Origin of the sequence: Marinobacter sp., assembly GCF_048259445.1 — a bacterium.
Taxonomy (GTDB): domain Bacteria; phylum Pseudomonadota; class Gammaproteobacteria; order Pseudomonadales; family Oleiphilaceae; genus Marinobacter.
This window is the reverse complement of sequence record NZ_JBLXHQ010000005.1, coordinates 57,672-114,772: the sequence shown is the minus strand read 5'-3', so window position 1 is coordinate 114,772 and position 57,101 is coordinate 57,672. Positions and strand designations below refer to the sequence as shown.

Here is a 57,101-nt window from a genome sequence, read left to right as displayed (position 1 = left end):
CAGGGTGTAGTACTGTTCTGCGGTCTGCTTGTCTACTTGACCCACTGCATACTCCGGCAATCCGGCAGGGACGGCAAAATCGCCTGGCACAATGGCTCGGTCTGCCTGGGCCACGCCTTTGTGACCATTCGACAGCCAGTCCGCCAGAGGCGTCATGGTTATTTGGTCCTGGTAAGCATTAATGGTCTTTATTTCGGCATCCGACCCCGTCTCAACGGCCATACGGACGACGCCGTAGGCAGTTTTCGCAGGCCATTGAACGATGTCTGTTGTCGGGAAGTCAGCCGGCACCGTTCCCGAAAAGTCCGGTGGAAGCAGAATGTAGCTGCGGGCCTTGGTGCCATTAAAGGGCGACCCAACGATCATCCGGAAGATTCCATACTGGTCCATGATCTGAACGCTGAAATAGCGGTCGGTGATTTCCGGGACCTCAATAACGACCGGCCCGTCACGCAAATCCAGGAAGCCGGACCCGTAGAGTGTTGTTGCGTTCGGTGTCACAACGGGGAAATCCGGGGTGATCTGCTTCCGAACCCAGAAGAACCGGTTCAGCCCCGAGTAGATATCATTGCTTGCTGCATCGTTCTGGGTATAGATCCATCGCTGGCCGTAAAAAATTGCCTGTTGGAGGCCATAGGTATAAGCCTTCTCGGCGATCGTTTCCGGTTTATTCTCGGTCTTCGAGGCAGCCTGAGCACCGGCTGCGAAACCGATGAAGGCAATCATCACCAACAATTTTGAGGTAAGTTCTCTTACCGACTTCACAGTCGCTCTGCATTTCATAGCTTTTTATCCTTTATTTTCCAGGCGAAAAGGGAGCTTCATATTTCATAGCATTACCCGTTCGCTCCTATGGCGCTATCAATTATGCGCAAGACGAAGCCGGGTTCAGGCAGTCGTCTCGAAAGCGACGTTTGGCTGAATGCTTGTTGATGGATTTCTAGCGGTGAAGTGATGTTTGGCCTATGATTCTTGGTGCCTATCAAAAAATCGCAGGGAGCGTCTCATGAGTGAAGTGTGTGGTCTTTCGGGGATTCAATATCAACCGCGAGTTCGATATCACGATCTGGACGAGATTAATGATGCCGTTAGCGGTGCCAACCTGGAGTTCGTCCAACTAAAACCCGGAAATCTCGATATTGCGCTTGAGCAGATTTCACTGGGTGACCTTTCAATCGATCTCGGTACCATCAACCTGCCTATTCGTGTGATGGGTGAGCTCGATCCGAGTCGATTCAGCATTGGAGCTTTCACCAAAGGTGCTCAGGCAAACTGGAGTGGCAATCCCGTTGACGATTCGAAATTACTGTTCTGCCAGCCTGGTCAGGAAATCAGCGGTTACGCTTCGACAATCTATGGATGGGTCTCTCTGGTCGTGCTCCCCGAGTGGATCGAGTCAATCGAACGAACCACTTCGCGCACGAACCTGACACAGATCGTCCCCTGTACATCCATCAGGCCCGATCCGGAAAGGTTAAAAGACCTGTGGCAAGCCATCGAAAACATTGTACAGCCCGCTGAAATTCCGCTGGATACTCTGGCAGCCGATTGGTTGGTTACCGATCTCCGCAATGCGCTGGGCGCCGCCCTGAGCTCTATCGACATTGCTCCAGCGAAAGTCATGTCTCAGGCCAGGGGGCATTTCATTATCGCGAAGCGTGCCGAATGTTATATGCGGGAGAGGATCACAGAACCAGTCAGTATCGACGAATTGTGTGTCGCCATGCACGCCAGCCGCCGATACCTGGAATATGCCTTCGCAGAGGCCTTCGGAACAAGCCCTTCACGCTACTTTCGCCTGATGCGGCTGCACCAGGTGCGCAAGAACCTCAAGGCGTCAGGAGGCCGAACAACTGTCACCAATGAGGCCTTCGGGCTCGGCTTCAACCACATGAGTTTGTTTACCACCCAATACAAGAATGCATTCGGTGAATGCCCAAGCGACACGCTTGTGCGAGCGACCACATAGTTACAGTAAGCCTGCTTGCCAGTTCCTTCTCGCCAATCGATACCCGTGCGGATTCGCGATAGCGAAGCTATTACTCACCGCACTAGAATCAACTCTTACGCAACCTGGCATCCAGGAGTGGTCTCATTAATAAGTCCATGCAATGTAAGAGATCGAATAATCACAGGGGGCTCGAGGAAGCGCTCGCCTTCATTGCGCAACACATGAAAGAAAGAATTCAACTCGGCCACCTTTCTGAAGTGTCTGGTGTTAGCAAGCGAACGCTCGGTTATCTTTTTTTGCACACCTACGGTATTACACCCATGGCTTTCGTAAAACGGGAACGTTTGAGGAAAGCCCGTAGGCTGTTGCAGCATGCCGACCCCTCTACCACCACGGTTGCGAGCATCGCGCGTGAATGTGGCTTCGCCCACATGGGGCAATTTTCGCTCGACTACAAGCGCCTGCTTGGCGAATCACCATCTGCTACCTTGCACCAGCACCCACAAGCCGACCGGATACCGGAAAGGCAGTAATCAACTGATAGAAGTCCTTGTTGGTGTTTAAACACTGCGCAGATTGGTGCTCAATCTGCGCAGGCGAAATGCACGGGGCGCATTACCCGATCCGTTTCACTCCGCTCTGACCAGCATTGGCGGGACCCACGAACCATCCAGTGCAGATTCCTTCGGCCAGTAGAGCCGCATGATGACCCAGAATGGACCTTTGGGAGCCGGCAACCAGTTCGCTTCTTTGTCTTTACCGGGATTCTCGTTCTGGAAGTAGAGGGTGATGCCACCGTCGGCGTCCTGGACGAATTGCGGCATCATCGTTGAATTCAAGAGATAACGGTCGATCGGATTGGCGACGAGTAGGCTTGCTGGCAATTCGTACATGGTTGTTGACCAGAACGCATTCACCGGGGGAAGATCGCCCGCCGGGAAATGCAGGGTGTAACGGTTCGAACCGTTCAATTTTTCCCCTTTGGAATCAACCGCAAGAACCGGATACATCGCTTCCTGCTTCGAGTTGCCGTAGATGCCAAGAGCAGCACCGGCCATGCGGTAGAGATAGTTGTTCTTCAGAAATTCGCGGGTTCCGAAAAAATCTCCGGATGTCGCTTCGCCGGTGTCGACTTTTTCCTTTCGGAACTGGCCAAATTCGGCCCAAGCGTCTGCCATGCCGTTCTCGATTGCGGTTTTCATCCCGGGCGACAGGGACGCCACATCGAATGTCTGTCCGGGGCCGACGCCAATCTTGGAAAATCGTTCCATCAATTCGACTTCGGATGGAACAGTCGGCGCATAACCCAGAGCAAAGTTGAGAATTTTGAAGAACTCCAGCGACGTTTTCTGTGCCTCAGGCGTCAGAGGCTTGAGAAAATCAATAGCCGGTAACGCAGCTGGGGCCGGTTGCCCCAGAAATGATGACAGCGTCTCGACCTTGTAGCCCGCCTGTATCTTCTTCACGTTGTCGATATCGCCCGGATTGAACAACTGCGTCCGATAGACCGCTACACCCAGTTCTGTTTCGGAGTGGAAGACCTTGTCCACTCCTTCGGGCTTCTCGCCTTTCCAGTTCGGGCCGGCCACGACAAACACACCGCCATCGTTCCCTGTTGCTCCGCTGCTGATGTAGTCGAAGTTTTGGGTATAGGCGTCGGTCAACTGGACGCTGAAATAGCGTTCCTTTTCCATCGCCGGCACGGTCAGCACGATCGGCTCGGCACGCAGATCCATACCAATCCAGGAATAGGGTGTGTCGGAGTTCGGCGTCTGCACGGCCGTATCGTCCGGAGTAAAGACACGCGCGATGTTGGCAATCTGGTTCCAGGGTGCCTTGAAGTTCGGGTCGCTCTTGTCGGTGTAGTAAGCGTACGAGACGCGGTAGTTGTCGACGATCGGGAAACCGTAGACGTATGCGTCCTTGGCGATGGCGCGGGCTTCGGCTGGCGTTACAGCGGGTTCAGCAGCGCTAGCAGCCCCGGCCGGCAGCATGGCTAGCGCAAACACGCTTGCGATGGTGAGTTTGAAGGTGGTGTGAAGGGATGTTTTCACAGCAATTGCTCCTGATTGATCTCTATTTTGTTGCGTGTGCGAGCCGGCGACTTGTCTAAAACCTCTTGATTAGCATCACCTGTGCGTCTCTATGGCGCTATCAGTTATGCGCAAGACACAGTGGGCACAGGGCAGTGGTGGTAGAAAGGATATGTGCTGGAAATAGCGCCATGCGTTTTCTTGATAGCGAGCGGGCGCATTGAGGGGAATACTGAAGAAAGAAAATCAGGGGAGGGGATAACATGCGAGCCACGTGGCTTTTTATGTTGCTAATGATCACGAGCACTGCGATCGCACAGGAAGACCCGACATTCAGTATAAGCATCGGCGCCTTTTTTACGGATCGTGAAAGCCGGACGAGAGTCGACGGGGACTCTGGCCGGGGAACGGACATAGATTTGGAGGACGACCTTGGGCTCAAGAGGTCGGATACGGTTTTCCGTGTGGACGGTTACTGGCGATTCGCAGAAAAACATCGTTTCGACTTTAGCGCATTCGACCTGTCCCGCTCATCCTCGAAACAGATTGAAAGGGAAATAGTCTGGGAGGACACAACATACCCTATCAGCAGCACGGTAAAAACCGATCTCGACCTGACGATCTATAAGGCTGCATACACCTGGATGTTTCTGAAGCGCGATCGCAGCTTTCTCGGCGTGACTCTTGGCGTTTACGTAGCAGACCTGGGTGCGAAGTTATCCACATCGGGTGGCGGTAGTGTGGAATCGAATGACCTTACCGCACCCTTACCCGTTATTGGCCTGCGCGGAGAATACCGGTTTGCTAAGCGCTGGGCACTTCGAGGCAGCGGCGAAATTTTTGCTGTTGATTATGGAGACTACGAGGGATCTCTTTACGACGTCTTCGCCGGACTCGATTTCAGTGTGACGAAAAACATCGCGATTGGCGTTGGCGTCAATGCTGTAGAACTCGACGTTAGTGTCTCAAAAAACAGATTCGATGGTGACATGAGTTGGCAGTACGAAGGTGCGTTGGCCTATCTTAAATTCGATTTCTAGAGGCCGAAGAAAACCAAATGAAACCTAACCATATTTTTTGTTTATCTGTCATCAGTATCGCGATGTCAGTCGTGATCGGCTGCGCAAGCATATCCAAGGACGTGAGTCCCGACGAGGTAAAAGCGCAGCAGGCGGAAATACATGCCGAATTCCAGAATCTGATTGCCAGTGAAATTGATGATCCGGCGAGGGCTAAAGAATTCGCGGCTTTATCAGCAGAACGGGACCAGTTGATCAGTCAACACGCAACTTCGGTGCACCAATACTCTGAAAAACTCAAGGCTATGACTCTGGATTATGCAACCGAACGCGAGGAGTTGGACAACCTCATTCAAGACTACAACGGGGAGCGCCGTGCCGCTCAAACCGAGTTCCTGGCACTGATGACTAAGATGAAGTCAACGGTTACCGCAAAAGAGTGGGAAACACTGGCAAAGTTTGAGCTGAAGAAGCTTAACCCACGAACCATGAGCCTCACAGCAGGAGACCAATGAGATGCTCGTAGCATTACTCGTTGCTTTTTTTCTTGGTGGTCCTAACGCATCCGGTGCCATCCTGACCCACGACATGCTCAAGAGTTTCGAGAGCTTTGCTCAGCAGGTAATAACAAATCCGGATCGAGCTGAAGCAGTACTTCATGAGGTGAAAGCACTTCAAAGTGAATTGAAGCAGTTTGACAAGGTGTTCGCCAAATCCGGCAAGGTTTTGAGCAAATTATACGAAGATCATGACTCAGGGGCTGCCAGCATGCAGGCGCAACTTGATTTGATGAACGCCGACTGGGAGGCCGCTCAATCCCTTGCGCTCGATCACCGATTCGCCATTCGTGATCAAATGACAAATGAAGAATGGGCTGCAGTGGTCGCAAAAATAGAGGAATAGATTGTATTTACAAAACTCTAAACTTTAAGGGAGAGCAATAATGAACATTTCAGGAGCAAATTGGGGTGCAGTTTTGCTGTGTCTGATGCTCACAGGTCCTGTTCTTGCGAATGAACCGGCAGTTGGTGCTGATTCCGGGCTTGAAATGCCGGCCGTGGCGATGGGTGAGAGCGTTATGGTGACAGCCATTGTTGTGGCAGTTGATTGGGGCAACCGTGTCTTGGTACTGCGCACTGAAGATGACGAGCTCGTTCGCCTGAAGGTGGGTGAGGAGGCCCGCAATCTGCCGCAGGTTCGGGCAGGTGACAGGGTCGTTGTGGCCTACAGCATTGGCGTTGCGCTTGCGCTCAGCCCGGCTGATGCTGATATCGACATGCGCGCGCGGGTTGATGCCGTGACTCTGGATCGTGCCAAACTTGGCGAAATGCCGGGCGGAACGCTGCGTTCGACGATCCATGCCCGGGGTGTAGTACGCGCTATCGATTCAGAACTACGAACAGTTACGTTTGAGGGCGCGGAGCACACGGTCACATTGGCGGTGGAGGAAGATATCGATCTGTCCAATATTCGTGTTGGTGATCAGGTGGATGCCCTGTATGAGGAATCGCTTGCAATTAGCGTAGAGCATACGTCGTCGTCCGCCCGCGATTGACCAAATAAAGTACAGGCGTGTTTTTTTAACAGCATATTCTCCGGTTAACTTCCTTATTTGCGACCCTGTTATCTGTGGCTTTATCGAGAAGACAGGTTGTCCTGGAGGGTAGGGCACTTACGCCCCTCCGTCGATCATTTAATACCCCAAGGGACAGTTCCATGCGCTGGCTGTCCGTGGTGTTATCAACTCATCAGCCGGCTGGAGATCAACCCATGCACATTAAGAAACTATTCGCCATTCCGCTGGTTCTGCTGGGCTGCAGCGCGAATCAGGCAGCCTTTTCGGCCGAGAGTGATAGTTGGCAATTCGAAGCCACGCCTTATGTGTTCGCAGCCGCTATGGACGGAAAGGTTGGTGTGCGGGGCGTCACCAGTGATGTGGATGCCTCTTTCAGTGACATCCTGGATGACCTCAATTCAGGTTTTATGGGGTTTTTTACAGCCAGAAAAGGACCTTGGACCTTTGGTCTGGAAGGGGTTTACATGAAGTTGTCTGATGAGGGCTCTAAAAGTGTAAGCGGGCCTTTCGGTCAGGTGACTACCGATGGCGCGTTAAACCTGACAAGCAAGCTGTATGTCTACCAGGGATCATTTGCTTACCGGGTTCTGGACAACACCACGGCTATCGATATGGTCGGTGCGCTGCGAATTACAAAACTCGATACTGACGCCAGAGTTGCGCTTTCGACGACTCCAGGCATTGTTTTCCCCGGTGGTGCCAAAAGCGCCAGCGATTCGGATAGCTGGACTGATGCGGTGGTCGGTGTGCGTGCACTGCACCCGCTTAACGAGCAGTGGTCCTTGCTGGGCTATGCGGATGTCGGAGGTGGCGGCTCTGATCTGACTTATCAATTTATGGTTGGTGCAAACTGGGATTTTACCCGTGATTTCAGTGCCAAGGCGGGGTATCGCCAGCTTTATTGGGATTACAAAGACGACGGAACGACCTGGGACATGACAGCAAGTGGGCCCTATCTGGGCCTGGGGATCAGGTTCTAACATAACGACATAAGGGGCTGTGAAATGAACAGGTTAAGTACATCATGCTTGCTCTCAGTACTGTTACTCGGTGCCACGCACCAGGCGCTGGCACAGGAGTTATTCATCTATCCCGATAAAGGGCAGTCGTCTGACCAACAGGCAAAGGACAAGCTTGACTGTTCTAACTGGGCCAAAACAAATACTGGTTACGATCCGGCTAATCCGGCGACTGGCAGCGTGGCTCTTTCTGAGCCCGAGCAGCAAGCGGGTGGGGCAGTGCATGGCGCGGCTGGTGGTGCCGCTTTCGGTGCCATCGCGGGCGATAGCTCGGAAGCAGCGAGGCGCGGTGCCGTGGCAGGCGCCGTTGTTGGTGGGCTCAGGCAGCGCCGTGCCAATCGGGAGGCAGAGGCGGAACATCAACAGGAGGAGCAGCAGCTGGTAGCTCAATCCACTGCCAAGAAGGACGACTTTAATCGTGCCTATGCTGCCTGTCTTGAAGGTCGTGGCTACACTGTTAAGTGAATAGAAGAAAAAACCTTTGCACACCTTCGTTGAGTCGGAGATACCCTTGCGGGCGGAGATTAAAAGCATGCGCTCTGAATTAAAAAAGAATGTTCTCGTACGGCAAGCTTGCTCGCTGGCTGTTTTGGCGATACCGCTCGGCATAAGTTGCTCTGCTGCCTATGCGCAAGGGTCTGCCGACGAGCTGGCCAAGCAACTTGCAAATCCCATTGCCAGCCTGACCAGCGTACCCATGCAGCTCAATTATGACGACGGCATCGGCACCCAGGATGACGGCTACAAATACACCCTCAATGTTCAGCCAGTGATACCCGTTTCGATCGGTGAAGACTGGAATATGATCTCGCGCACGATCGTCCCGCTCGTTTATCAGGATGAGATCTTTCCCGGTGCTGGCGACCAGTCTGGCCTTGGCGATGTAACGCAGAGCCTGTTTTTCTCGCCAAAGGCTTTGACGGCAAGCGGCTGGACATGGGGCGCCGGACCGGCTTTTCTTATTCCCACCGCAACCGATGACCTGCTTGGGACAGAAAAATGGGGTGCTGGTCCCACTATCGTTGCACTCAAACAAACGACCGCCGGTTGGACATACGGAGCACTGGCTAATCACCTCTGGTCCTTTGCCGGGGAGAGCGACCGTGAGGACGTTAACGCCACCTATTTGCAGCCGTTCCTTGCAAAGGGTCTTGGCAGCGGCCGCACTGTAAATGTCGCCCTCGAGTCTACCTATAACTGGGAGGCCGAGCAGTGGACCGTTCCGCTGAATGTTGCCTACAGCAAAGTGACCAAACTTGGTGAGCAATTGGTAAGCTTTCAGGGCGGCGCCCGCTATTACCTTGATGCCCCGGACAATGGTCCCGAATGGGGACTGCGTTTCACGTTTACGCTCCTGTTTCCTAAGAAGTAATGAAAGCTTAGGCCCGGCCACTCTTAAATCAAAGGAAGCGGTCAATGATCGCGGGATTAGTAGCGACATCTCAAATGCCAGTTCTCTTTCTGGGAATGGCAGTGTTGATATATATTGCATGCGAAGTCGGTTTTCTGCTCGGCCGGTACCATCGACGCACGTTGCGTGACAAGGAGGCTCCAAGCTCAATTGGTTCTATGGTGGCCGGGCTGCTCAGCATGCTGGCTTTTATCCTCGCGTTAACGTTTTCCATAGCAATAGAGCAGTATCAAGCCCGTAAACAGAACGTTGTTTCCGAAGCGGCTGCGATTCACAGCGCTTACCTGCTTGCGGATCTGGTTGCCGCGCCGCACAACGTTGAAATCAAACGCCTGCTTCGTAATTACGTTGAGGTACGAGTTCAGGTTGTACACGATCGCGACCTGGAGAGCGCGATTTCAAAGTCTATTGAAATTTACCAATCGCTTTGGGAGCAGGCCGTCGAGATTGCACCGCTCACTCGGGACGGTATTATGGGCACAGTGGCGCAGTCCATAATCGATGTGATCAACCTCGGGGAACGACGAAAGATCACTGCGGTAAACAGTCAGATTCCTGGCAGCGTTTGGGCAGGGTTGCTGATCATTACGCTTCTCTCTATTGCCATATTGGGGTTGCAGCTAGGCTTCTACGGCAAGCGAAGGATTGTTGCAGTTATGCCATTAACGATTGCATTCGCGGTGCTTATCACACTGGTGGTTGATCTTGATCGGCCGCAAAGCGGATTCATCACTGTAAATCAGGATGCGATGGTGGATTTGCAAGCGATTATGGATCGCCAATGATCTATTGAAATGAGAAAAACCAGGGAATTACATGGGACATGACAGCAAACGGCTCCTAGTTCACGCAACACTCGACGATCTTGCAAAGTGTGCAGATTATTCACTGATGGATTCCCTCCAATGCGACCCTGATGCGAGAGCAGACGGGCTCGACCACGATCCGCGCCAGGTCTTCACGGGCCACTATGTGCCCGTTAGTCCCACGCCAATCGAAAACCCTGAGTACGTCGCGCACAGCAAAGACCTGTTTCGCGAACTGGGCTTTGCCGACAACCTGGCGCAGTCGACTGACTTTATCCGTGTGTTCTCCGGCGATCTTGCGAGCGTTCCAGAGCCAATGCGCAAGGTCGGTTGGGCGTGTGGTTACGCACTTTCCATTTACGGTACCGAATATACTCAGCAGTGCCCATTCCAGACCGGCAACGGATACGGCGACGGGCGAGCAATTTCGGTGTTTGAGGCTGCCATTAACGATCGACGCTGGGAAATGCAGCTAAAAGGCAGCGGTCGAACGCCATACTGCCGGGGCGGCGATGGGCGGGCTGTTCTTCGGTCGAGTGCCCGGGAGTTTCTGGCACAGGAGCACATGCACGCGCTCGGGGTGCCAACGTCGCGGTCTTTGAGTCTGTACGTTTCGAAAACGGAGAAGGTCAGGCGGCCATGGTATTCGGAGGGCTCACATTCGAGAGATCCGGACATACTTGTCGCGGAACCAGTCGCGATCTCGACGCGGGTCGCACCGTCTTTCCTTCGGGTCGGTCAACTTGAACTCTTTGCTCGCCGAGCCCGAAAGAATGAACACCCAAAAGCGATGGAGGAGCTCGAGAAGATTGTGCTGCACCTGATCGATCGTGAGTACGGAAAAGTGATCGACCAGGCGCTGACAACTGCCGAAAAAGTGGTGTTGCTTGCGCGGGAGTTTCGCAGCCGGCTCACATCGCTTGTGGCGAACTGGATTCGTGTCGGCTACTGCCAGGGCAACTTCAACAGCGACAACTGTGCGGCCGGGGGCTTCACACTCGATTACGGTCCGTTCGGATTTTGTGAAGTGTTTGATCCGCATTACCAGCCATGGACGGGTGGGGGACACCACTACTCGTTTCTGAACCAGCCTGTAGCAGCCGAACGCAATTTCCACATGTTTTGCTCGGCGTTGCAGCCATTGCTGAAGGAACATCAGGACTGTCTGCGAAAACTCGATGAGATTCGACGCGAGTTTCCAAAGGTGATGCAAGCGCAACTGGAAAGCATGTGGGCTGCAAAACTTGGGCTAGATGCTTTTAACCCCGCGCTGTTCAGCGAGCTCGCAACGCTCATGGTGCAAACACCTGTGGATTACACCATTTTCTTTCGCGAGCTCTCAACGGTACCTGACGATATTGGCCCGCTTAAAAAGAGCTTCTACAAGAACTCAAAGGATGGATCGGATCCGTTGGGGTTGGACAAGCGGTGGTCTGAGTGGCTTACAAAATGGAAATCGGCCACTCAACCTCAGTCTCGTGAGGCGCTGTCTCGCCAGATGAATCTCGTGAATCCAAAATACAGTTTGCGGGAGTGGTTGGTTGTGCCTGCTTATCAGCAAGCAGCTGCGGGGGATTACGCGTTAATTCGAGAGCTGCAGGAGGTTATGACGCAGCCATACGCTGAGCAATCGAATGACGTGGAAGAGAAATATTACAGGCTGAAGCCGTTGGAGTTTTTTGAGGTTGGTGGAGCGTCGCATTATAGTTGCTCGTCGTGTAGATTTCAAAGATACGTGAGACTCGCTATTACGAGAAAACAGGGGCTTATCGGAAAGGTTTCAAACTAGGTATTTCGGACATTCAAATTGAACAAGAGATTTTTACCCAATAATTCAAAATAAGATGAGATTTTGTGTTTAGGTGTATGCTCTATGTTTCTGAGTTTATTTAATTTTTAGTATTTTATAACATCAACCTTGTCATGTGTAAAGCAGGTGCCGGAAAGCTAATGGCTGTAGTCCCGATATCGCCGGTTCCACAGAAAGAGTCGAAGAGAAGTCAGAATTCTGGAGGGAGGCGACACGTCCGTGTGTCACTGTTGCTTGTTACTTCTTCGGTTTCTTTGGCTTGCCTGTTGATTCAGACACCGTTGTACGTGGATGTTTGCGGGCATACTCTTCAGTGACGTATAACCCAGTTACTGCACTACGGTGCTTCTTTGATTTGGACAAGGAGGTCTCCTTTCTGTTGTCCCTGGGTACAGGCTGGCGGCCTTTGTTCAGTGCTGACCGCCAGTTATTCGCTTCAACGATTAGCGTCGGGGTCTACTGCGAAGGTGCGCGCATACGTGTTGCAGTACGCCTCGCACCGTCCGGAAGTAAGACCTGACGTACACATCAGGACGAACTACCATTTGGATAGCCCTCAAGTAGGGGCCAAAGGGACAAGGTAGGAGTTTGACTACAGTTCAAACCTCCGGCGATTGCCACAACCTATTGGCTGCGCTCTGCCAAGTTTTGTACTATCATCCACTCACATCGAGCCTCATTTGGCTTGGTGAATTTAAGCGAAGGTACTTTTTGACGGAAGACGCCTTCGCAGCCCTTGGAAACCCCGTAGGCTTATGCTTTCGGGGTTTTTCTTTATGTGTGGTTAGTCTATCAGGATATAGTGACTTGTGAATTTAAGCGGAACTATTGATAAGTGGTTTCTGGCAAAGAAAATCAATGGGAAATCAGTTGTATATCGTATTTGTTTTTAAAATTACTGACTTGCATGAAAAATGCACAGACACTATATGTTGTGGTTTTGGGTTTTCGGGTCATGCTTACTCATAATTATCTCGTAATGTAATTTTGTTGTTTGTTTTCAGCTTCCTGTTTGTTCATGCAGGCCACGGTCTACGTGGGCAGGCTGGAGGGGTCATAAGGTGACCTTAGAGTGTCTTTACCGGTGTGGACAGCTATCTTGTAAACAAACCACGCGTGGAGACAGCCCAATGAGATGCGGGTATGCAGAGTAAGCACCACAGGCCAGAGCCTGGAGGCCCAGTTAGCGCAGTTGGGGTAAGCCGGTTGTGACAGGATCAAGTCAGAGAAGGCGTCCGGTAAGACATCTGCACGGGCGGAGCTACAAAGGCCCTTTGCAGCATGTACTAGGACCGGGGGATACCTTGGTTGTCTGTAAGCTCTACCGGCTGGCACGATCCACCTCAGACTTGCTCAAGATCGCTGAGGAACTGGATAAGCTGGGAGCTAGCTTTGAGGTGCTGAATACCAATTTGGATACCGTTTTGTATCACAGTGAGCTTGTTGAATATCAGGCAAGCCGTTGGCATTAAGGGGTGTTCAAAGAATATTTGGTGTCCCCCGACAGGACTCGAACCTACTATCGCGCCCTTAGGTGGGGGCGGAAGCCCAGAATTTCTAACCGTTATAACCTGGAAAATTCGGAGTGATAGAGGCTATATCAGGTTGCTGTACCCTAAAGACCTGGTCGATGGCCGACAGTCAAGAAACTGAACAACAAAGATCAGGCGCTGGACACGCAGCGCCGATCAGACTGACCTGACAGTTGTTTACAGCAAACGGGTAAAGCTCATGCTTTATCGAACGCTTTCGCAAAGGGCTTCTGATGTTGATGGAAGCGCACATGGCCCGCAGAGTTGAGTTTGCGCCTACCTTCTGAAAAGGCGGGAGTGATATAGCCCCAATCGGAGGTGCGCGAGAAGTAGATAACATAGTCGATGTTGGCCTCTCGCCACTTATTCTCAACGAACACGCTATCATCACCACTTTCCAGTGACTTCACTTGTATGCGGTAGTAGTGGTTGTCGTCTGCCACAACAAGATCGGTTTTCCGGTCATGGTCTGTAACTGGCATAAACACTTCCCAGCCATCAGCCGTAAACCAGCTAGCGGCTAGGTTTTCGTATGAAATTTGCTTGTAGTGTCGGTAAGCGGGAGCAGTACGCTGTGCGTTTTTGATGGGCATGGTGGCACCTATAAATTGATGCCGTATGTCGGGCTATGGCTCCCCGAATACGAACCGGACCACCCTGAAGGTTGATCCCCAATTTACAATCACCATGCAGCTATCACTGACATCTAGCGACAAAGGCTGCCAGCCTCGAAGAACCCCGGACGGGATATCTTTCGTGAATGCCACTATCAGACCCTAAAGGCCGTGATCAAGTTGAGTTTGGAATCTATCAGCGATAGGCAGTAGCGTCAATCCATGTGTCGCACAGAATATTTGTGATCAAGGCGATCATTGCATTGCTACAACTGGCCTTGAGTGTCCGTCCAACAAATTGACTTTCGCCAAGCGCGCTTCAACCCAAGACTACGATGCGACTTTTGCTCTGCCAATTGGACTAGTAGGTTAATTTTTAAGCTATACTCGGGGATATGGCAGAGTTGGTGATGGCAATGAAAGAAAGAAATTTGGTTCGGGAAATCCCAAACGATAATCGTAATGTGGCTTCTAAAAAAACTCCACTTAGAGGTAAGTTTCGGGTTGCCCCTGAAAGACTCAAAGCGATTGGGAAGGAGGGCTTCCGGAAAATGGAGAAACTTGACCCAGCCGATATTGGCAACTTCTCTGAGTGATCGTGAACTGTATGAAAGTAGAGAAGCGCCATACAACCCGTATTACCTTGCCGTCGGGTGGCAGCTCCTTTCTGGTTGGGGTAATGGTGTGGTCGCACTAGGATCTTCTTTTGAACATTGGTTAAAGGCAGTGGTACTGTAGCTCATAGCAAGTAAGGTTCCACGAGTCAGCGTATAAAACGAATCACGGGGAGAGCAAGAGATGGTTGGACCGAAGGTTATTTAGTATCAGAAGCTTACGCTTTCCCCGCCGGAGCGACTGCCGCTTTGGTGCCGGTGTGCATAGGGAGTTTTGGTCGCCTAAGAGATCGTAATAACCTACCTCTGCGCTAGTTCTGGCCCGCTCAATCGCCCTGGCAGCCAAATATTCGCATCTTTTGCGCTCTTCTCTAAGTAACCAATGTTTTCAGGTATTCCCAGGGATGACTGGTGGCTCCAGTGCGTACAGCTTTCGCACGTAGCAAAAAAATGATCGCCCGGTGATTTGATCTCGCCCTCCGCTTTCCCAGTCAATGCACTCGAGTTCTCCGGCTGCGACAAGGGACATCAGTTTACTTTTGCCACAGTGCAAAGCCGCCATCGCTAGATAGCATTCGACGTTTTGAGTGCAGTGCACCTCAAGTTCTTCACTTAACCACCCTAAGAAATGTGTCTCGTCGACTACAATCTTTGGAAGGTTATTGTCCCAGAACAAGTAGCCGCAAAGCTCACGGCCCCAGACCTTTGCAAGCAAGCGCCCAAAGCCTGTCAGGTGCCGGTCTAGCCTCAAATCACTCATTTCCACAATAGTCGTAGGTTGGTGTTCGAGCTTTTCATCTTGGATCGTCGGCAAGGTTGCCAGATCCCGGATGTCAAAAACCTTCTGTCTGATGACTTGAGTGTCATTGAGGGCCGTCATGCATTGAGCCTCAATGCTCCATCGCAACTCCCTCATGGAAATACCCAGCGCAGAAGATAGGGAAGAGGCGGTAATGTGGTTTTCCAGCGCCGCGTCTGAGCCGTTTCCGTTGATAGCCTTTCTTTTAGCGGTGACAAATTCCATCCGCCCGCTCTCAGCGTGCATTTCAAGTGCAGTTTCTGGGCAAACGGGGAGCCTTTTGTTGGCGCTTTTCATCGGGGGGATCAAAGACAGCCTTTGTGACAGGTCGTTAGCGATGCCAGGCAAGGCCTTTCGTTTGGACCTCTCCTTCATTAACGTCTTTTGGTACTTCTTAGCTGCGAGAAAGGTATACGCTGAGGCGGTGAGCTGCCAGAGGTTCGGGGTCAGCGGTACTCCGTTGATTGGGTCTAGCGCTGAATCAAATGGGCGAGCCATCAGAACCATCGATGAAGAAATCTCACGGAGAAGTTCGGCATCTCCCAGGTGGCCATCAACTGCCTCAGACCATAGCGTCATTTCCAGGTTTGAAATGGGTTGTTTCTTTTGAGCAGCCTCACTCCATGTGATTTTGCAGGAAGGGCAGCGTTCCAGCAGCTCTGGCTTCCACGACAATTCGTTGCCACAACTCGGGCAACAATCGACGAGAGGCGTACCATGCTCCTGACAGTGGGCTAGGTGTCCAAGGCCCCATCGCCAATCCATAAACCCGTTTTTAGATGTACAGCACGTGCAAATGCGCGGCATGCCTGTTTTCAAATTCTTGATCATTCGAAGCGGATCGACAGATTGTGCCAGCACAAGTTCATATTGGAAATGGTCAATAATCTGCTTACTGTCCCGCCCCAACCTAAGCGCCAAGCCCTCACAAATCCTATTGCAATGTCCGGCACCCCATTTATCCGGCCTAGCTTTTGCACTCAAGCGGGAGTCACATAGCCCAACGACTTCTTGCAACGACGCGAGTCCATTGCGTCTTCCAAGACGAACTAAATAACCGGCAAGACTTTCCATGCCTTCAGGGAAGGGCCTGACACCGAATCGCATTATTGCTCCTCTAATCTTTTGAAAACGGCGACGTCCTGAGACAGGAAAGGGTTGAATGTTGAGGTGAGATCATTGTCAAGAAAAATACGCGAGTAGCCTTTCGCATAATGATGCTTTGTAAGAGGCACTCCAATGTCGTTGAGATCCAATGTGCTCGAAATAAGCCCAATGATGGCCCGAGGTAGGCCAAGTGTTGCCAGGTAGATTCGAGGAAGCATGAACTTTGATGCTAGAGAAATACTCCGAATGCCTTCTTCCTTGAGCTTTTTGTCGTAAACCTCCAGATACTTTTTGAACTCCTGAATAGAGGCCTGATCCTTAATGGAAAAAGGATTGAGTTGAAACCGGTTCATTGCAAAGCGCTGGCGAAGCTCATCATGCTTTACAAAAGCTTCTAATCCTTCTGGTAGACCTGCGAGCAAACACGTGAATCTGCAATCATCCATAAGATTTTTGATTAGGTTCAGAACATCTCTCGTTGAGATACGGGCTTGCTCACTCAAGAGGTGCTGGAACTCATCAATAATGAGCATTTCCACACCTTGTTCTGTAACCATTGTTTTAATGCACTCGTAGAGATCGGTGCTGTCACCGGATACCTTAACGTGATCCGCCGCCAGGAGAATCTGCTTATGCAGTCCCTTATAGGTAGGGCGACCTGTAAGCTTGACCTTCAAAATCGGAAGCTTCGTAAGCTCATCGGTTTCGAGGTCGGGGCGGCTTGCCAAATAAGCGTCGATATAGGTCTGGACGGCCGTTGACTTACCTGTGCCTGTTAATCCCGTCAGGATCATTCCAGCTTCTTTCGAGCCGTGCATAGAGTGCGCGTAGCGGATCGCTCTCATAGCCTTTTTAAACTCCGGATGCAGGATCGCCGCATCCTGAATTCGTTTTGTGACCTCTTTCTGCCCAACGTCGTCAATTGACTCATAAAGATTAGCCAATTCGGCCGTATTCATTGACTTAGACACAATCGAAGCCCTCTTCGTCAGAATCATCATTAAACAGGCGGTCAAAAGCAGTACCGAAGCTTTCACTCGCAGCGATATCCGTCGGTTGTTCCGGTCTCAGATTGCCTAGCTCACGCATGCCTTCAGTGATCTCGGAGAGATTTGCCGTGGCTTGTTTCCTTTTGCTCGAGGCGGCAATCTGTTTTTTGTTTTGCTTATGTGCCTTCGCTAGTTCTTGATCGTTGGCCAGGCTCGATCGTCTAACCTGTCGTTTTGGTTTATTTTCCAGACGAATAGCGTTCCATTCCGCCGAAGTCATGCCTGGCAGAATCCGGGGATCTTTCGCAAAGACCTGAAAACGCTCCTCAGTAATGGGGTCTCTAACAGTCGCTGTATGAATATCATTAGGCGTGTATTCACAGGTCACGCGTGGCTCTTCTCCAAGCTGTTTGAGCTGATTATGAATGGACTTCAACCTTTTGCCGTGATCGTTGTATTCAACGTTTTCGACGACGATGCCAAGGTGTCCATCCGGACCCATGATTTTCGGTGTTTTGGTTTCGCCATGGGTCATGCTTAGCTGTGAGAACAGGCCTGCTGGCACGGCGGGTGGGAAAAGCTTTGCGTTTTCTGTCCATACCTGAGATGGCGTTCTACCCAGGAGGCCGTCATGTGGCTCCTGATGATAATCGTCCACGATCCACTTCGTGATTTTGCGTTTCAGCGTATCGAGAGTAATGACAGCCTGTTGGCCGATCGTTGCATCCAATGGCTGGTCTTTCGGGTTTTTCGGAGTGTAGCCTGGGATATCTGTTAGGCATTGGAGTCTAATCGTTTTATTGAAACTCTCAATGAACGGTTTCTTTTCGCCGCTATATGTCTGGACCATCGTCGAAGCGATACCAGCATGAAGCAGAAACGATTGCGTTTTTAGAGCTGCATAACCAGGGCCACCATCACTTACAATCTGCTCAGGAACACCATACATTGGCCAGGGGTTTTTGATTGAAGGGTCCACTTCTTCTGAATGCTTTGGCATTAACGAGTGCTTGTACGAGTCAATGACGGATGCCGCCAATTCACCTCCTCCGATCTGAAGCTGAAAGCCGAGGATCGCCCTCGAAAAGCAATCAATCACCAGAAAGAGAATTACGTTTCCAAGATATCGTTTCTGTTCATCAGTAACGGCAACTCCAGTTCTCAAAGCATCGACTTCCACCCGCTCAAGAATGCGGTTCAAAACGATCTTTTTAGAGGCGTTGCGGCTCAGTGACTTTGCTGCAAGCTTCCCGACCCTTTTTTCAGCAACCTCTGACGGATCAAGTTTCTTGATCCAGTTGCAAAAAGTGCCATAGTTCGGGATCTCAGATGTTTCCGATCGCTTAAGTTCTTGCTCTAGTCTCTCAACGAAAACCGCATAGGCTTTCGTTCTTGGTGGCCGACGTAAATTAAGGAAGTGCTCCTTGACGACCGCAATAAAAAGGTCCTTCACATCTTCTCCAAATTTCGAGCCACCAACGCGATTATTGGATGGCAATGTCGCAAGCACGCCTTGGCTATGAGAATTGGCTGTCGCCACCCATCGTGCGAGCGTAGATGGGTCAGGCGGGTTGCTGTCTCCGATCAACTGACTGACAAACTTGATCACGGCTGCTCGCTTTGCAACGCCGCCCGTTTTACCTTTTGGAACGACTTTCCAAAGCTGATCTAAATACGCGTTAACCTTTTGAAGATAGAGAAGCTGCCTGCTGCTCAGCTCCATGTCGATGAGATTGTTTTGAGACTTTGTTGTCAGAAAAAGCAACTCTTTGTGGAGTCGCCTCTCAGCTTCCTCAACCGAAATGCAGACAGGCGTCGCCGGATCTCGATCCATTACAATCGCAATCATGTTTTGGGCCAATGGAGTCAATGTTCCACTTAAGCCATGAAATGAGACTCGTGTGCCTGGCTGGTGAATCGATGGATTGATCAAAGGTTTGCTCCTGACAGTTAAATTGATTTGGTGATTAAATTCGTTACCAATGCGCAACGATTGAAGGCCAATGATTCGTCAGATCAGCTTGCATTAATCGATGAGCGACAGCCCGACTGACCAGGCAAGGCGAAAGCCCATGCTGTGGCAGAATTTCCTGAAGTTCAGAAACAACAAATTGCCGTTCAGTCAGAGTCTGGCAGAGCTGCTCAAATTCCTGATGTGGAGGTGCATCCCCAAGCTTGGGATGTAAAAACCGAAGATTGTGGTGTCTTTCACCGGAATAGATCTCTTTCTCTGTAATAACCCGGTAGTGAAATCCCTTGTCTAAGAACAACTTTGTGAATCGGCGAACTGTTCTCTGAAATTCAGGATCGAGTGTCTTATAGAAAGGTTTGACCTCATCCACGAAAGCAACGCCATCCTGAACAACAAAGAAATCAGGTGTATACCTCGCGTCTTTTTCACCGAGCTGATAATGAGTAGTCTCGTGCTGCGCCTCAAAAAAGCTGACCCGTTCATCGAATTCGAGCAGATGAAAATAATCCCGCTCCAGTGCACTCTCAAAGGCCAGCGCACAATTCGTTTTGACAGCCCGGCTCATGTAAGAATTTCTGTAGGGTGACTGTTTTGCTAATTTTCGGTTTTCCATCTGGCTATTCCTTGATCAGTGGGGGTAATTCAATACCGCAAAAAAATCCCCGTCAACTCGGTAACACGTTGTTTTTCTTATTTAATTTCCATTAAATTAAATCTTACGTTGGGGCGCTTATTCGTAAATAACTAATTAGTTGAGGAAAACCGAACAAGGATCTGTTAAAAAAACAGATATTTTTCTCAAATCTGCTTTAAGACTATTTTGTAACATTTTGTAATTTGGGGTTTTTAGCTCTCTAAATGAGACTTGAAGTTCGACAAAGGGGAGGTTCGAAATGCTCACTGATATCGAAATTGGAAGGGTGGCGATAGACCCCAGGGTTAAAGCCATGGCACTTCGGATTACCAGAAAGAAACTGGGGCATATCCTGGGATCTGAGGTCCGGCAAGTTGCGGAAGATGCGCTTGGAGATTCAATTCGAGCACTGTTTCAAGCGCGTGAAAACAAAACTTCCGGTCTTCAACTCGAAGAAGCTGTACCTGATGAGGAGATACTCAAACACCCAGTATCGAAATACCTCTATACCGCTGTTGAGTCATACTGCAACACACGTTTGACGCGGTGGTCTCATGAAAACGAGAAGGGAAAACTGGGCAGCAGGGCTCGTCATGTGTTTGGTTCTGACCGACCCGACAGCTCAGATTTCTGGGATCAGCACATGGAACTGGAAATGAATCTAGCGCAGCTCGATGCTGAGCGGGTTGATGCACTACTCTCCAGCAGAGGTTTGAATTATGAGGATATTACCCTTATAAAACAGTCACTTTCCGGCTGGAGTTACGTCGACCTCGCGAATGAATATGGCGGAACACCCGACAAATACCGGGTAAAAATGAAACGGGCTCTGGAAAAGGCCGACATCAACAGCAAGCTTCTATGAGAATGAAAAAAGCAAAATCCATTTGAGCGAAATGGCCGCATGTCGGAGTGCTGCTCGGCCTATTCACAATAGACGAAATCTATGTAATTCAGTACATTACTCCATTAGTTTTTTTCAGTAGGCGGGACGCGACTTAATCCAGTGTTCTGTTGGAAGGCTCAAGGACAGCAAGATATCGTCAATGAAGCAAAAAACAGTCTCAGCTTTATCCGCATTCCATCACGGTGAAACTTCGATTTTCCAAACGCCACGGAATAATTGCACGTCAATTTGATAGTTCTTCATTCCGAGATTCCTGATCCTGCGCAACTGCAAGGTAAGGCTGTACATCAATGAAAAAAATTCTAGTGACTGGTCACCGTGGTCTTATCGGGCGACATCTCGTTCCATTACTTATAAATTTGGGTTACGAGGTTATTGGGCTGGATATATCGGACAACAGTGGCGACATCACTCGGTCAGAGGATATTTGTCCCGCTATCTCAGACGTTATTGGGGTGGTTCACCTTGCCGCAGTGTCCAGAGTTGTATGGGGCGAGCAGAATCCGTCTCTTTGCTGGGAAACAAATGCCGTAGCTAGTCTTGCGATTCTTGAGCAGGCCTCGAAGCTCACAAGGAAGCCCTGGGTGCTATTTGCCAGTAGTCGAGAGGTCTACGGGGAGCCCGAATTGCTTCCAGTGTCTGAGGAAGCTCCTGTTTGCCCTGTCAATATCTATGGACGAGCCAAAGCTAAAATGGAGCAATACGCTTTTGAAGCTCGGGATACAGGCTTGAACACAGCCATCGTGCGCCTAGCTAATGTGTACGGTTGCATTGAGGATCACGAAGACCGCGTTTTACCTGCTTTTTGTCGAAATGCTGCCGAGGGCCGACCACTAAGGGTGGACGGCTTTAACCACCTTTTCGATTTCACTCATGTCGACGACACAGTTAGGGGAATTGCCCGGATTGTAGCGGTGCTCGAAGCTAATGAGCGCTATTTGCCTCCGATCCATTTGCTACCAGGAATGGGGACGACTTTGTTGGAAGCAGCCAAAATAGCGGTTGATGCTGCCAGTTCAGATTCGACCATTTATGCCGGACCATCGCGTACTTATGATGTGGCTCGTTTCATAGGCAACCCTGAGCGCGCTAAAAGATTGCTGGGTTGGGAGGCCACAATCACCCCGACTGAAGGAATCTGCGCCTTGGTAAGAGCATTCAAAACCAACACTTCATTGATTGAGACTGTATGAAGATTCTCAAAGTAATCCATGGCTATCCGATGCTCTACAACGCGGGCTCTGAAGTTTACTCACAGACGATTTGCCATGCGCTTGCTGATCGAGGTCACGAGGTTCATGTCTTTACCAGAGAGGAAGATTCCTTCAAGCCTGACGGGGCGATCCGGCAGGACTTAGACCAGGATAGACCGGCTATTAAGATCCATCTGGTGAACAATCCACGCCACCGTGATCGATACAGACTGTCGGTAATTGACCAACGTTTCACTGAACTGCTTGATGAGCTTCAGCCGGATGTCGTCCACATCGGGCATTTGAACCACTTATCAACGTCGCTGGTGTTTGAAGCGAAGCGCCGCGACGTTCCGGTCGTCTATACCCTGCATGATTATTGGTTGATGTGTCCTCGCGGCCAGTTTATGCAAATGCATTCGGAAGACGACAATCTTTGGGCTGCTTGTGATGGTCAGGAGAACAGAAAATGTGCGACGCAATGTTACGCACGATATTTTTCGGGGGCAGAGGATGAGTTCGAGCGGGACATTGCCTATTGGGAGAATTGGGTTGGGCGACGCATGGCGCATGTCCGTGATGTCGTCGATCAGGTGGATCTCTTCATTTCTCCGTCCCGATACCTAAAAACGAGATATGAAGAAGATTTTGGGCTGCCAAAATCAAAGAGCATATATCTCGACTACGGTTTCGATCGAGGCAGAATGGTTGATCGCCAGCGGACGGCAGATGAGCCTTTCACATTTGGCTACATCGGCACGCATATACCGGCGAAAGGCATCCATCAGTTGATTCAAGCGTTCGGCGGGGTGGAAGGAGACTGCCAGCTGCGAATTTGGGGACGAGACAGAGGCCAGGATAGTAGGGCATTGAGGGCAATTGCCGACACGCTCCCTGCTGAAAAGCAGGCCCGGATTCATTGGATGCCGGAATACAAGAATCAGCAAATTACGAAAGATGTCTTCGATAGAACCGACGCAATCGTTACACCGTCTATCTGGGTTGAGAACTCGCCGCTGGTGATCCATGAGGCTCAGCAAGCCAGGGTTCCGGTGATCACGGCTGACGCCGGTGGCATGGGCGAATATGTCCACCACGAGGTTAATGGACTTCTCTATAAGCATCGAGAGGTTGCAGATCTATCCCACCAGATGCAGCGTCTCGTAAAGAACCCTGCGTGGGCCCGGAGCCTTGGGGAGCGGGGCTATTTATTCAGCGATGATGGAGATATTCCCTGCATACAAAAGCACGTCATTGACTTGGAACAGCAATACAAGCGAGTTATGAATTGAGTTTAGAACCAGCATTTTGGCGAGCGACGCTCGATACCAATCCGGATTTTTGCAACCTTAAATGCGTCATGTGCGAAGACCATTCTCCGTACGGTGACGACCGGACAACGCGTAGTGCCCAAGGCAGGTTGCGTCCCATTATGGATAAGGGACTGTTGGAAAAAGTGGTCAGGGAAGTAGCCGGACTTGGTTTCTGCGAGATTATTCCCTCGACGATGGGAGAGCCGCTGCTATACCCACATTTCGAGTTGTTCCTGGAGCTGTGCAATGAGCTGGGCCTGAAACTCAATCTGACGACAAACGGAACCTTTCCAGGGCCCCAAAAACATCAGAGTGTTGAGCATTGGGCGAGGCGCATCGTGCCCGTCGGCAGTGATGTGAAAATCAGCTGGAACGGAGCGACCTCAGAAACCCACCGAGACATCATGCTTGGCGCAGACCTGGAAGAACACATTGAAAAAGCCGAGCGATTCATTGCCGTCAGGGATGAACTGGCCAATAGCAACTACTGCTCCGTGACAATGCAGCTCACCTTCATGCGCCAGAATCTGCATGAAATTCCAGATATGGTTCGTTTGGCAGCCTCCATGGGCTTTGACCGTGTCAAAGGTCATCAGCTCTGGGCTCACTTTCCTGAATTGGAAGCCCAAAGCCTGCGGAATGATATCGTTTACGCCACTCAATGGAACCGGGTCGTAGACGAGTGCCAGGCATTTGTCGCAGAGCAGGAAACATTAGGTGGCCACGCACCCCGATTGGACAACTTTTTCAAACTCGATCTGGCGAATCTTGATGACATAGCGCCGGATGGAGAGTGCCCATTTTTGAACAAGGAGATCTGGGTCGATCCGACTGGGCGTTTTAATGTCTGCTGCGCCCCGGACCAACAGCGCAAGTCTCTTGGTGATTTTGGGAACCTGGTGGATACGTCAGTTGAAGAAGTGATCAACGGCGATCATTACGTGCACCTTGTCAGGAACTACCGTAGCCTGGATTTGTGCAAGAGCTGCAACATGAGACGCCCATCGTGAGCGCCTCAGCGGACTATCCCAAAGTTAGCCCCTGTGGGACACACCATGTTGATTCGCAGGGAAGGGCGATTTACCGACACCGTTATGAACAAGTGCTGCCTTTTCATTCGCCAGGGTTGGCCCCGGTGCACGCAAACAAGGCTTCGTGGCACGTTCACACGGACGGAACGGACGCATACGCAGCGCGGTATGACCGTGCTTTCGGCTTTTATTGTGGAGCGGCAGCGGTCAATTCGGAGGGTGCATGGTTTCACATCGACCAAGATGGAAACCCACTGTACGAAAGCCGATATGCGTTTGTCGGTAATTTCCAGTGCGATGTCTGCGTGGTTTGTGATCATGAAGGTTCTTATTACCATATAGATCTCGCGGGAGAGCCTCTTTATCCATCGAAATGGTCTTATGCTGGAGACTTTCGCGAGGGCTCCGCCGTCGTCCAACATCGAAACGGTCTGAGTTCCCACATCGCCTTCACAGGTCAGCTTATCCATGGGCAGTGGTTCATTGATCTTGATGTGTTTCACAAAGGCTATGCCAGGGCACGCAACGAGGAAGGGTGGTATCACATAACCAAGGCGGGGTGCTCGCTATACGAAGCGAGGTACGCGAATGTCGAGCCGTTTTATAACGGTTGCGCTCGAGTCGAGACTTGGGACGGTGCGCTGCTCATTATTGACGAGCAAGGAACAACACTGCGTACCCTGCGCTCTCCAACAGCTGATCACTTTGCTGAGCTGTCTGCCGATATGGTGGGCTATTGGCGAACGATGAGCTTAAAAGCGGCTACAGAGTTAAGGTTATTTGATCTTCTGCCAGCCGATCACCAGCAACTTGCTGACTCAACTTCTATGCATCCCGATAGATTACTGCGGTTTCTCAGGGCCCTGGGGGAGCTAGGTGTTATTCGGTTGGTGCGGGATAAATACGTGCTGACCGAAAAGGGCGAGTATTTACGATCCGACCATCCGAAAACCCTTGTCTCAGCTCCTGAAGAATATGGAAGTGATTTGTTACGACGTTGGGGAAAACTACCAGCGATTTTGAGAGGGGCGGTGGTTGACCAGGATATTTTTGACCACATCAGCAACGACGAAGCTCGCATTCACGGCCATCATCAGATGCTGGCGAGCTACGCAATGCACGATTATGAGTCTCTCGTTCCGGAGCTGACGTTCAGCGCCGGTGAAGTGGTTTTCGATGCGGCTGGAGGTACCGGCACCTTAAGCTCCCTGATAAAGAAATGTCACCCGGATGCTGATGTTTATTGCGGAGACAAAGCCGAAATTGTTCAGCAGCATTTGTATGAAGGCGTTCAATACCTACCGTTTGACCTATTCAATGCCTGGCCAATCTGCGCTGATAAACTAATGCTCGCCAGGGTGCTCCACGATTGGAACGATGAACAGGTAGTGTCCATTCTTCGGAACGCTCAAGCCGCACTTAACCCTGGAGGCGAGTTACTGGTTTTCGAAATGCTTTTGCCAAAGTCGGGATATGGCGGAGGGCTGTGCGATCTGCATCTCCTGGCTGTTACGGGAGGCCAAGAAAGGTCCGAGGGTCATTACTCATCACTTCTCACTAGCGCAGGATTCGAAATCACCGAGATAATCACCGGGACAAGTCTAGTGTCCGTATTGCGCTGTAGGGTCATATCATGACTAAAACCCTTCTCATCCTAAGGCACGCCGAACGGCCTGCTATTGAAGACGGAACAGTGGGTGACGAATTAGCACTGACACAGAACGGTATTGACCAAACGACTCGGTTTGCCCAATCCCTGAGCCAGAAAGTTCTGTCTATTGAGAGCAGTCCGATTCTACGCTGCATCCAAACAGCCGATATTGTTGCCAGGCACCACGGTTTTCCACTCGACTCGGTAGGCCGGTCCACTTTACTTGGCGACCCAGGTTTTTTTATCGAAGATGCCGAGTTGGCGTGGACGAATTGGCTTGAACAAGGCGTTGACGCGGTTAACCAACATCTACTGTCGGGCACCTCAACTTGGCCTGGTTTTAAAGACCTTGATCAGGCCGTCGGGCAGATGGGGCGAAGCATCAAAGAGAGGCTAACGCGGTCTGAGGACGGCATACACCTGTGGGTCACGCACGACACGATCGTTGCCACACTTGCCAGCAGATTGCAGAAGTTTCCGTTGGAGCTTTCTGACTGGCCGGATTACCTGGGTGGTTTGCGAGTCGAGTTGGGTGTGGAGGGTTCTCTCGACATCTCCTATTCGCAGCGCGGTTTTGGTTCAGAGCCAACTGACTTGGTCTTTGGGTAAATTGTAAGCGCCAATGAACCAGCAGCTACACCCCAGCACCAAGATTGCCGACACTGATTTCCTCGCCAATAGTAGAGGAAATCAGCATGGTACACACTCAACGAGAACAGATCTGGCAGCAGCGTATCACGGACTGGCAGGCGTCCGGCCTTTCCGGCATGGCCTCCTGCAAGAAACAATCGCTGACCTATTGCCAGTTTGTGTATTGGCGAATGAAACTGACGCTCGGCGTACCTGAATTAAACGAGGTTGCATCGTCCGGATTTGCCAGCGTGACGGCGGCTCCCGACTCAGGAACATCCGATGGGCTAAGGGTGTCTCTGCCCGGTGGTGTGTCGATTACCGGCTTGCGTGCGGGCAACATTGAATTGCTGGGCGCGGTGCTGAGGCAACTGTGATGCGACACCGATACTTGCGTCCGTCCTGGGATCTGCCGGAGATCTACCTGTATCTGATTTCCGCAAGCAGGCCAACGGCTTGGCCCTGATTGTTGAGCGGGAGTTGGGACACAGTCTGTTCTCCGGTGCCCTCTACGCCTTCACCAACCGGCAGCGGAACAAGGTCAAGTGCCTGATGTGGGAAGACAACGGTTTCGTGCTCTATTACAAAGCCTTGGCCGAGGAAAAGTTCAAGTGGCCAGGTCCGTCCGATGAGCTGATGTCGCTGACTGGAGAGCAGATCAACTGGCTCGCGGTGGCAAGGTACCCATGCGTCTGCTGGATGACTTCCAGGGTATCCTGCAAGCTGATGGCTACTCTGGTTACGGGAAAGTGTGCCGCGAGAACAAACTGACGCGGATTGGCTGTTGGGATCACGCTCGCCGCAAGTTCGTGGAAGCGGCTCGGGCCGCACCGGCCAAGAGCAGGAAAGGTTCGCCGTCAAAAGCCGATGTAGCTCTGAGCCACATCCGGAAGCTGTATGCCATCGAGAAGGTTACCCGAGATCTGAGCGATGTCGAGCGCTATCGGGTGCGGAGCCTGCCGTTGCTGGTCTCCTTCAAGACCTGGCTGGAGAAAAACGTCAGCAAAGTGGTGAAGGGTATGCTGACTCACAAGGCCATGGTTTATACCCTCAACCAATGGGACACCCTGATGGGCTATTGCGAACGCGATGACCTGCACATCAGTAATGTACTGGCCGAAAACGCCATCCGGCCCTTCGCAGTGGGACGCAAGGCTTGGCTGTTCGCCGATACGTCACAAGGCGCAAACGCCAGTGCCACCTGTTACTCGCTGATCGAAACGGCCAAGGCGAACAATCTGGAGCCCTCCGCTTACATCTACGATATGCTGAAACACATTGCCGAAGCGGACAGTCTTGAAAAACTGGAAATGCTGTTGCCCTGGAACGCTGAACTGCCGGGTTCAAAAGAAGTGGCTCAGAACGATTAGCGCAAGTATGTCGATTTAACGGCGCTTACGATACTCTGAAAGTATGGACTAGTTTACCTTTGTGCATGCCCCCGATTCTGTCAATTTTATGATGCGAACATCATCTATGGTAAGATTTTCTGCATTTTTACCCTTGCCTTCAGATGTGAAAATAGAGTGATGAGCAACGAACACATCGCCGCCGTTGGTAAAGCCTAAGTGATTAAAATAATCTAGGCTAGTTTCCGATTTCCTGCAGAGCATTCCATGTTCGTCGCAAAGATAGAATATAACCTCTCCTGAAGGCACTCCTTTCACCTGCCACGAGCCACTTTCATTTGTGAGGATATATTTTCGATTTGCAACATTAGCGACTTGGCTGCTAACAGCTCCTTTATGGTTGTACGTTACAACAGCCCCTTTCTCAGACAAGCAAAGGTAAGTTTCTGAAAACGCGACGGTTGGCATCATCAAAAGCATGAATGAAATCAATCTGGTCATTTTCTTAACCTTGGGGGTAGTTGGCAATTTTTGAACTATAGCAGTTGTAGACTCTGCTCAGTAACAACAAAGCTTGGCGGAGATTTAGGGAGTTGGTGACAAAACTGCCAGAGAAAACGATCCGGATTTGTTTTAGCCCTGAACGGCAATCCGAGGTTGCTTGCAGTAGGCCATGCCGGAAAGGCCGGACGCCTGCCAGTCCGTGATACGCTGATGCCAGCCTTGTGCTCGCTGAGTATGCGCCATACTGATTTCCTCTGCTGTTGGTGAGGAAGTCAGTTTGGGCAATCTCGGGGCTAGCGTGTAGGTGCTGGTTTATTGGCGCTTACGGTAAATTCGAGTGCATAAGTGCGCATTTATCATCGGTCCCGTTCACTCCAGTCGTCGATAATCCCGTCAATGTCCACAGCGCCTGGTCTCGCTTCTCCAATTTCCTCATACACGACATAGAATCCAGCACGGCTGTAATGACAGTCCGAAATCACGAGCGTCTGTCCGTTCGTTCTGGCAGCCGCTTCCAGTCGCTTGAACAGTAGTTCTCTTTTATGCGTGGCAAGCTCCTCCGGATACAAAAATACCAGGTGAGGGTAGCTCGTTGATGGTCCTGGAAGGCTCTTTTCCCACTCCGCAGCCAACGCCACAAGTTTTTTTCGGCGTCGGTAGGTGTCTAAAGAAATACACTTGTGTTTATTCTTCGTCATTCATCACCTTTCAATTTTTTGATTTTCAATAACTTAAACATTTGATTTTTATTTTGATTAAAAATAACCCCAAAAATAGATAATTAATGTTGAAATAACCTTCAAAAACAATGCTTTACAAAATTAAATTTGAAGTATAGGTTATTTTTAGAACTCTATGTTAAGAAAGCCAGAGTATTTAATGATGACCGATACAATAATTGAGAAGTGGTATTTAGTTGATTTGGAACAGGAGGGCGATGTCGTTGCTCAAGTGCTTTGGGGGATTGTCGTCGAAGACCGAAAAAGTCGATGGGTAGCCGGAGATTTTGTCTGCACCAGCCCCGTTGTTGAGTGAATGGGTGAAGGGCTTTACCGAACAAGAAACAGTGAGTACCTGTGCCAAGAAGAAGGCCAGGCAGTTACCTTGCCAGCCGAGGCGTTACTTGATCTTCGTACCGGATATAGCCCCGATGAGTTCTTGGGTCGGAAGACGCTGAGAGCGCAAGGATTTCAAGTCCAATGATTGCTGGCGTGGCTGGCAGCATCCCGGTGAACTGAGGGGACTTATGCGAATTGTATGTATATCTGACACACACAGCAAACATGAGGAAATCAATCATATCCCATACGGCGATGTACTCATCCACGCCGGTGACTCGCTAGGTTTCGGTTCCTTATCGAATTTAGAGGATTTTGACAAATGGCTAGGTACGCTGCCTCACCCGAACAAGATACTCATTGCTGGAAATCACGACACGTGTTTCGAAGATAACCCAGAAGAAGCGCGTAATCTTGTGAAAAATGCCATATACCTGGAAGACTCAGATGTAGTCATTGATGGCTTGAAATTTTGGGGTAGCCCTTGGACGCCAGAGTTTTTTGATTGGGCTTTTAACGCAAGGAGAGGATTACAACTTTTCGATAAATGGCAAAGAATTCCATTGGATACCGATGTACTGATTACTCACGGTCCTCCAGCAGGAATCCTTGACCTCGTTGTCACCCATCGGGGCGAAGCGCAGGTGGGGTGCAATGACCTTTTGAGGCGAATCTTCGAGTTGAAAAATCTTAAAGCTCACGTGTTTGGCCATATACACAGCGGTTACGGGACAGAGATTCGCAAATCCGATAGGGAAGTACGGTTTGTTAACGCAAGCATCTGCACGGAGCGCTACCAGCCTTCTAATCATCCTATCGTTTTCGATATCGACTGACAGATAATAGCTACAGTCTGAGATAAATATGCTTTAGTCATACTCGATAAGGGCAATGTGGAGAAGTCGAAAGGGATGCGCTGAAGCACCAAGGGTGGTTCAGCCATTCAATCAAAGCCTATTGCTTTGCAGGTTGTTCATATTCGTCCACCAAGTTCCTAGCTGCGGCCTACTGGAAGCCGAGAATCTTCTCCCGTATGCTCGTGTAAATCCCAACAAGGAAGAGGTAAGCATGGCTCGCAAAGTGTTTTACAGTTTTCACTTCAAGAACGATTTCTGGCGAACACAGCAGGTTCGCAATATCAACGCGCTGGAAGGGCAAAAACTTGCTACGGCTAACGACTGGGAGCAGGTCAAACAGCGGGGCGATAATGCGGTTAAAGAATGGATCGCCAAGCAAATGGAAGGGAAAAGCTGTGTTGTCGTTTTAGTTGGCGAAAGCACATCCAATAGACGCTGGGTGAAGCATGAAATTGCCAAAGCTTGGAACGATGGGAAAGGTGTGTTGGGCATCCACATTAATAAGCTAAAAGACAATTCAGGAAACAGCTCCCCAAAAGGTTCAAATCCCTTTGAAAACGTTGTTCCCACCTCATTGGGCCGAAACTTGGGAGGCATTGCCCCCATCAAGACTCCTTCAGGCGCAACCAGCCAAGCAACATATGCTTCAATCAAAGACAACATCGTTGACTGGATTGAAGAAGCTATAGAAGCTAGACGAAAGTACAAGTGATCGGTATCCAATGCCCTTTTCTGAGATTGAGGGGCTCTGTCAGGAAGTATCTCTATGAGTTTGTATGAAATCGTCATACTAACATCTGGACAACGCAAGGAAGCTGAGGAACGGCTCTCCCGGAAACTTGAATCTTCCATTGCTGATTTTGGTCTTTCAATCGGAGAAGACGTTGTCGTCCTGAATGAAGAAAACCTGTCTCAGAGAAATCGCAAGGCTCCTTGTGTGGTCGCTTATTTCGGCAGTCCGGAGAAAGAACATATAGAGGAACTCCGGACCCTTATCTCCCAAAAAGTCCCGATTATCCCGATCGTTGATAATGCAGCCTCAATCCAGGAATGCATTCCGGATCTTGTTAAGCAACTCAATGCCCACTTTATCGATAATGACGATGAAAACGTAAGTTCGTTATTAGCAGTACTTTTGGAGTGTGTTGGCCTGCTGCGGGATCAGCGACGAGTGTTTGTCAGCTACCGTCGCACGGAATCGAGACTAGCTGCGCTACAGCTGCATGACATACTTACGTCAAAAGGCTTTGATGTTTTTCTAGATACGCACGACATCAGGCCGGGTGAGCCTTTTCAAGATGTTCTCTGGCATCGGCTAGTAGACTCCGATGTCATGGTAATGCTCGATACTCCGACCTATTTTGATAGCAAGTGGACAGTTCAGGAGTTGGGCAGGGCGCGGGCAAAGGAGATTCACATCCTTAGAGTAGTTTGGCCCAATCATGAATCTCACCGCGCCATGTCACTATCTGAAGCTGTATACCTTGCTGAGGAGGATCTGGAGACCTCTGACGGACCCATTAAAGGCGAGCGGGTAGAGGAAATCGCTTTCGCTGTTGAAAACCTTCGCAGCAGAAGTATCGCGGCAAGATATCTTTCTATTGCTGGAAAACTTTGGGAGGAGGCAGAAAAAATTGGCGCTGAAGTTCAGGGAGTGGGAGCCCACAGAGCTATTTCACTCCGATTACTCGACCAACGCCTATTGAGGGCCTACCCAGTGGTTGGTCTGCCAAGTGCTGAACTTCTGAACGATATTGCTGATAAGTCCGACGCAACTCAAGAGCCAGGCACACCAGTACTGATCTACGATCACGTTGGTATTAGGGAGAAATGGCAGCAGCATCTTGTCTGGTTAGACAAAAACATTAGGTCTGTCCGAACCTTAAAAGTGCGCGAAGCAGATTGGCTGTTGGCCGGTTGGGAGGAGTAGAATGACTGGTCCCGTATTTTTGTCAGCAAGCATACCTGACCCGCGCCGTTCTCCAGAATATGCAAAGACAGCTGACACAGTAGCTATTACCTCAGCGGTATCGGCTTTGGTCCATGTTCTTTTGGGTCGCCGACATCTTGTATGGGGTGGACATCCTGCAATCACGCCAATGATTTGGGCTGTTGCTGAAGATTTGGGAATCAACTACGGAGATTGGGTAACACTTTACCAATCGAATTTTTTCGCAGAGGAGTTTCCTGAAGAAAACGAAAAATTCAAAAACGTCATTTACGTAGATTCCGTCGACAACAGTCGAGATAAAAGCTTGGTACGCATGCGAGAAGAGATGTTGGCCCATGACAGGTTTCAAACCGGGATTTTTATTGGTGGGATGGAAGGGATCGTGGATGAATTCGAATTGTTCCGATCTATGCAACCTCAGGCAAATGCTATCCCAATTTTTTCGACAGGAGGAGCAGTTTTGGACCTGACAAATCGCTCGGACCGTAACGCCAATAGCGATCTGTGGGACGAAATGGACTATGTGAAGCTTTTCAACAATCTCCTGGAGATATCTGCATCAGAGAATAGAGAACCGTCTCGCGAGCCAGGGGTCACAACGGCTACACACATAAAATCTTAGGATTGGAAATTCCTCGATAACGGCTATCTGAAAATGGTGCAGGAGCGGCAATCTTCTACAGCAAGCAGTAAGCCAACTCCTTCATTCGCGATAATCCGACAAGATTCGCTAAATATCCCTTCCCGAGATGAAGCAGAACGCCTTCGTGACTAATGACAACTTAATTTAAGAATAGAAAGAGAAAAGACGGAGTATCAAACTGAATGGCTCAGCTAGAGAATATTGAAGTAATAGAAAAGCGACTTTGGGGTAGTGCCGACAACCTTCGCGCTAATAGCAATTACGCCAGTAATGAATACTTCATGCCTGTGATGGGCCTGATCTTCCTTCGCCATGCCTACAGTCGCTATCTGGCGGTTAAGCCGGAAATTGAGGCTTCACTGCCCTCTCGAGGCGGTGTGACGAGACCGCTCACAAAAGAAGACTTTTCCAGTAAAGGGGCGATATTCCTTCAGGAAAAAGCACAGTTTGACACTCTGGTGAATCTTACCGAAGCAGATGATCGCGCCCAAGCGATAATCGACGCGATGGAGATCATCGAAGCCGACTACGAAACCCTCAGAGGTGTATTGCCCAAAAGTGAGTATCAAGAACTGGATAACGATGTTCTTGGCAATCTGCTTCGCACCTTCAACGATCCGGCACTTAAGAAAGCGACTGGCGACATTTTTGGCCGCATCTACGAGTATTTTCTAACCCAATTTGCTAACCAGAGCGCCCACGATGGAGGCGAATTCTTCACACCTGTTTCCTTGGTGCAAATGATAGTGAACTTTATCGAGCCAGATCACGGCTCGGTGATCGACCCTGCTTGTGGCTCTGGCGGTATGTTTGTGCAGAGTGCTCATTTCATCGAGAAGATGCACAAGAACCCACAGGATGTAGCCACATTCTACGGTGCGGAGAAAAACCCGACTACCATCCGTCTTGCCAAGATGAACTTGGCGGTCCATGGGCTGGAAGGCAAAATCCAAAAGGCCATTTCATACTACGAAGATCCTCATGATTTTTTGGGCAAAGCGGACTTCGTGATGGCTAATCCGCCGTTCAACGTCGATGACGTGGATGCGGAGAAAATAAAAAGCGATCCACGCTTACCGTTTGGCTTACCAGGAGTGAATAAGAAAGGCTCAGTCTCCAACGGTAACTATCTTTGGATTTCGTATTTCTATAGCTATCTGAATGACGAAGGCAGGGCTGGTTTTGTTATGTCCTCGCAAGCTTCCAGTGCCGGAGGGCAGGAAGCCGAAGTGCGTCGTAAGCTGGTGGAAAGTGGTCATGTCGGCGCAATGGTCGCCATTCGCTCAAACTTCTTCTATACCCGTTCAGTGCCCTGTGAGCTTTGGTTCTTTAACAAGAAGAAAGCTGAACACATGCAAGACAAGGTGCTGATGCTCGATGCGCGGAATGTCTACACAAAGATAACGCGTAAAATCTACGACTTCTCGCCGGAGCAACTGGCTAATCTGACCTCTATCGTTTGGCTCTATCGTGGCCAGAATGAACGCTTCCTGGAACTGGTTGGGAGCTACCTTGATCGTACACTTGTAGAAGCCAAAGCTAGCAAAGAGCAGATGGGTAGTTTTGTTGCTGGACTGGATGGGCTGGTCGGTATGATTCCAGAAGTAGATGAAGAGACGAAATCTGCTTTCGAATTTTTAGGCCAGGATATCAACGCTTTTGAAAACAGTATTGATGCTGAGGCCAAGGCTTGGGAAGCGGCAGCAAAAGATAATGCAGGGCTTAAAGCCACTGCTGAGAAATTGGAACCTTTGGCAGAGACAAGCCGTGACCTCATCAAGCAGATCGACCAGCTCTATAAGTTTGTTGAGAAAAAAGCCAAGGAAAGCGGCGAAAAGGGGATGAACAGACCAATTAAAGAACTGGACGAGAAACGCAAAGAAACTGTCGAGCAGTTAAAGCTTATCCGTTATTTCTTTAAACAAGTCCACTGGCTGCAAGAGCACTTCCCCGATGCTGAACTGTGTGATGTGGAAGGCTTGGTCAAGTTGGTAGATATCGAAGAGATTAAAGCCAATGACTGGAGCCTGACGCCGGGGCGTTATGTTGGGGTTGCACCGGAGATCGAGGCCGAAGGCTTCGATTTTGAAGAAACGCTTCGCGATATTCATATCGAGTTGAAAGGATTGAATGAAGAAGCCTCAACATTAGCCGCCCAAATCCAAAAGAATTTTGAGGAGTTGGGTATATGAGTTGGCGAGAATGCAAACTGGGCGATTTGATAACTCTGAAACGTGGTCATGACTTACCTAATGCTAAAAGAGTTGAGGGTGACATTCCTGTCGTGTCATCCTCTGGAATTACGGGCTATCACAATGAAGCTAAAGCTGCACCGCCAGGTGTTGTAACTGGTCGATATGGTACGTTGGGCGAAGTTTATTTCCTTGAGAAGGAATATTGGCCGTTAAATACAGCTTTGTATGTTATTGACTTTAAGGATACAGACCCTAGATTTTCAGCTTATATTCTCAAAGACACACTCAAATTATACAAAAGCGATAAGGCGGCCGTTCCAGGAGTCGACAGAAATGTACTGCATTCGTTGAAGGTACGTGCACCTAACAGGGATATGCAAGAGCGCATTGTCGACATTCTCTTTAAATACGACAACCTCATCGAAAACAACAATCGGCGGGTTGAGTTGTTGGAGGAATCTGCGCGGCAACTTTACAAAGAATGGTTTGTGCGATTCCGCTTTCCCGGTCATGAGCATGTCACAATTATTGATGGTGTGCCGGAGGGGTGGTGCCTAGGAACATATGGCGACGCTTTCCGATTTTTAGGAGGTTTTGCTTTTAAGAGTAAGGCCTACACAGATGGTGGGAAGTATGGGATCGTGACTATAAAAAATGTCCATGATTCTCGTTTCGTGCCAGAGTGCCCGTCAAGAGTTGAACAGCTTCCAGATAAGATGAAGGAACATTGCAAGCTTTCAACTGGCGATATTCTTCTGTCGTTAACCGGGAATGTCGGACGAGCATGCATTGTTTTTGGAAATGATTATTTGCTAAATCAACGTGTCGCAAAAATTACAACAAAAGGAAATGCAACGCCCGAATTTGCATACTGGACTTTTACGGATAGAGGTAATCAGAAAAAAATAGAAAACCTTGCATATGGCGTTGCCCAGTTGAATTTGAGTCCAGTTAAGCTTGCAGCGATGGAGTTTGTTATGCCTACGCGTACTCTCATCGAACAATTTAGTGTGACCACTTCACCAATATTCAAGCAGATTGTTCAGTTAAATCTCACTAATCAAGAGCTGGCTAAAGCACGCGATCTACTGCTTCCTAAACTTACGAAAGGGGAGATTGCCGTCTGATGCCTCCGCTCAATGAAGATACACTGGTTCAGGCAACGACTGCCGATTATCTGAAGGAGCAGTTAGGCTGGGAAAGCGTCTTTGCCTATAACAGCGAAACCTTCGGCAAGGAAGGCACACTCGGCAGGGAGTCTGATAGAGAAGTCGTTCTCACCCGCTATCTAGGCGAGGCGCTTGTAAAGCTTAATCCAGGCTTCCCCAATACCGCCTATCAAGATGCGCTGCGCCAGATCACTGAAGCCCCAGTGACCGAGAACACGCTGCAAATCAATTTTGAGCAGTATGAGCTGCTCAAAAGCGGCGTTCAGGTTCAGTTTCGGAATGCCAAAGGCGAGCTTGAAAAAAAGCGCCTGAAAGTTTTTGATTTCGAACATCCTGAAAACAATCACTTCCTTTGTGTGCGTGAGCTATGGGTGCGTGGTGATATTTATCGCCGCCGCGCCGACATTGTTGGCTTTGTTAATGGCCTTCCCTTGATGTTCATCGAGTGCAAGACCATCCACAAAGACATTCGTCATGCTTATGAGCAAAATTTGTCTGATTACAAAGACACTATTCCACATCTCTTTCATCACAATGCCTTTGTGATTCTGGGTAACGGTGTGGATGCCAAGATCGGTTCGGTTTCCAGCAAGTTTACGCATTTCAATGACTGGAAGCGTTTGGCCGAGGATGACCCAGGCGTTGTGGATATGGAGACCTTACTCAAAGGTATCTGCAATAAACGCGATTTTCTTGATCTCTTTGAAAACTACACGCTGTTCGATGAGAGCGAAGGCAAGCTGATTAAAATCCTTGCCCGTAACCATCAATTCTTAGGCGTGAACCGTGCCATCGAAGCAGTAAAGAATCGTGAAGAGCGGCAAGGCAAGCTTGGCGTGTTCTGGCATACGCAAGGTTCTGGTAAGTCTTATTCCATCGTATTCTTTGCTCGTAAAATTCACCGCAAGCTCGGCGGCAACTTTACCTTTGTAATTTGCACTGATCGTGAGGATCTGGACGGTCAGATCTATAACACCTTTGCAGGGTGTGGGCTTGTTGATAATGATCAGGACCCATGCCGCGCAGGCTCAGGCCATCATTTGAAAGAATTGCTGCACCAGCATAAAGCCTATGTCTTCACGCTGGTGCAGAAATTCAATAAAGACGTTGATCCCGATGATCCGTATTCGGATCGCGGCGATATTATCGTGATTACCGATGAAGCGCACCGAACCCAATATGGGCGCTTATCATTGAACTTGCGCAACGCGCTGCCCAATGCCAGCTATATCGGCTTCACCGGGACGCCGCTCTTTAAAGATGATGAAATCACGCGACGGGTATTTGGGGAATACGTCTCGACCTATGACTTCCAGAGGGCTGTAGAAGATCACGCAACAGTACCTCTTTACTACGATGCCAGGGGTGAAAAGCTCGGACTTGCGACCAATGACCTTAATGAAAAAATCGCAGCCAAGCTCGAAGAGATCGAGATTGAAGATCAGGATGTGTCCGAGCGCCTGGAGCGGGAGCTAAAACGTGACTACCACATCATCACGGCGCAAAGCCGTCTGGAGCAGATAGCCGAAGACTTCGTCGATCACTACAGTGTTGGCGGTCAAAACGGCAAGGCGATGATGGTCTGTATCGACAAGATTACCTGCGTCCGCATGCACCAGATTATCCTTGAGAAGTGGCAGGAAAAGATCACTGAGGTAGAAAAAGAGTTGCCGAAACTGTCTGATGAGCAAGCTGTCATGGAGATGGAGCGCAAGCTTGCTTGGATGCGTGAAACCATCATGGCCGTGGTGGTAAGTGAAGAGCAGGGCGAGGTCGATAAATTTCGCAAGTGGGATCTTGATATTACGCCGCACCGTAGGCTTATCAAGGAAGGCTTTGAAACGGCCGATGGCAAACGCCTGGACATGGAGAGCGCGTTTAAGAAGGAGGGGCATCCATTCCGTGTAGCCATCGTATGCGCCATGTGGCTGACAGGCTTTGATGTGCCAACCATGTCGACGCTCTATCTTGATAAGCCGCTCAAGGCCCACACCTTGATGCAGGCGATAGCCCGCGCCAACCGTGTCGCAGAAGGCAAAAATAACGGCCTTATAGTAGATTACTGCGGTATCTTGAAAAACCTACGCAAAGCCCTTGCGACCTTTGCTGGACATACTGGCGGTGAAGGTGAAAATGGAGAGCCGCCACCAGAACTTGATCCGGTAAAACCAGAAGAAGAGTTGCTTGCGGATCTGGAAGAAACTATAGAGACGATAAGAGCTTTTCTGGCAAAAAAAGAATTTAGATTGGAAGATGTCCTTGAGAAAACAGGCTTTGAGCGCAACAAGGTGATCATTGACGCAAAAGAAGTCATTAACCAAAACGACGAAACTCGGAAGCGTTTTGAAATCATATGCCGTGAGGTGTTCAAAAAGTTCAAAGCTTGTTTGACGATTAAGGCTATAAATAACTATCGCGCCGCCTATGATGCAATCAATATTATCTATAAAAGCTTGCAAAAAGATGTTGAAAAGGCCGATATTTCCGACATCATGCGCAAATTTCACGCCGCAATTGAAGAGAGTATTGAGCCAACAATTGGCGTCAAAGGTCCAAGCAAACTATACGATATCAGCAAGATCGACTTTGATCGGCTGAGGAAAGAATTTGAGCGCTCGCCCGCCAAAAATACCACCGTACAGAGCCTCAAAGAGGTCATCGAGAAAAAGCTCCTCAAAATGCTCATGCAAAATCCGACTAGGACGGATTTTCAGAAACACTACGAGGAAATCGTTGATGCATATAACAATGAGAAAGACCGAGTAACTATTGAAGCGACCTTCGAAGCTTTGATTAAACTGGTTGATGATTTGAGCGAGGAGGATCAGCGGGCAGTCAAGGAGGGCCTCTCGGAAGAGTCCCTGGCGCTTTTTGACTTGCTATTGAAGCCGGATCTCTCTAGGAAAGAAATTGATCGCATTAAGAAAGTGTCTGAAGGTCTGTACAAGACGATAAGAGAAGAGCTGGATCGAGTGCAAAACTTTTCTGCCAAGCAGAGCACCCGAGATGAGATTAAGGTGAAAATCAAAAATTTCTTGTGGGATGAGAACACTGGTTTGCCTAAGAGTTTTAATCCCGAAGAAGTCGAGGAAAAAACAGAGGCAGTCTTTGTGCACTTGTTGATATCACAGCGTAATGATGCCTGGTTGAGTGGTGCCTTAATTTGATCCAACAATGACAAAAATGGTTCATGGAATTTATAGGCGCTTAGTCGGAAACTAATTCGGTGAAAGCGCATCACTGAGTAAGTGCGAGCATGTCACGGTTCGTTAACGAGGCAGGGGTGACCTGTCAAGGCAACAGGAATCTCACCGTGTTTTGAAAAATTGACAGTGAGAAACCAGGGAATTCCTCATAAGCTATTGAAAAATGGCTGCTTAGAGATTTTAAACCTCGTGAGACCGAATCTCAGTCTCATCTGAAATCTACAGTCGTAACCAGGACTGAACGCCTAAGATTACATGCCATACTGCGCATAATGTATATTATGTTAAATGGAGTATTAAGTCGCGTTTCCAATTCCCGCTAACTCAATCCCCTTTTTGCGAAAACGTACTAAATCCAGAAATACACTCGGTTACGATAACCACGTCTTTCTTAACCCAAGAAACCTGATTTTTGTCATGAAATGGCTATATAGTCTTTGAGCAAAATAATAGGCAAAAAAGGATGAGGGCCATAATAGATGAATAAGAAAGCAACTGTGTTTGCTGGATTTCTGATTTTCCTGTGCAGTTTTCCGATACTCGCTGACACTATCAAACTTGGATTTAACTACCCGGAATCCGGTCGTTACAAAGATCTGGGCCTGCAGCAAAGACTGGCCGCGTTTCTGGCCGTTGAAGAAATAAATAACGCCGGCGGGATTCTCGGTAAAGAAGTCGAGTTGGTTATTCGCAATACCACTGGCTCACCTGAGCGCGGAGCCGCTAACACCAAAGAGCTCATCAATCAGGAAAAAGTGGATATGGTGTTTGGGGGCGCATCCAGCGCTGTGACTATTGCATCTGGCAAGGTCGCGAAAAAACTGGGTCGCCTTTATTTTGGTACAACAACCTCCGCGAATGCCACGACAGGTAGTGAGGGGCACGATCACATGTTTCGTGAATACCCTAATGCCTGGATGACGGCGAACGCTCTTGGCAGTTACCTGACCTCGACGTTTGGTGATTCCAAATACTTCTACGTTACCGCTGATTACACCTGGGGCTGGTCCTCGGAAGAGTCTATCCGCGAATTTACGAACACATCCGACAAGCAAGCCCATCCCCATGCCCTGACCCCCTTCCCAAGAGCTTTTATTAAAGATTTCAAGAAAGCACTCGGGGAAGCCGAGGCCAGCGGAGCCGATGTGCTGATTCTGGTTTTATACGGTGACGACCTCGTGAGAGCGCTCAAGGTTGCGTATGAGATGGGCCTGAAAGACAAGATGAAAATTGTATTGCCCAATATTACGCTCGGAATCGCTCAGAACGCGGGCGCCACCATTATGGAGGATGTGATCTCCACGACGCCTTGGGAATGGATGATCCCCTATCAGCTTGGCTTTGTCCGTGGTCAGGAATTTGCCGAGGCATTTACTGATAAATATGGAGTAAGGCCCACGTCGACTGCAGCTACTGCTTATGGAATTGTTTATCAGTACAAGGATGCAGTGGAGCGCGCCGGTACGACAAACACCCAGGATCTTATAAAAGCACTTGAGGGGCACAAGTTCACCCTGCTGAAAGATGTTCAGCAATGGCGTGCTTTTGATCATCAGAATCTTCAGACAGTGTATGTGGTGCGCAGTAAAAAAAGAGAGAACGTTATCAGTGACCCGCTGCGTAGCGATTTTTTTGAGGTGGTTGGTTCGCTCGAAGGCGAAAAAGCCGCACAGACCCTCACTGAATGGCAGGCCGAACGCACGGGAGCCAATAAGCCGCCATATTTGTAATACCTGCATCTGACCAAGGTTGTAACGAGTAGGCTCGTTTCTACTCGTCACGACCTTCCTTTCCCTCTTTCAGTGATTGTTTAAACCGCTTCACTCTGAAAACGCCAGATCGAATTTATCGCGACATGGGTGCGATTATCCCAAGCTGTTTGTTAATTGCATCGCGGATTTCCCGGTAACGATCGGGATGATTGATCAACACGTTCAGATTGTCTTCGGGAAAAATCATGTTCTTCTTCGCTTTGGCTTCGTCTGTGGAAAATATCGACGGTATCAATTGCTCCAGACACCGCAACATGACCTCCGGAGAAACCGACGCTCCGGGCGATGCTCCCAGCAAAGTTCCGTAAGTTTTATCTTTGGACACGAGGATTTCTGTGCCCATCTGCAAGTCACCGTCTTTGATGATTTGTACTCTTTGGCCGGCTTGAATCGGTTTCCAGTCAAACCTCTTACTCAAGCCCGGTGCAAAATGCTCAAGCTCCTCAAACATGCTCTTCTCGCCCTTGAAGGTCTCCGAGATCAGGTATTTAACCAAGGGGAAATTCTCCATAGCGACATTCAGCAGGCCCGGAATATCATGCAGCCGAATGGATTTCAGATAGTCGACAAATCCCCGGTCTCTTTCGAGGCGCAGCTTGAAGGAAGCGAAAGGGCCAAACAACAGGTAGTGTTTTCCATTAACCACGCGCAAATCCAGATGCGGCACAGACATCGGAGGAGCGCCCACTTCCGCTTTGCCGTATGTTTTAGCGCGATAATATCCGGCTTGTTCTTCCGTGATTGGCGCCATAAGAAAACGTCCGCCAACCGGAAAGCCGGCGAAGCGGTTTCGGAACGGCAAACGGCTTTTTTTGAGTAGAGGAAATGCGCCTCCACCGGCACCCACAAAAAGCACATCAGCTTTGTGCCGAACCGGGTTCCCGTTGCATTCAGCTTCAACAACCCATTGCCCGGCCGGGCTCCTGTGCACGCGCTTAACATGGGTGCCATACTCGAATTTCACACCCAGATTCTGCCTCGCGTGGAAGGCCATTTGCTCCGTTAATGCACCAAAATTAACGTCCGTGCCTGTTTCAATAACGGTAGCCGCCATTTTTTCATGGCGCGGGCGCTCGTCCATGGTGTACGGAATCCAGCTTTTTATCTCATCAAAGTCTTCTGAATAACGCATCTGGTCAAAAAAATGATGGGCCGACATGCCTTTGAACCGCAATTGCAATTCTTCAATTGCGGACTCGGAAACGATGGTGCAGTGCCTGGTTTGATTGATGAATGTTTTGGGGTCTTTGATGGCGCCCTGCCCGATCAAATAAGCCCAGAACTGTTTGGCAACGTTGAACTGAGCATGGATTTTGAAAGCTTTTTCAATCGAAACGACCTCCCCATCGACCGGAGTGTAGTTAAGCTCACAATTCGCTTCATGCCCTGTGCCGGCGTTCCAGAAGGGCGAGGAGTTGCCTGCCCCGGCACTGTCCAGCCTTTCCAGAATGGTGATATCCAGATCCGGAGCCAGCTCTTTCGCCAAGGTGGCAAAGGTGGTTCCCATAATGCCTGCGCCGATGATAATTATGTTCATAGAGTCCGTTCGCCAAAGTGAATGTTACTGAAATTGCTCTTCATAGCTTTTCTCAAAAACTGCAGCCCAGCTTGCACGGCCCAGCTCTGTAGCTCGCTGAACGCCTGTTTCGGGAACCGCAGCCATGTCTCCCACCTCTCTTGAGTCATAATGAAAGACGCACAGACGTGATGCAAACTCCGCAAACGCCAGCGATGCTTCGCCATGGCGCTCTCCATAGCTCTGGGTTGAGCAGTTGATACCCTGCCCCCAATCCTGGCCGCTATCGTTGTTGGGGTTATAAAAATAGATCCGCATTTCGCCATGGCGGTCAAGACTTACACGCCTGATTGTTATGGCATGGCGCCCAACCATTCGCCCTCCGCTGTCGGTGGCTACGATGCCCGCGGGTTGCGGGTGAATAACGGGAATACTGCCGTTGTAATAAGGGTGATAACAGGCGTAAAAATGACGAATAAAGTGCTCATAATCCTCAATGTGCCCCGTTTTCTGGCTAATCACGCTGAGAAATGCATGCCCTACCCACCAGCCGTACATTTCCGGGTTGATCCAGCGGTGTAAATCATCGTCGCGCTCGCCGCACAAACGCCCCATTTCTGCATAGATACGGTCGAGGTGAGGCACCAGAATCAATGACACCGGATCCACATCGGTGGGGCGCTCTTTTGCAAGGCCGGGTTCCAGGTGTTGTGAGGTGATCTGATGGCCCTCAAAGCGCATGATGATATCGTTATCGCGGGCTGCCCAGGCCACCAACTGCAACAGGTAATCGGCGTCGTTAAAGGCCCACATTGAAAGCCCGATAACCGACTGACAGGTCGGGTTATTGCCCTGGCCAACACCATTTGGCTGTCCCAGAATACTCATGACACCAGCGAGTAAATACACCCGTGGAGGGTGAGCGTCGCCGAAAGCCTCTGACAGTGCATTGCAGGCTGTCTTACACAATGTCAGCTCGATTTGCCGCCACAGGCCCGAAGCCACTGCAGGCGTGAACAAGCCTCCGCGCTCAAGAAACATGGCCAGGCCGTAAACTGCCTGGCAGGTTTCCGGGTGTACGGCGTCATCGATGAGTTTGTGAACAATTTCCTGGTAGCACTGAAAAACATCGTTGCCTGTGAGGCTCAGGCCCAATGCCAAAGGTATAAGGTCGTCCTGATGCCCGCGCAGGTGGCGCAAGAGCATGGGATGATATGGAGACACCATACCTGTCTCGTCCATGGCAGCAGCAAAGCTCACTGCCTCGTCGTGGAGTGCTGGTTCATCCATCGCGGCCAGGCGTTCGCCATAAACCTTAAAGCCTGGATCATCGCGACAGCCTTTCGTCGGACCGAATAGCGCGCTGACAAGGCGTGCGGCTCTATGCATGCCCTCGGTCTCGATTTCAGGATCAAACAGGCATTTGGCTATCTGACCAACCATCTTTTTAATACTACCTGTTTGTATCGGGCGCTGTGCCAGCAAACGGCGCACTTCATCTACGAGGCTATCGAGAATGCTCTCATAGCCAAGCCTGTCGAGGAGATACTGATAGAGCGAATTGACGATCTGCCCTAGCCCTTCTGGCCGCTCCCGATCCGCTTCGCTCATCTGGCCAGACAGGAGATCCAGATTCAATGCCGTGACCTGAGCGAGAAAATGCCTTGCCTGCTCCGCGGAAATGCCGGGGTGACGATAAGCACCGACAGCCACAGCTAGCAGGCGAAGCTCACTGAGCGCTTCAATGGCCGTATAGTCTGGTGCTCCCTGGCGCAGGGTTCTCACGGCAATCGCGGGCCTCAAAATGGCTGGCTTGCCCCAGTCACCATTGGTGAATACGCCCTTCGCTTCTATCGCCGATACTCGAGCATACAACGCATCCAGTCCATCAGGTGCAGCCATAACGGGAAGGGCCGCCTTCAGCACCTCCCTGTTAGACGCCATTGGGGCAGTTTTGCGGGCAACCGCAAGCTGCTCCAGAGCCTCATCAAACTTTGCAACAGTAGTGTTTATGTCTGGACCGGAACCGAGATCCGTCATGGTGTTTTCCTTAACCATTCGATGTGTAATCCAGTATCGCCCAAAGATGCTCTTAAGGCCTTTTGGAAGCAAACTCTTCCGCGGGTTTGTTTCAAATTGTAACAATTAGACTATATTGAGGGGGCAGAACGAAAAAACGCTCAGCTTACTTGGTGCGTTCGTCAGCGCCTTGTCTGGGTTCATCAGCAAGGAGAATACTTAATGTCGATAACACCAGAAGAACAATCACCCAGCGATGTTTCTGGCTGGATCGATCCCGAAATGGACTCTGTGAAAGGTACCGAGACCCCAAAGGATCCAAACAAAGGCTACATCGCTCTGCTCGGCTGGAGTGTAAATGCCATCAAGGCAGCGCAGAAGTTTGACCGTCGCTACATTGTGGTTGCTCCAGACTGGGCGGCCGATTTCTGTACCGCAAACAAGATCCCGTTCATCCCCTGGGATTTTCTCCGCTTGAATGATCGGTCTTTCGAGATTGCACAAAGGCTCAAGGCGGAAGGCGTGGATGTGGCGATTCCGCTGTTCGAGGAAACCGTAGAGTGGTCAGGGGCCATTAACTCCGTTCTCCTCGACAGCCCTCGTATGTTCGGGCAGTCGATTTTGTTTCGCGATAAGGCGTTGATGAAGCGCCGTGCACAGCTTGGCGGTATTCGCGTCGGGATCTTTGAGGAAGCGCACGAAAAAGATGACATCATCCGCTTCATGAAGCGAGTCAATCAGACGCTACTCAAGCTGGACGGCGACCCCGATGACCCGATTCACGTCAAGGCTTTTGACAAGGCCGGGTGCCTCGGCCACCGAATGATTCGTAAGATCGAAGAAATAGACGCCATTCCAGCCGAGGAATATCCGCTGCTGATGGAAAGTCACCTGGATGGCTGGGAGTTTGCCGTCGAGGCCTGGATCCACGACGGGAAAATCAAATTCCTCAACATTTCCGAATACGTAACGCTGGGCTACTCGGTATTTGTGCCCGCGACTGAGCAACTTGAGAGCTGGCGTAATGCGATCACCAAGCAGATCGAGTTGCTGATCAAGACTTTCGAAATCAAGTTCGGGTTGATTCACCCTGAGTATTTTGTCACTGCTGATGGCGAAATGTACTTTGGTGAAGTTGCGTACCGTCCGCCCGGGTTCAAGGCTTTTGAGCTTATTGAGAGAGCCTACGGATTCAGTGCGTACCAAGCTTCAATGCTGGTGTTCGATCCTAAAAGTACCAAAGAAGAAGTGGACAGTTTCTTCCCCCGTGAAGTGGTTGACGCCAAGGGCTATGCAGGTTGCTTTGGTGTGTACCCAAGACGCCGCGTAGTGAGCAAGCTGGAAATGCCCAAAGAAACCATTGAGCATCCCTACTTCGAGTCACACGAACTGGTCGCGCCCGCAGAAGAGACAGTTCCCGACCGGTCCGCCTTCGGAACCCATTGGGGTCTGGTCTTCTTCTTCGGTGACGACCCCATCAAGATGCGGGATTTGCTGAAAGCTCAAGAAGAACTGGACTTCTACGTTTAGAGGCGAAAAAAACCTAACCAGGCGTTCGCGCCTGGTTCTTCCTGTAGTGCTTTTCCATTCCATCCAGAATGTTACGGAGCAATTGGTCCAGACATTCCCGATAGTTTTTATGATCCGGGCGCCGAAACAGAGCGCTCAGTTCATGCTTACTCAAGGTGAACTCGTTCAGTTCAAGGATCTCTAGCAAATCATCTGCTTGCAGATTTAAAGCTATTTTTAGTTTCCGGAGCACTATGTTGTTGGTGAGCGCAGGTTCAGGCTCAGGTGGCTCATCACCTTTAGGTCCCCTGTTTTTGATGATCAGCCCATTCAGAAAGCGAGCGAGTTTTTCATCCTCGCACAAAACGAATTCGGGCTCTTCTTCGCGCGCCAGCCAGGCAATCAATTCAGGCTTCCCTGCTTCACACCCGCCCAGCTTGAAAATAGAAAGCATTAGCTGGTCGCTATAATCAAAAATATAACGTACTCGGCGCAAGATATCGTTATTGTTGATAATCAACTCTCCTTTGCAGACGGGTTTTCATCGGCCGCAATGGCTTTGGGTGTGATTTCCACATAGATGGTCTTGATGTTGTTTTCGGCAAGCTCATCGATATATTTGGTTAACGATGATAGCTCCACCTTGACCGCAGTCTCTTCTGATTGCCCGAACTTGCAATCAAAGCCCCAGAATTTAGCGCCCGAAGGGAGAGGTTTCTTACGTTCATTTTTCAGGAATTTTTTGATGTCGTGCTTTACGGAATCAACGAGGCGGGGCACTTTGATTTTGGGGTGATCTAACTTGAAGGTCTTTTTCATTGGGATCCTGTTGGAGTGGGCAGCCACTGCACGCCATTGATAATGGCGTGCAGTGTAAAATTTCAGAATAGGATACTACCACTGATTGCGTAGCTTCACTCACTTAGCCATCTCTCAGTAAAAGCGCTGGATCAAGCCGCATCGCTCTCAGTGTGGGCAACAGCCCACCCAACAAAGCAAGTGAGCTGACCGTACCCGCGACCAAGGCGCCTAACCACCACAAGTCCCCTGCCGGCAGTTTCAGCGCCACGTCAGCGAGTGGCAGAGCGATCAGCGACCCCAGTGCCGTCGCGAAGATCGTAGCGAGCACCGTCAATAAACCGGTTTCAAGTAGCATGGATTGCCGAATGGCCTGGTGCCTGGCGCCGAGGCAATGCAGCAGGTTGGCCTCGTAAAGTTGTCGCCTGCGGCTGACACTCACGACGCTCGACAGCACAAGAAGGCTTGCCATAAGGCTGACTGCAGCAATAGCTGCAAGGCCGGCGCCCGCCTTGTTGAGCAGGTCGCCGGCTGTCTCCAGCCAGTCGGCCGTGCGCAGCGTGATCACATTCGGAATATTTCTGGCCAGCCATTGCTGCGACGCTTTTGCAGAGGGATCGCTCTGATAGACCGCACCGACGTAACGGTTGATCAACCCGTCCAGCGCGCCGTCCTGAACAATACCTTCGAACCAGAACCGTGTCTGAAGCCCTTTCTGTCGGTATATGGCCCTGATTTCAAAAAGCATTATCTGATCCTGGGTCGTGAACTCTACCCGGTCCCCCACACCCAGCCCGAGTTGGTTGGCTTCTCTGTCCTCCATGGCCATGAACGCGGGCTTGCCCGCCGGAGCTGGTGACGACCACCAGTTGCCTTCCAGCAGCTCAAGGCCTTCAGGATTTCCCGAAAGATAAGTGAGCTTGTATTCATCCCCCATTGCCTCGCGTCTGGTTTGCGCATTGTCTGCGAAAACGTCTGCAATCTGCTCTGAGTTGATCGCTGCCATGCGGGCACGTACCAAAGGCAAGAGCTCTGCCCTGCTGGTCGCATCAAGCGACAAAAGACCGGACTCGAGTGACTCTATCTGGTCAGGAAAAACATCGTACAAAATCAGCGCCGGTGACTCGGCCGGTATGGTGGTTTCCAGCGCGCGCATAAGCGTGGTTACCATCAGGGTGCAAGCCACCACAAGGGTCAGTGCTGTGCCCAGCGAAAGCAGTGTCGCCCGTAATGGAGAATCCGGTCTGTGGAGATTGGCCAGCGCCAACCGTCGGGCAAACTTGCGATCGGCAAAGCCGCTGTTCTCAAGTGCTTTGGCACCATGCCGCAACCCCTCGACTATGCCCTCAAGCAAACCCCAGAGTACGATCACCGCCAGCAGGAACAGGAACCCCAGTTGTGGGGAAGGTAACCAGAACAGCGTGGCACCGATGTAGACAGCCAATAACAGATAACTGGCTATCCGCCATGTGCGAGGCTCGTGACTGGCCGCACGAACCTGGCCCCGAAAAAGCCCGGCCGGCGGAGCTGCGAGCGCTCGCGCCAGCGCGGGCAACGCGAAGACATAGGCGGTCAGCACCGCAAACAGCCAGCTCAGCAACAATGGAACCAGCCACAGTGACAGCCAGTTGCTTGATCCGCCAGGCCCAGACAGCGCAAAGGCGTCGCCGGCCAAAGATATAGCTGCAGCGGAAAGCGCCAATCCAGTTCCACCGCCAATAATGCCAGCCAGGCTGCCCAGCAGGCCGATCTGCAACAGGTAAATAGATACCAGCGGTTTGCGCCGTAAGCCCAGTGTCTGCAACGTGGCAATGGAACCCAGTTTTTCGTCCAGGTAAGCATGTATGCTGTTGGCAACGCCCAGGCCGCCAATGAATAGTGTGGTGAAAGCGATCAGGATGAGCGCCGTTGCAATCTGGTCAAGCCGCTCCGAGATGCGTGCGCTGCGTTCCGCAAAGGTGGTGGTGTCCCACCTTGATTCCGGGAAAGCCTGTTCGAATTCGTCCAGCCAAACGTTCAGATCGCGGTCAGTCTGCACCCGGTATTCGAAATCGACGCGGCTTCCCGGTCGGATAAGTTCCGTAGCCTCCACGGCTTGTTCTGAGATCATGATCGGCAGGCCGCGCCAGTTTGCGTTCAGGTTACGATCCGGCTGCGCCTGAATAAGGCCGCTGATGCGAAAGGTCGCGGCGCCGATCTGAATCTGATCGCCAATGGACTGGCCCAGACGCTCAGCAAGCAAGGGATCGATGACAGCACCCCAAAGATCGTCTTTCTGCGCAGTGAGCTCCGTACGTGGTCGGTTCGGCGCGAGCTGGAGTTCGCCATAGAGTGGATAGGCAGCGTCAGGAATCAGGATCTTGGCTCTGAAGAAGTCCTCTCCGCTTTCCCCGCTGACAATGGTGTCCAGTTCGCGAACAAGCGAGAGCTGGCCTGTGGCGCGAACCCACTCGAGTACGTCATCTGGCAACGGCTCACTGGCATCGATCTCGACATCTCCACCCAGCAGCGCGCGAGTATCTGCCAGCAGACTCTGTTCGATTACTCGGTAGAGGCTGGCCGTGGCGGCCACCAGAGTGACGCCAAGAATGAGACACGCGAGAAAAACTTTGAGCGCGGAGATCCGTGATCGAAGATCAGTGATCGCGAATTTGAGCATCCATAGAGGTTTTGTCGATCGAGGCTTGGTGGAGGTTTTACGCTTCATAAAGACGCCCATTATCCATCCTGACCCGATGCTGGCAAAGCTCAGCGACACGCTCGTCGTGGGTCACCAAAACCAGTGTGGACTTGCTTTCTTTATGGAGATCGAACAACAGGGAAAGCACTTTCTCGCCGGTTTTGTGGTCCAGGTTGCCTGTCGGTTCATCGCCCAGTAGCAGGCTTGGTTGGTGAACGAGCGCCCTGGCAATAGCGACACGCTGCTGCTCGCCGCCAGAAAGCTGACCCGGATAATGCTTTAGCCTGTGGCTCAGGCCAACGGCTTCCAACATGGAAACAGCTCGTTCTCGGGCATGCTCCTGTCCTGCAATTTCAAGTGGCAGGCTGACGTTACCAAGCGCAGTCAGGCCTGGTAGCAGATGAAACGACTGGAAGATGATGCCAAGGTGTTCACTGCGCCAGTCAGCCAGGGTATTGGAATCCATGTCTCCGAGGCTTTGGTTTCCAACCAGAATCTCGCCATGAGTCGGACGTTGAAGGCCAGACAGCAACAAAAGTAACGAGGTTTTCCCGCTGCCCGAAGGGCCAGTAATCGCCAGAGTCTCGCCGGGCGGAATCTTGAGGGAGGCGTTTTTAAGCACAGCAACGCTACCTGACTCTGTCGGATAAGTGAGGTGAATATCATTCATTTGGACGCTGGTGGACACTAAGGCACCTTTCTGGTTGAAAAGCTTGATATAAGCATCTGGGATATAAGGAAATTACGCTCTACGCTATTTGCCAGATCACTGTATAGGTGACGGGCAATCCATCGAGTTAAATGCACACGAGTACCTGATTCGAATAAGTGTGGCAAGGCATGCTCCGTTTTTATGAACTACATCGGATTTAGATGAAGGCACCTTTCAATGCGTCACCCGTTCCAAAGCTTGTTCAACTTGCGCCAGCACGAGATCCTGTCCATATTTCTGGCGATGCTCTATTTCTTCTGCGTACTGACCGCATTGATGGTGTTGCGGCCTGCCAGGGAATCGCTGGGTATTCAAGGCGGTATTGATACCGTGCGCTGGCTGTTCATTGGTACAGCAGTAGTGACCCTGGCCGTCAACCCGGTATTTGGCTGGCTGGTCAGCAGGCTACGGCGACGCCTTTTCATCTCTGTCACTTACTTGTTTTTTAGTGCCAGCCTGTTGGTGTTCTACAGCCTGATGACCATGACGCCGGATGTTATCGGGATAACCACTGGGCAGGTGTTTTACATTTGGTTCAGCGTGTTCAACCTGTTTGTAACGATGGTATTCTGAGCCCTGATGGCCGACCGCTTTTCTTTCGAGCAGGGCAAGAGGTTTTTGGTCTGATTGCGGTTGGAGTTACCGGGTTGGGCTGCAGAATTCGACGCTCAATCCTGGGCCCAGTTCTTTCTGAAGTTTGTTCTCTCTCATCCGGTAGTTACCACCGCCACGCCAGCTACCAGTAAAGCCCGTCATATGATCGACAACATGGGCGGGGTCATGGGAGCGCTACCGGATCAGGCGCTGCGCAAAAGAATCGTTACCCATATCGAGAGCCTTTAAGTTCAGGGGGGGATAGTCAGCGCAACAGGTCAGGCGGGTTTATTGTTCAGAGCGACTCGCTGAATCGCAGCTTACGGTAGCCTTTGGGAATAAGATGCTGAACAGAGGAATGGGATTCAGTAGAAGCGGATATGACTTCCATATCCGCCCTGAGGTTCGAAAAATCCGGGCTGTTACTGATCTTTATCGCCATCATTCCAGGTCCTGATGGAAGCGCCAGCAGGTTCCCGATAACCGGGAATTCAATTGGCCCTGTGTCAGCATCTTTTACAATTTTGGAAAATGCGGCAAGATCAGAAAAAAATGAAGCCAACGCCTGCCCCTGAGCAACGATATGGGTTTCCGCCAGACACGCAATGCCCACCAACTTATCACCACTGTTTTGATGTTCGATCATGTCATGCCACTGGCAAGGAATTCCGGCAAACTCCCCTGCCCGGTCTTGTGGCACAAATCTATCCACTTGTCCGGCTGCCCTCTGATTGGCTCGTTCAAACAATTGTTCAAAGCGTTTCATAGCGAGGACTTTTTCGTCTTCCGGCAATGACGCAATACTGGCTTCGAACTTTGCTACTTCATTAGCAAGCCTGTCCGCAAAAATCTGGACTTCCTCACGATTAATTTTTTGGGCTAGTTGGCGCTCATGATCCAGTAACCAGAGATCCCCGGTTTCCGAGTTATAAAAAGAATTCAGCCTACCCGAATCAGCCAAGAACGCGACAGAAGCCTCATCTATAACCATTACTGTTCTTATGCGCTGCGCCCCGTCTACCTGTTCTACTGTTAGCCGTGTTAGCGGCTCAGCCATGACTGGCTCCGCCAGAAAACAAAGTAGAACTATGCTCGCAATGGTATTTAGCCAATGTTCGAGCCCTGAATACGTATGCATTGAAAGCACCTGAACCAAGAAACAACAGGGTCACACCTGTGGCAATCAGTAACGAGCGGCCAACCAGAATGTTGGCCGCCCGCATTGCTCAAACCGCTGTCAATTTGGAGTGGACCAGCGAGCGGCGCCCCCAGAGAGTGATAAGCCCCAACAGTAACAGGGATACAGTCATGGGCTCAGACACTTTTACAAGAGCATTACCGCTTGCCAGCAAATCAAATGCCTTTTGCCCCAAATAGCTGTGGGCGGCGGTGGTCGGATGGATTTCATCCCAGAAAACATAATCTTCAGGGCTGGAACAGCTCCGCTCTGACACAAATATGAGGAAGCCACTCACCGATCGACATTCGTCAGTCGTGTTTGTGAAACCAAACGCGCCCGGTTGTGTTAGCAGGTCGTTAAACAGGCCAAATACATCAAAATAGAAAATATCGGCGTTCGTGGTTTCATTGAGTTCATCGAGACCCTGTTTTAACCCCAGATTCCAGACTGTTGACACCTCTGTACCTGACAGGCCGTCAGGGCCGGCGCGGAACTCCGGAATACTACCGAGGTCGGGCAGGTTCGGTACCAACAGCGTCGTTACTCCGCTATTCAACAAGCCGTTTAGCATCCCGAACCAGGAATCCAGCTGCAAATTTATAGCAGCAAGCGGATCAGCACTACCGACCAGATCTCGCATATCATTCCCGCCGGCCCAGGCTATAAATAGAGCATCAGGATCGGAGCCAGCGCCACTCTGGCGATCGAAGTACTGGGTATTTTGTGTGAGCAGCCCCGCTGATACGCCACCTGTGTTGTCCACACGGGCGCCTCCATACGCAAAATTATTACCCCCTGCTGTAGAGTTTGTTGCCCGTGACAAACCAAGGGAATCGGCCAGGTACTCATGCCAGACCGGGCCATTACTGAACCGGCCATTTGGGCCGTAGCCAGCTAAGGTAGCGACGGGCCCTGTAGAACCGAGAGGTACCTGGCTTCGGGTATTTCCGGTATCAGAGAGGCTATCGCCGAAAACATAAATATCGTTGAATGGAATGGCGCTAGCCGAAAAGCTCGCTAAGGCCAGAGAGGTGGACAAAATAAGAGAGGTGCCTAATTTTTTACACTTCATCGTTATTCACCTTTGAGATTTTTATATTTTTGTTTTGCGTTTTATCAAGATTTACCGATTCTTTCCTGCAAAAAAAGGGCCGGTCATAATACTCGTTATGATTGTCAACGCGTTGCGGAATAATCTGGGCTTAAAACACGTTTGCAATCGTTTGATCTGTAAAATCTTTCGACAGTTTGGGCTTATCCCACACATCTGGACTGGTGCCGGTTAATACATCCGATGCCGGAACAACCACCCGGCCAGGGCCAGCGTCACCACACCAATGATTGCCATTGGCCAATACTGGTTCATCAGCAGCTCATAACTATTACCTTCCAGTGTGACCCCACGGACAATCACCAGGAAATAGCGAAGTGGATCAAGGTAGGTCAACCATTGCACCACCTCTGGCATATTGGCAATCGGCGTAGAAAAGCCAGAGAGGATAACCGCAGGCACTAGAAATAATAAAGCACCCAGCACCGCCTGCTGCTGGGTTATTGCAATGGATGAGATCATCAAACCCACTCCCACTGCTGATAGCAGAAATAACGCAATACCGAGATACAGCGCGCCCCGGCTTCCGTGTGGTTGTGCGAGTAGAGTTGCTTCTGCTTCGGCCAGTTGTGCTTCGAGTAACTCGTTGTTTAGTCGGGCCAGAAGCTGCCCCCTCAGTAACGCGATCCCCTTTCTCCCATACTAATTCTCAGGGCCTCCAACACCAGCGAGCAAGCTTGCAGAACGTCAGCGCACCACCGCGTGGGCGCATGGCTGGTCGTACCGGCCCTGCGCTACTTCACCGCGCCCCGATTTCCCCGGCACCTGCATGGCAAAGCTGGACAGATAACCTATACTGCAGTTTGCGGGTCCACTTTTGAGGAACAAAAATGAAACGAATCCTTACTACCAGCGCATTGGCGCTCCTGTTTTCTACCTCCACCGTTGCACTCGGGCAGGAAGTTCTCGATGGCAAACAAATTAGTGATCTGCTTGTAGGCAATACATTGCAAGCGGATTACCAGGAAGCAGGCAAGAATCGGCACACGTTTTACGAGTACTTTTCGGAGGATGGAAAAATCTATGGACAGGACAAACGAGCGGAACAAACCTCTGGATATACACAATACCTTGGAACCTGGGAAGTAAAAGAGGGAGAGTTCTGCGTTAATATAGGTTATGGACACCGCGGCGGTTGTAGCGTGTTTGAAAAGGTGGATGAAGACACCTACATGAGGAAGTTCGACGGTTTTGAAATTGACCGCGTCAAGGTTTATGAAGGGCGACACCACCCTATTATGTAATCCGGGTTTCTGTCCCGTCCGGAGGACCGACGATGATGGCAGGTTTTCCGGGCGCATTTTTATTCCTGCCAGCGACCAAGCAGATTGAAAATTTGCTCGGCATCACCGTTGATTGTGGAATGCTTATTGAATTCTTTCCAGAATTTACCGGCTTAAATCGACTTCAGGCAAAACTAGCCCAGCGCAAGCCAGACGCCCACCAGCATCATCAAAGTGCCGGATATCCGGTTAGCCAGCCGAACACTGCCGCCTTTTCTCAACGCACGGCTCAGCGTTTTGCCGCCATGGGCGTATATCTGTAGGCACATAAACTCCAGCGTTAGAATGATAATGACCAGTGCGCCCAGTTGTGGCGCAAAAGGCAAAGAACTGTCTATAAACGGCGGCAGCAATACAACGAAAAACGCCCAGCCTTTCGGGTTGGCGATTGCGGTAATAAATCCCTGGGCCGCCAACTGCCAACGCGATGCAGTATTGGGTGCCGAGTTATCATCGGGCATGGCCATCTTGCCTCGGGAGCGCCACATCTGAGCGCCCAGCCAGATCAGGTAAGCGCCGCCGGCATATTTGAACAGTTCAAATGCCGCCGGGTAACGCAGCATAAACGTTGCAACACCTATTGCGGAGGCGGTGGCAACGATTGCCACGCCCATCAACTCCCCCGCCATCATCCACACGGCCCGCCGCACACCGATCGTGATACCGAGCGACAGCGACAGCGTCATACACATACCGGGCGTGATCGAGACTACAAAAAAGGTCGGGATAAACGCTGACAACAGAGATAGGTTCAAAAACGACACGTCAGTGCACTCATAAATTGGTAAGGGCAGGTTCAGCGGATTCCATGGTAATTCATCCAAACCTTCCATCCCAGTCAGTCCTGGACTATCTTGCTCCCTGATCCGAATTCGCTCTGACAGGAATGAAAAAACAATGCCTTCAATATCAGCGAACGAACGCTACGTTTCGACCTCTGCCGGTGAGCTCTATGTGAAGAGCTGGACGCCTGCCGCAGTTTCCAGTTCCCCGACTACTGTGCCTGTGGTGCTCTTTCACGACTCGCTTGGAAGTGTTGAGCTCTGGCGTGATTTTCCTGAACAATTAGCGATCGCCCTCGGTCGCCAGGTTATTGCCTATGACCGACCCGGGTTCGGACGCTCCTACCTCCGCACAGACGTTCTGGAATCTGACTTCATCATTAATGAAGCAACCGGTCCGTTTACGGCCATACGCAATGAATTGGGCATAAAAAACTTTATCGCCTTTGGGCACAGCGTTGGCGGAGCTATGGCTGCAGTTTGCGCCGCAACCTTCCCGGATAACTGCGTTGCCCTTATAACAGAAGCGGCCCAGGCGTTTGTTGAGGACCTTACGGTTCAGGGTATTCGTGATGCAAAGCAGGTTTTCGCGCAAGACGGCCAGATAGATCGACTTAAAAAATACCACGGTGAAAAAGCCGACTGGGTTCTGCGTGCCTGGACGGGCACCTGGCTATCAGACAACTTCCAGCACTGGACTCTGAACGAAACCTTGTCCAGAGTGACCTGCCCTGTGTTGGCCATTCATGGTGAGGACGACGAATTTGGCTCTGCAGCCCACCCCGAACTCTACACCTCACTGCCGGCTGGCCCCTGTGTTTTGGAGATGCTCAACGAATGCGGGCATGTTCCGCACAGGGAAAAACCGGATGTTGTTGTGCGCCTGGTGAGTAATTTTATTGAGGCGCAGCTCAAGCCCTGTTGATCAGGGCGGCAAGTGTCTCGGCTAGTTTAGACCCGAAGCTTTGACGATTTTGGCCTGATGCTCCTCAACCAGTTCTTCCAGGCTCATGTACTCGCATTCCTTGGCAGCGATAAAGCTGTCCGCGGAGTCGATCAATATGTTGTCATCCCTCATGAAGCGACGCCCGAGCAGTACCGGATAGGAAAAGTTGCCGCGATCGGTCAATGAAAATTGGGTTTCGTGACTGGTGCCGGAAATGCAGAAATCCATCATTACCACATAGCGTCTCTGCGACGGCGCGCCTTTACGCTTTATGAGGACGGTGCGTTCAACCGGTCGTTCAAGCTCGAGAATGATTTCTTCATGGTCGATGTCGCCTTCCGCAGGCTGATCCTTGTGATCTGCCAGGGGAATCTGGAATTTAACCCACTTCTGGTCATCCTTCTTGAACTCTTCGACGTTAACGGCATGCAGAGATGAGGTTTTTGCGCCGGTATCCAGTCGTGCTTTAAGCCTTAGGCCCGTATCGTTCATGACAACCCACTCGACAAAACCGAGGGTCTCGGGTACTGAAGCCTCACTTTTGGGCGCGGCTTCTGCCAGCGCTGCTGCCGGGATAATCAGTGCCGTAGCCAGTGAAAAAGGGATCAGAAACTTCATTCAATTCCTCCTGCAAATTCCTGTAAATCAGGGAAAAA

57 protein-coding genes and 1 pseudogene (2 of these 58 cut by a window edge) are annotated in these 57,101 nt (G+C 50.6%); 36 read left to right on the top strand and 22 right to left on the bottom strand.

The features are described from left to right. A protein-coding gene (locus ACN0RL_RS05730; RefSeq protein WP_417514599.1) for a DUF1254 domain-containing protein crosses the window boundary here: on the bottom strand, positions 1–783 show its 5' portion. The gene continues 708 nt to the left of window position 1, outside the view; the window shows 783 of its 1,491 coding nt (coding positions 1–783); the start codon lies at positions 781–783; its stop codon lies beyond the left edge, outside the window. Between the two features lie 223 nt (positions 784–1,006). Between ACN0RL_RS05730 and ACN0RL_RS05725 the strand changes: the two genes are divergently transcribed. Together ACN0RL_RS05725 and ACN0RL_RS05720 are read left to right on the top strand one after the other, a co-directional pair. Continuing rightward, positions 1,007–1,969 (top strand): helix-turn-helix domain-containing protein, encoded by a 963-nt coding sequence (locus ACN0RL_RS05725; protein WP_417514597.1) that lies wholly within the window; start codon positions 1,007–1,009, stop codon positions 1,967–1,969. A gap of 203 nt (positions 1,970–2,172) precedes the next feature. Continuing rightward, positions 2,173–2,484, top strand: a complete 312-nt coding sequence (locus ACN0RL_RS05720; RefSeq protein WP_417514595.1) for a helix-turn-helix domain-containing protein — start codon at positions 2,173–2,175, stop codon at positions 2,482–2,484. A gap of 96 nt (positions 2,485–2,580) precedes the next feature. Here the strand turns inward: ACN0RL_RS05720 and ACN0RL_RS05715 are convergent, their stop codons facing one another. Further along, positions 2,581–4,005, bottom strand: a complete 1,425-nt coding sequence (locus ACN0RL_RS05715) for a DUF1254 domain-containing protein (protein WP_417514593.1) — start codon at positions 4,003–4,005, stop codon at positions 2,581–2,583. Between the two features lie 242 nt (positions 4,006–4,247). Here ACN0RL_RS05715 and ACN0RL_RS05710 point away from each other — a divergent pair, with 242 nt between their 5' ends. The 10 genes from ACN0RL_RS05710 to ACN0RL_RS05665 all read left to right on the top strand — a co-directional run bounded on the left by ACN0RL_RS05710 (position 4,248) and on the right by ACN0RL_RS05665 (position 13,097). Further along, the gene (locus tag ACN0RL_RS05710; protein ID WP_417514591.1) at positions 4,248–5,024 is read left to right on the top strand and encodes a hypothetical protein; all 777 of its coding nucleotides are present in this window, start codon (positions 4,248–4,250) and stop codon (positions 5,022–5,024) included. Between the two features lie 17 nt (positions 5,025–5,041). Then, entirely contained in the window at positions 5,042–5,518 is a 477-nt protein-coding gene (locus ACN0RL_RS05705) for a hypothetical protein (protein ID WP_417514589.1), read from the top strand. Position 5,519: 1 nt separating this feature from the next. Continuing rightward, entirely contained in the window at positions 5,520–5,906 is a 387-nt protein-coding gene (locus ACN0RL_RS05700) for a hypothetical protein (RefSeq protein WP_417514587.1), read from the top strand. A 40-nt stretch (positions 5,907–5,946) separates the two neighbouring features. Continuing rightward, a complete protein-coding gene (locus tag ACN0RL_RS05695; protein ID WP_417514585.1) occupies positions 5,947–6,558 on the top strand; it encodes a hypothetical protein in 612 nt (203 codons plus the stop codon). A gap of 215 nt (positions 6,559–6,773) precedes the next feature. Beyond that, a complete protein-coding gene (locus ACN0RL_RS05690; RefSeq protein WP_417514583.1) occupies positions 6,774–7,559 on the top strand; it encodes a hypothetical protein in 786 nt (261 codons plus the stop codon). Positions 7,560–7,583: 24 nt separating this feature from the next. Further along, entirely contained in the window at positions 7,584–8,063 is a 480-nt protein-coding gene (locus tag ACN0RL_RS05685) for a glycine zipper family protein (protein ID WP_417514581.1), read from the top strand. A 67-nt stretch (positions 8,064–8,130) separates the two neighbouring features. Further along, the gene (locus tag ACN0RL_RS05680; RefSeq protein WP_417514579.1) at positions 8,131–8,970 is read left to right on the top strand and encodes a transporter; all 840 of its coding nucleotides are present in this window, start codon (positions 8,131–8,133) and stop codon (positions 8,968–8,970) included. A 44-nt stretch (positions 8,971–9,014) separates the two neighbouring features. Continuing rightward, positions 9,015–9,794 (top strand): hypothetical protein, encoded by a 780-nt coding sequence (locus tag ACN0RL_RS05675; RefSeq protein WP_417514577.1) that lies wholly within the window; start codon positions 9,015–9,017, stop codon positions 9,792–9,794. Between the two features lie 106 nt (positions 9,795–9,900). Next, positions 9,901–11,604: a protein adenylyltransferase SelO gene (locus tag ACN0RL_RS05670; RefSeq protein WP_417514575.1), complete on the top strand. Its 1,704-nt coding sequence runs from the start codon at positions 9,901–9,903 to the stop codon at positions 11,602–11,604. Positions 11,605–12,833: 1,229 nt separating this feature from the next. Continuing rightward, a complete protein-coding gene (locus ACN0RL_RS05665; protein WP_417514573.1) occupies positions 12,834–13,097 on the top strand; it encodes a recombinase family protein in 264 nt (87 codons plus the stop codon). A 257-nt stretch (positions 13,098–13,354) separates the two neighbouring features. Here the strand turns inward: ACN0RL_RS05665 and ACN0RL_RS05660 are convergent, their stop codons facing one another. After that, positions 13,355–13,750, bottom strand: coding sequence for a group I intron-associated PD-(D/E)XK endonuclease (locus ACN0RL_RS05660; protein ID WP_417514571.1), 396 nt, complete (start codon positions 13,748–13,750; stop codon positions 13,355–13,357). 431 nt (positions 13,751–14,181) lie between these two features. Between ACN0RL_RS05660 and ACN0RL_RS05655 the strand changes: the two genes are divergently transcribed. After that, complete coding sequence (locus ACN0RL_RS05655) at positions 14,182–14,367, top strand: hypothetical protein (protein WP_417514569.1); 186 nt, start codon at positions 14,182–14,184, stop codon at positions 14,365–14,367. A gap of 406 nt (positions 14,368–14,773) precedes the next feature. Here ACN0RL_RS05655 and ACN0RL_RS05650 read toward each other — a convergent pair whose 3' ends face one another. Genes ACN0RL_RS05650 through ACN0RL_RS05635 form a run of 4 tightly spaced genes read right to left on the bottom strand, consistent with a single transcriptional unit; the run spans position 14,774 to position 19,865 of the window. Further along, positions 14,774–16,291 (bottom strand): TniQ family protein, encoded by a 1,518-nt coding sequence (locus ACN0RL_RS05650; protein WP_417514567.1) that lies wholly within the window; start codon positions 16,289–16,291, stop codon positions 14,774–14,776. Beyond that, a complete protein-coding gene (locus tag ACN0RL_RS05645; RefSeq protein ID WP_417514565.1) occupies positions 16,291–17,262 on the bottom strand; it encodes a TniB family NTP-binding protein in 972 nt (323 codons plus the stop codon). The genes ACN0RL_RS05650 and ACN0RL_RS05645 overlap by 1 nt, the downstream gene beginning before the upstream one ends. Continuing rightward, entirely contained in the window at positions 17,255–19,213 is a 1,959-nt protein-coding gene (locus ACN0RL_RS05640; protein ID WP_417514563.1) for a hypothetical protein, read from the bottom strand. The genes ACN0RL_RS05645 and ACN0RL_RS05640 overlap by 8 nt, the downstream gene beginning before the upstream one ends. A 43-nt stretch (positions 19,214–19,256) precedes the next feature. Further along, a complete protein-coding gene (locus tag ACN0RL_RS05635) occupies positions 19,257–19,865 on the bottom strand; it encodes a TnsA endonuclease N-terminal domain-containing protein (RefSeq protein WP_417514561.1) in 609 nt (202 codons plus the stop codon). A 280-nt stretch (positions 19,866–20,145) separates the two neighbouring features. On the opposite strand from ACN0RL_RS05635, the gene ACN0RL_RS05630 reads away from it, so the two are divergent. The 9 genes and pseudogenes from ACN0RL_RS05630 to tnpC form a co-directional block, all read left to right on the top strand. Further along, the gene (locus ACN0RL_RS05630) at positions 20,146–20,751 is read left to right on the top strand and encodes a hypothetical protein (RefSeq protein WP_417514559.1); all 606 of its coding nucleotides are present in this window, start codon (positions 20,146–20,148) and stop codon (positions 20,749–20,751) included. Between the two features lie 332 nt (positions 20,752–21,083). Continuing rightward, positions 21,084–21,986, top strand: a complete 903-nt coding sequence (locus ACN0RL_RS05625; RefSeq protein ID WP_417514557.1) for an NAD-dependent epimerase/dehydratase family protein — start codon at positions 21,084–21,086, stop codon at positions 21,984–21,986. Beyond that, complete coding sequence (locus ACN0RL_RS05620; protein WP_417514555.1) at positions 21,983–23,278, top strand: glycosyltransferase; 1,296 nt, start codon at positions 21,983–21,985, stop codon at positions 23,276–23,278. Before ACN0RL_RS05625 ends, ACN0RL_RS05620 begins: the two co-directional genes overlap by 4 nt. Next, entirely contained in the window at positions 23,275–24,309 is a 1,035-nt protein-coding gene (locus ACN0RL_RS05615) for a radical SAM/SPASM domain-containing protein (RefSeq protein ID WP_417514553.1), read from the top strand. The genes ACN0RL_RS05620 and ACN0RL_RS05615 overlap by 4 nt, the downstream gene beginning before the upstream one ends. A 125-nt stretch (positions 24,310–24,434) precedes the next feature. Next, complete coding sequence (locus ACN0RL_RS05610; RefSeq protein ID WP_417514551.1) at positions 24,435–25,967, top strand: methyltransferase; 1,533 nt, start codon at positions 24,435–24,437, stop codon at positions 25,965–25,967. Next, entirely contained in the window at positions 25,964–26,590 is a 627-nt protein-coding gene (locus tag ACN0RL_RS05605; RefSeq protein ID WP_417514549.1) for a histidine phosphatase family protein, read from the top strand. Before ACN0RL_RS05610 ends, ACN0RL_RS05605 begins: the two co-directional genes overlap by 4 nt. Before the next feature lie 86 nt (positions 26,591–26,676). Continuing rightward, positions 26,677–26,988 carry an IS66 family insertion sequence element accessory protein TnpA gene (tnpA, locus tag ACN0RL_RS05600; protein WP_417514547.1) on the top strand — a complete coding sequence of 104 codons (312 nt, stop codon included), beginning with the start codon at positions 26,677–26,679 and terminating at the stop codon, positions 26,986–26,988. 79 nt (positions 26,989–27,067) lie between these two features. Next, positions 27,068–27,382 (top strand): IS66 family insertion sequence element accessory protein TnpB, encoded by a 315-nt coding sequence (tnpB, locus tag ACN0RL_RS05595; protein WP_417514545.1) that lies wholly within the window; start codon positions 27,068–27,070, stop codon positions 27,380–27,382. Next, positions 27,277–27,981, top strand: a pseudogene (tnpC, locus tag ACN0RL_RS05590) (IS66 family transposase); the annotation flags it as partial. The gene tnpB and the pseudogene tnpC, both read left to right, overlap by 106 nt. Before the next feature lie 48 nt (positions 27,982–28,029). Here tnpC and ACN0RL_RS05585 read toward each other — a convergent pair. From ACN0RL_RS05585 to ACN0RL_RS05575, 3 genes are all read right to left on the bottom strand, one after another. Beyond that, positions 28,030–28,461 (bottom strand): hypothetical protein, encoded by a 432-nt coding sequence (locus ACN0RL_RS05585; RefSeq protein WP_417514543.1) that lies wholly within the window; start codon positions 28,459–28,461, stop codon positions 28,030–28,032. A gap of 132 nt (positions 28,462–28,593) precedes the next feature. Continuing rightward, positions 28,594–28,707 carry an IS66 family insertion sequence element accessory protein TnpA gene (tnpA, locus tag ACN0RL_RS05580; RefSeq protein WP_417514541.1) on the bottom strand — a complete coding sequence of 38 codons (114 nt, stop codon included), beginning with the start codon at positions 28,705–28,707 and terminating at the stop codon, positions 28,594–28,596. Between the two features lie 113 nt (positions 28,708–28,820). After that, positions 28,821–29,162, bottom strand: coding sequence for a hypothetical protein (locus ACN0RL_RS05575; RefSeq protein ID WP_417514539.1), 342 nt, complete (start codon positions 29,160–29,162; stop codon positions 28,821–28,823). A 181-nt stretch (positions 29,163–29,343) separates the two neighbouring features. Here ACN0RL_RS05575 and ACN0RL_RS05570 point away from each other — a divergent pair, with 181 nt between their 5' ends. From ACN0RL_RS05570 to ACN0RL_RS05530, 9 genes are all read left to right on the top strand, one after another. Further along, entirely contained in the window at positions 29,344–29,499 is a 156-nt protein-coding gene (locus tag ACN0RL_RS05570) for a hypothetical protein (RefSeq protein WP_417514537.1), read from the top strand. Between the two features lie 211 nt (positions 29,500–29,710). Then, positions 29,711–30,358 carry a metallophosphatase domain-containing protein gene (locus ACN0RL_RS05565; protein ID WP_417514535.1) on the top strand — a complete coding sequence of 216 codons (648 nt, stop codon included), beginning with the start codon at positions 29,711–29,713 and terminating at the stop codon, positions 30,356–30,358. 232 nt (positions 30,359–30,590) lie between these two features. Next, a complete protein-coding gene (locus ACN0RL_RS05560; protein WP_417514533.1) occupies positions 30,591–31,091 on the top strand; it encodes a TIR domain-containing protein in 501 nt (166 codons plus the stop codon). A gap of 54 nt (positions 31,092–31,145) precedes the next feature. Next, a complete protein-coding gene (locus ACN0RL_RS05555; RefSeq protein WP_417514531.1) occupies positions 31,146–32,309 on the top strand; it encodes a toll/interleukin-1 receptor domain-containing protein in 1,164 nt (387 codons plus the stop codon). Between the two features lies 1 nt (position 32,310). After that, positions 32,311–32,952 (top strand): hypothetical protein, encoded by a 642-nt coding sequence (locus ACN0RL_RS05550; RefSeq protein WP_417514529.1) that lies wholly within the window; start codon positions 32,311–32,313, stop codon positions 32,950–32,952. A gap of 203 nt (positions 32,953–33,155) precedes the next feature. Continuing rightward, on the top strand, positions 33,156–35,165 hold the full coding sequence (locus tag ACN0RL_RS05545; protein ID WP_417514527.1) for an N-6 DNA methylase: 2,010 nt from the start codon (positions 33,156–33,158) through the stop codon (positions 35,163–35,165). Next, the gene (locus ACN0RL_RS05540) at positions 35,162–36,295 is read left to right on the top strand and encodes a restriction endonuclease subunit S (protein ID WP_417514526.1); all 1,134 of its coding nucleotides are present in this window, start codon (positions 35,162–35,164) and stop codon (positions 36,293–36,295) included. The genes ACN0RL_RS05545 and ACN0RL_RS05540 overlap by 4 nt, the downstream gene beginning before the upstream one ends. After that, positions 36,295–39,504 carry a type I restriction endonuclease subunit R gene (locus ACN0RL_RS05535; protein WP_417514524.1) on the top strand — a complete coding sequence of 1,070 codons (3,210 nt, stop codon included), beginning with the start codon at positions 36,295–36,297 and terminating at the stop codon, positions 39,502–39,504. The genes ACN0RL_RS05540 and ACN0RL_RS05535 overlap by 1 nt, the downstream gene beginning before the upstream one ends. A 518-nt stretch (positions 39,505–40,022) precedes the next feature. Further along, on the top strand, positions 40,023–41,273 hold the full coding sequence (locus ACN0RL_RS05530; RefSeq protein WP_417514522.1) for an ABC transporter substrate-binding protein: 1,251 nt from the start codon (positions 40,023–40,025) through the stop codon (positions 41,271–41,273). A 115-nt stretch (positions 41,274–41,388) separates the two neighbouring features. Here ACN0RL_RS05530 and ACN0RL_RS05525 read toward each other — a convergent pair whose 3' ends face one another. Then, on the bottom strand, positions 41,389–42,852 hold the full coding sequence (locus ACN0RL_RS05525) for a malate:quinone oxidoreductase (RefSeq protein ID WP_417514520.1): 1,464 nt from the start codon (positions 42,850–42,852) through the stop codon (positions 41,389–41,391). A 24-nt stretch (positions 42,853–42,876) separates the two neighbouring features. Further along, entirely contained in the window at positions 42,877–44,871 is a 1,995-nt protein-coding gene (locus ACN0RL_RS05520) for a hypothetical protein (RefSeq protein ID WP_417514518.1), read from the bottom strand. Between the two features lie 261 nt (positions 44,872–45,132). On the opposite strand from ACN0RL_RS05520, the gene ACN0RL_RS05515 reads away from it, so the two are divergent. After that, positions 45,133–46,380, top strand: a complete 1,248-nt coding sequence (locus ACN0RL_RS05515) for a carboxylate--amine ligase (protein WP_417514740.1) — start codon at positions 45,133–45,135, stop codon at positions 46,378–46,380. A 13-nt stretch (positions 46,381–46,393) separates the two neighbouring features. Here ACN0RL_RS05515 and ACN0RL_RS05510 read toward each other — a convergent pair whose 3' ends face one another. The 4 genes from ACN0RL_RS05510 to ACN0RL_RS05495 form a co-directional block, all read right to left on the bottom strand. Next, a complete protein-coding gene (locus tag ACN0RL_RS05510; RefSeq protein WP_417514738.1) occupies positions 46,394–46,873 on the bottom strand; it encodes a DUF1456 family protein in 480 nt (159 codons plus the stop codon). Between the two features lie 2 nt (positions 46,874–46,875). Then, positions 46,876–47,178, bottom strand: a complete 303-nt coding sequence (locus ACN0RL_RS05505) for a DUF6172 family protein (RefSeq protein ID WP_417514516.1) — start codon at positions 47,176–47,178, stop codon at positions 46,876–46,878. A gap of 103 nt (positions 47,179–47,281) precedes the next feature. Continuing rightward, positions 47,282–49,864 (bottom strand): ABC transporter permease, encoded by a 2,583-nt coding sequence (locus tag ACN0RL_RS05500; protein ID WP_417514514.1) that lies wholly within the window; start codon positions 49,862–49,864, stop codon positions 47,282–47,284. Then, a complete protein-coding gene (locus tag ACN0RL_RS05495) occupies positions 49,854–50,507 on the bottom strand; it encodes an ABC transporter ATP-binding protein (protein WP_417514736.1) in 654 nt (217 codons plus the stop codon). Before ACN0RL_RS05495 ends, ACN0RL_RS05500 begins: the two co-directional genes overlap by 11 nt. A 219-nt stretch (positions 50,508–50,726) precedes the next feature. On the opposite strand from ACN0RL_RS05495, the gene ACN0RL_RS05490 reads away from it, so the two are divergent. Both ACN0RL_RS05490 and ACN0RL_RS05485 read left to right on the top strand, forming a co-directional pair. Further along, on the top strand, positions 50,727–51,122 hold the full coding sequence (locus ACN0RL_RS05490) for a hypothetical protein (protein ID WP_417514512.1): 396 nt from the start codon (positions 50,727–50,729) through the stop codon (positions 51,120–51,122). A gap of 54 nt (positions 51,123–51,176) precedes the next feature. Continuing rightward, on the top strand, positions 51,177–51,392 hold the full coding sequence (locus tag ACN0RL_RS05485) for a hypothetical protein (RefSeq protein WP_417514510.1): 216 nt from the start codon (positions 51,177–51,179) through the stop codon (positions 51,390–51,392). Positions 51,393–51,438: 46 nt separating this feature from the next. Here the strand turns inward: ACN0RL_RS05485 and ACN0RL_RS05480 are convergent, their stop codons facing one another. From ACN0RL_RS05480 to ACN0RL_RS05470, 3 genes are all read right to left on the bottom strand, one after another. Then, positions 51,439–52,200 (bottom strand): hypothetical protein, encoded by a 762-nt coding sequence (locus tag ACN0RL_RS05480; protein WP_417514508.1) that lies wholly within the window; start codon positions 52,198–52,200, stop codon positions 51,439–51,441. Between the two features lie 169 nt (positions 52,201–52,369). Beyond that, positions 52,370–53,395, bottom strand: a complete 1,026-nt coding sequence (locus ACN0RL_RS05475) for an SGNH/GDSL hydrolase family protein (RefSeq protein WP_417514506.1) — start codon at positions 53,393–53,395, stop codon at positions 52,370–52,372. Between the two features lie 210 nt (positions 53,396–53,605). Further along, positions 53,606–54,001, bottom strand: a complete 396-nt coding sequence (locus ACN0RL_RS05470; protein WP_417514734.1) for an ABC transporter permease — start codon at positions 53,999–54,001, stop codon at positions 53,606–53,608. A gap of 263 nt (positions 54,002–54,264) precedes the next feature. Here ACN0RL_RS05470 and ACN0RL_RS05465 point away from each other — a divergent pair, with 263 nt between their 5' ends. Next, positions 54,265–54,678, top strand: a complete 414-nt coding sequence (locus ACN0RL_RS05465; RefSeq protein ID WP_417514504.1) for a hypothetical protein — start codon at positions 54,265–54,267, stop codon at positions 54,676–54,678. A 173-nt stretch (positions 54,679–54,851) separates the two neighbouring features. Here the strand turns inward: ACN0RL_RS05465 and ACN0RL_RS05460 are convergent, their stop codons facing one another. After that, entirely contained in the window at positions 54,852–55,550 is a 699-nt protein-coding gene (locus ACN0RL_RS05460) for a LysE family translocator (protein WP_417514502.1), read from the bottom strand. 64 nt (positions 55,551–55,614) lie between these two features. Here ACN0RL_RS05460 and ACN0RL_RS05455 point away from each other — a divergent pair, with 64 nt between their 5' ends. Further along, complete coding sequence (locus tag ACN0RL_RS05455) at positions 55,615–56,424, top strand: alpha/beta fold hydrolase (RefSeq protein ID WP_417514500.1); 810 nt, start codon at positions 55,615–55,617, stop codon at positions 56,422–56,424. 21 nt (positions 56,425–56,445) lie between these two features. On the opposite strand, the gene ACN0RL_RS05450 is transcribed toward ACN0RL_RS05455, so the two are convergent. Continuing rightward, entirely contained in the window at positions 56,446–57,063 is a 618-nt protein-coding gene (locus ACN0RL_RS05450; RefSeq protein ID WP_417514498.1) for an ATP-dependent zinc protease, read from the bottom strand. Next, positions 57,060–57,101: the 3' portion of an ACP phosphodiesterase gene (locus ACN0RL_RS05445; RefSeq protein WP_417514496.1), read on the bottom strand. It continues 534 nt past the right edge of the window; only the last 42 of its 576 coding nucleotides appear in the window; its start codon lies off the right edge, out of view — the gene reads right to left on this strand; its stop codon occupies positions 57,060–57,062. Before ACN0RL_RS05445 ends, ACN0RL_RS05450 begins: the two co-directional genes overlap by 4 nt.

Coding starts and splice junctions, on each gene's coding strand:
- ACN0RL_RS05710 (WP_417514591.1), top strand. CDS start 4,248: ATGCGAGCCACGTGGCTTTTTATGTTGCTAATGATCACGAGCACTGCG.
- tnpA (WP_417514547.1), top strand. CDS start 26,677: ATGGTACACACTCAACGAGAACAGATCTGGCAGCAGCGTATCACGGAC.
- ACN0RL_RS05540 (WP_417514526.1), top strand. CDS start 35,162: ATGAGTTGGCGAGAATGCAAACTGGGCGATTTGATAACTCTGAAACGT.
- ACN0RL_RS05515 (WP_417514740.1), top strand. CDS start 45,133: ATGGACTCTGTGAAAGGTACCGAGACCCCAAAGGATCCAAACAAAGGC.
- ACN0RL_RS05650 (WP_417514567.1), bottom strand. CDS start 16,291: ATGCGATTCGGTGTCAGGCCCTTCCCTGAAGGCATGGAAAGTCTTGCC.
- ACN0RL_RS05480 (WP_417514508.1), bottom strand. CDS start 52,200: ATGGCTGAGCCGCTAACACGGCTAACAGTAGAACAGGTAGACGGGGCG.
- ACN0RL_RS05680 (WP_417514579.1), top strand. CDS start 8,131: ATGCGCTCTGAATTAAAAAAGAATGTTCTCGTACGGCAAGCTTGCTCG.
- ACN0RL_RS05505 (WP_417514516.1), bottom strand. CDS start 47,178: ATGAAAAAGACCTTCAAGTTAGATCACCCCAAAATCAAAGTGCCCCGC.
- ACN0RL_RS05530 (WP_417514522.1), top strand. CDS start 40,023: ATGAATAAGAAAGCAACTGTGTTTGCTGGATTTCTGATTTTCCTGTGC.
- ACN0RL_RS05570 (WP_417514537.1), top strand. CDS start 29,344: ATGATGACCGATACAATAATTGAGAAGTGGTATTTAGTTGATTTGGAA.
- ACN0RL_RS05525 (WP_417514520.1), bottom strand. CDS start 42,852: ATGAACATAATTATCATCGGCGCAGGCATTATGGGAACCACCTTTGCC.
- ACN0RL_RS05630 (WP_417514559.1), top strand. CDS start 20,146: ATGCTCACTGATATCGAAATTGGAAGGGTGGCGATAGACCCCAGGGTT.
- ACN0RL_RS05565 (WP_417514535.1), top strand. CDS start 29,711: ATGCGAATTGTATGTATATCTGACACACACAGCAAACATGAGGAAATC.
- ACN0RL_RS05670 (WP_417514575.1), top strand. CDS start 9,901: ATGGATTCCCTCCAATGCGACCCTGATGCGAGAGCAGACGGGCTCGAC.
- ACN0RL_RS05450 (WP_417514498.1), bottom strand. CDS start 57,063: ATGAAGTTTCTGATCCCTTTTTCACTGGCTACGGCACTGATTATCCCG.
- ACN0RL_RS05465 (WP_417514504.1), top strand. CDS start 54,265: ATGAAACGAATCCTTACTACCAGCGCATTGGCGCTCCTGTTTTCTACC.
- ACN0RL_RS05575 (WP_417514539.1), bottom strand. CDS start 29,162: ATGACGAAGAATAAACACAAGTGTATTTCTTTAGACACCTACCGACGC.
- ACN0RL_RS05690 (WP_417514583.1), top strand. CDS start 6,774: ATGCACATTAAGAAACTATTCGCCATTCCGCTGGTTCTGCTGGGCTGC.
- ACN0RL_RS05490 (WP_417514512.1), top strand. CDS start 50,727: ATGCGTCACCCGTTCCAAAGCTTGTTCAACTTGCGCCAGCACGAGATC.
- ACN0RL_RS05555 (WP_417514531.1), top strand. CDS start 31,146: ATGAGTTTGTATGAAATCGTCATACTAACATCTGGACAACGCAAGGAA.
- ACN0RL_RS05520 (WP_417514518.1), bottom strand. CDS start 44,871: ATGACGGATCTCGGTTCCGGTCCAGACATAAACACTACTGTTGCAAAG.
- ACN0RL_RS05685 (WP_417514581.1), top strand. CDS start 7,584: ATGAACAGGTTAAGTACATCATGCTTGCTCTCAGTACTGTTACTCGGT.
- ACN0RL_RS05660 (WP_417514571.1), bottom strand. CDS start 13,750: ATGCCCATCAAAAACGCACAGCGTACTGCTCCCGCTTACCGACACTAC.
- ACN0RL_RS05620 (WP_417514555.1), top strand. CDS start 21,983: ATGAAGATTCTCAAAGTAATCCATGGCTATCCGATGCTCTACAACGCG.
- tnpA (WP_417514541.1), bottom strand. CDS start 28,707: ATGGCGCATACTCAGCGAGCACAAGGCTGGCATCAGCGTATCACGGAC.
- ACN0RL_RS05655 (WP_417514569.1), top strand. CDS start 14,182: ATGGCAATGAAAGAAAGAAATTTGGTTCGGGAAATCCCAAACGATAAT.
- ACN0RL_RS05495 (WP_417514736.1), bottom strand. CDS start 50,507: ATGAATGATATTCACCTCACTTATCCGACAGAGTCAGGTAGCGTTGCT.
- ACN0RL_RS05705 (WP_417514589.1), top strand. CDS start 5,042: ATGAAACCTAACCATATTTTTTGTTTATCTGTCATCAGTATCGCGATG.
- ACN0RL_RS05475 (WP_417514506.1), bottom strand. CDS start 53,395: ATGAAGTGTAAAAAATTAGGCACCTCTCTTATTTTGTCCACCTCTCTG.
- ACN0RL_RS05720 (WP_417514595.1), top strand. CDS start 2,173: ATGAAAGAAAGAATTCAACTCGGCCACCTTTCTGAAGTGTCTGGTGTT.
- ACN0RL_RS05460 (WP_417514502.1), bottom strand. CDS start 55,550: ATGGAAGGTTTGGATGAATTACCATGGAATCCGCTGAACCTGCCCTTA.
- ACN0RL_RS05550 (WP_417514529.1), top strand. CDS start 32,311: ATGACTGGTCCCGTATTTTTGTCAGCAAGCATACCTGACCCGCGCCGT.
- ACN0RL_RS05695 (WP_417514585.1), top strand. CDS start 5,947: ATGAACATTTCAGGAGCAAATTGGGGTGCAGTTTTGCTGTGTCTGATG.
- ACN0RL_RS05635 (WP_417514561.1), bottom strand. CDS start 19,865: ATGGAAAACCGAAAATTAGCAAAACAGTCACCCTACAGAAATTCTTAC.
- ACN0RL_RS05675 (WP_417514577.1), top strand. CDS start 9,015: ATGATCGCGGGATTAGTAGCGACATCTCAAATGCCAGTTCTCTTTCTG.
- ACN0RL_RS05725 (WP_417514597.1), top strand. CDS start 1,007: ATGAGTGAAGTGTGTGGTCTTTCGGGGATTCAATATCAACCGCGAGTT.
- ACN0RL_RS05605 (WP_417514549.1), top strand. CDS start 25,964: ATGACTAAAACCCTTCTCATCCTAAGGCACGCCGAACGGCCTGCTATT.
- ACN0RL_RS05500 (WP_417514514.1), bottom strand. CDS start 49,864: ATGAAGCGTAAAACCTCCACCAAGCCTCGATCGACAAAACCTCTATGG.
- ACN0RL_RS05455 (WP_417514500.1), top strand. CDS start 55,615: ATGCCTTCAATATCAGCGAACGAACGCTACGTTTCGACCTCTGCCGGT.
- ACN0RL_RS05625 (WP_417514557.1), top strand. CDS start 21,084: ATGAAAAAAATTCTAGTGACTGGTCACCGTGGTCTTATCGGGCGACAT.
- ACN0RL_RS05700 (WP_417514587.1), top strand. CDS start 5,520: ATGCTCGTAGCATTACTCGTTGCTTTTTTTCTTGGTGGTCCTAACGCA.
- ACN0RL_RS05535 (WP_417514524.1), top strand. CDS start 36,295: ATGCCTCCGCTCAATGAAGATACACTGGTTCAGGCAACGACTGCCGAT.
- ACN0RL_RS05585 (WP_417514543.1), bottom strand. CDS start 28,461: ATGACCAGATTGATTTCATTCATGCTTTTGATGATGCCAACCGTCGCG.
- ACN0RL_RS05545 (WP_417514527.1), top strand. CDS start 33,156: ATGGCTCAGCTAGAGAATATTGAAGTAATAGAAAAGCGACTTTGGGGT.
- ACN0RL_RS05560 (WP_417514533.1), top strand. CDS start 30,591: ATGGCTCGCAAAGTGTTTTACAGTTTTCACTTCAAGAACGATTTCTGG.